General features: G+C 60.8%; 59 protein-coding genes, 1 pseudogene and 1 riboswitch (2 of these 61 cut by a window edge). Of the genes and pseudogenes, 29 read left to right on the top strand and 31 right to left on the bottom strand.

What is annotated here, in order from left to right; genetic code table 11:
• The 6 genes from BJI47_RS11680 to BJI47_RS11655 all read left to right on the top strand — a co-directional run.
• Positions 1–487 carry the final stretch of a hemolysin family protein gene (locus tag BJI47_RS11680; protein ID WP_088943872.1) on the top strand. It extends 896 nt beyond the left edge of the window, so only the last 487 of its 1,383 coding nucleotides appear in the window; the start codon falls outside the window, past its left edge; its stop codon occupies positions 485–487.
• A complete protein-coding gene (locus BJI47_RS11675; protein WP_088943871.1) occupies positions 480–1,601 on the top strand; it encodes a hemolysin family protein in 1,122 nt (373 codons plus the stop codon). Before BJI47_RS11680 ends, BJI47_RS11675 begins: the two co-directional genes overlap by 8 nt.
• Positions 1,602–1,621: 20 nt before the next feature.
• Positions 1,622–2,551 carry a 3-methyladenine DNA glycosylase gene (locus BJI47_RS11670; protein ID WP_088943870.1) on the top strand — a complete coding sequence of 310 codons (930 nt, stop codon included), beginning with the start codon at positions 1,622–1,624 and terminating at the stop codon, positions 2,549–2,551.
• Positions 2,552–2,614: 63 nt separating this feature from the next.
• Positions 2,615–4,789: a malate synthase G gene (locus BJI47_RS11665; protein ID WP_088943869.1), complete on the top strand. Its 2,175-nt coding sequence runs from the start codon at positions 2,615–2,617 to the stop codon at positions 4,787–4,789.
• 21 nt (positions 4,790–4,810) lie between these two features.
• The gene (locus tag BJI47_RS11660) at positions 4,811–6,541 is read left to right on the top strand and encodes a substrate-binding domain-containing protein (protein ID WP_254900543.1); all 1,731 of its coding nucleotides are present in this window, start codon (positions 4,811–4,813) and stop codon (positions 6,539–6,541) included.
• Between the two features lie 3 nt (positions 6,542–6,544).
• On the top strand, positions 6,545–7,684 hold the full coding sequence (locus BJI47_RS11655) for a metallophosphoesterase (protein ID WP_088943868.1): 1,140 nt from the start codon (positions 6,545–6,547) through the stop codon (positions 7,682–7,684).
• Between the two features lie 2 nt (positions 7,685–7,686).
• Here the strand turns inward: BJI47_RS11655 and gcvP are convergent, their stop codons facing one another.
• From gcvP to BJI47_RS11595, 13 genes are all read right to left on the bottom strand, one after another.
• Positions 7,687–10,566 carry an aminomethyl-transferring glycine dehydrogenase gene (gene gcvP / locus BJI47_RS11650; protein ID WP_254900542.1) on the bottom strand — a complete coding sequence of 960 codons (2,880 nt, stop codon included), beginning with the start codon at positions 10,564–10,566 and terminating at the stop codon, positions 7,687–7,689.
• Between the two features lie 164 nt (positions 10,567–10,730).
• A riboswitch (glycine riboswitch) is annotated at positions 10,731–10,828 on the bottom strand.
• A gap of 11 nt (positions 10,829–10,839) precedes the next feature.
• Complete coding sequence (locus BJI47_RS11645; protein WP_088943912.1) at positions 10,840–11,472, bottom strand: MerR family transcriptional regulator; 633 nt, start codon at positions 11,470–11,472, stop codon at positions 10,840–10,842.
• Positions 11,473–11,788: 316 nt separating this feature from the next.
• Entirely contained in the window at positions 11,789–12,262 is a 474-nt protein-coding gene (locus BJI47_RS11640) for a bifunctional nuclease family protein (RefSeq protein WP_084345350.1), read from the bottom strand.
• Positions 12,263–12,390: 128 nt separating this feature from the next.
• Positions 12,391–13,128 carry a MerR family transcriptional regulator gene (locus tag BJI47_RS11635; protein ID WP_088943867.1) on the bottom strand — a complete coding sequence of 246 codons (738 nt, stop codon included), beginning with the start codon at positions 13,126–13,128 and terminating at the stop codon, positions 12,391–12,393.
• Positions 13,125–13,622: an FHA domain-containing protein gene (locus BJI47_RS11630; RefSeq protein ID WP_088943866.1), complete on the bottom strand. Its 498-nt coding sequence runs from the start codon at positions 13,620–13,622 to the stop codon at positions 13,125–13,127. The genes BJI47_RS11635 and BJI47_RS11630 overlap by 4 nt, the downstream gene beginning before the upstream one ends.
• Before the next feature lie 176 nt (positions 13,623–13,798).
• Entirely contained in the window at positions 13,799–14,203 is a 405-nt protein-coding gene (gene gcvH, locus BJI47_RS11625; protein WP_088943865.1) for a glycine cleavage system protein GcvH, read from the bottom strand.
• 71 nt (positions 14,204–14,274) lie between these two features.
• Complete coding sequence (locus BJI47_RS11620; protein ID WP_254900541.1) at positions 14,275–14,982, bottom strand: DUF881 domain-containing protein; 708 nt, start codon at positions 14,980–14,982, stop codon at positions 14,275–14,277.
• Positions 14,983–14,987: 5 nt separating this feature from the next.
• Positions 14,988–15,347, bottom strand: a complete 360-nt coding sequence (locus BJI47_RS11615; RefSeq protein ID WP_084345395.1) for a small basic family protein — start codon at positions 15,345–15,347, stop codon at positions 14,988–14,990.
• A gap of 59 nt (positions 15,348–15,406) precedes the next feature.
• Entirely contained in the window at positions 15,407–16,261 is an 855-nt protein-coding gene (locus tag BJI47_RS11610; RefSeq protein ID WP_254900540.1) for a DUF881 domain-containing protein, read from the bottom strand.
• The gene (locus tag BJI47_RS11605) at positions 16,261–16,875 is read right to left on the bottom strand and encodes a CDP-alcohol phosphatidyltransferase family protein (RefSeq protein ID WP_088943910.1); all 615 of its coding nucleotides are present in this window, start codon (positions 16,873–16,875) and stop codon (positions 16,261–16,263) included. The genes BJI47_RS11610 and BJI47_RS11605 overlap by 1 nt, the downstream gene beginning before the upstream one ends.
• Positions 16,876–16,945: 70 nt before the next feature.
• Positions 16,946–17,572 (bottom strand): CoA pyrophosphatase, encoded by a 627-nt coding sequence (locus BJI47_RS11600; RefSeq protein ID WP_088943863.1) that lies wholly within the window; start codon positions 17,570–17,572, stop codon positions 16,946–16,948.
• Entirely contained in the window at positions 17,557–17,688 is a 132-nt protein-coding gene (locus BJI47_RS24625) for a hypothetical protein (RefSeq protein ID WP_254900539.1), read from the bottom strand. The genes BJI47_RS11600 and BJI47_RS24625 overlap by 16 nt, the downstream gene beginning before the upstream one ends.
• A gap of 301 nt (positions 17,689–17,989) precedes the next feature.
• Positions 17,990–18,919: a CPBP family intramembrane glutamic endopeptidase gene (locus BJI47_RS11595; protein WP_088943862.1), complete on the bottom strand. Its 930-nt coding sequence runs from the start codon at positions 18,917–18,919 to the stop codon at positions 17,990–17,992.
• Positions 18,920–19,074: 155 nt separating this feature from the next.
• Here BJI47_RS11595 and BJI47_RS11590 point away from each other — a divergent pair, with 155 nt between their 5' ends.
• From BJI47_RS11590 to BJI47_RS11570, 5 genes are all read left to right on the top strand, one after another.
• Positions 19,075–19,491: a Fur family transcriptional regulator gene (locus BJI47_RS11590; protein WP_088943861.1), complete on the top strand. Its 417-nt coding sequence runs from the start codon at positions 19,075–19,077 to the stop codon at positions 19,489–19,491.
• 66 nt (positions 19,492–19,557) lie between these two features.
• The gene (gene katG, locus BJI47_RS11585) at positions 19,558–21,759 is read left to right on the top strand and encodes a catalase/peroxidase HPI (protein ID WP_088943909.1); all 2,202 of its coding nucleotides are present in this window, start codon (positions 19,558–19,560) and stop codon (positions 21,757–21,759) included.
• A gap of 124 nt (positions 21,760–21,883) precedes the next feature.
• Positions 21,884–22,867: an iron-containing redox enzyme family protein gene (locus BJI47_RS11580; RefSeq protein ID WP_088943860.1), complete on the top strand. Its 984-nt coding sequence runs from the start codon at positions 21,884–21,886 to the stop codon at positions 22,865–22,867.
• Positions 22,868–22,985: 118 nt separating this feature from the next.
• Positions 22,986–25,058 carry an AMP-binding protein gene (locus BJI47_RS11575; RefSeq protein ID WP_088943859.1) on the top strand — a complete coding sequence of 691 codons (2,073 nt, stop codon included), beginning with the start codon at positions 22,986–22,988 and terminating at the stop codon, positions 25,056–25,058.
• 132 nt (positions 25,059–25,190) lie between these two features.
• The gene (locus tag BJI47_RS11570) at positions 25,191–26,342 is read left to right on the top strand and encodes a GGDEF domain-containing protein (protein WP_088943858.1); all 1,152 of its coding nucleotides are present in this window, start codon (positions 25,191–25,193) and stop codon (positions 26,340–26,342) included.
• 28 nt (positions 26,343–26,370) lie between these two features.
• Here the strand turns inward: BJI47_RS11570 and BJI47_RS11565 are convergent, their stop codons facing one another.
• Positions 26,371–27,159, bottom strand: a complete 789-nt coding sequence (locus tag BJI47_RS11565; RefSeq protein ID WP_254900538.1) for a hypothetical protein — start codon at positions 27,157–27,159, stop codon at positions 26,371–26,373.
• A gap of 274 nt (positions 27,160–27,433) precedes the next feature.
• Here BJI47_RS11565 and BJI47_RS11560 point away from each other — a divergent pair, with 274 nt between their 5' ends.
• The gene (locus tag BJI47_RS11560; protein ID WP_254900537.1) at positions 27,434–28,498 is read left to right on the top strand and encodes an Rv1355c family protein; all 1,065 of its coding nucleotides are present in this window, start codon (positions 27,434–27,436) and stop codon (positions 28,496–28,498) included.
• 67 nt (positions 28,499–28,565) lie between these two features.
• Here BJI47_RS11560 and BJI47_RS11555 read toward each other — a convergent pair whose 3' ends face one another.
• Positions 28,566–28,796, bottom strand: coding sequence for a CDGSH iron-sulfur domain-containing protein (locus BJI47_RS11555; RefSeq protein ID WP_088943856.1), 231 nt, complete (start codon positions 28,794–28,796; stop codon positions 28,566–28,568).
• Positions 28,797–29,046: 250 nt separating this feature from the next.
• Between BJI47_RS11555 and BJI47_RS11550 the strand changes: the two genes are divergently transcribed.
• Complete coding sequence (locus BJI47_RS11550) at positions 29,047–29,787, top strand: VIT family protein (protein WP_088943855.1); 741 nt, start codon at positions 29,047–29,049, stop codon at positions 29,785–29,787.
• A gap of 3 nt (positions 29,788–29,790) precedes the next feature.
• On the opposite strand, the gene BJI47_RS11545 is transcribed toward BJI47_RS11550, so the two are convergent.
• From BJI47_RS11545 to BJI47_RS24620, 4 genes are all read right to left on the bottom strand, one after another.
• Complete coding sequence (locus tag BJI47_RS11545) at positions 29,791–30,186, bottom strand: MerR family transcriptional regulator (protein WP_254900536.1); 396 nt, start codon at positions 30,184–30,186, stop codon at positions 29,791–29,793.
• Between the two features lie 35 nt (positions 30,187–30,221).
• Complete coding sequence (locus BJI47_RS11540) at positions 30,222–31,730, bottom strand: SulP family inorganic anion transporter (RefSeq protein WP_088943854.1); 1,509 nt, start codon at positions 31,728–31,730, stop codon at positions 30,222–30,224.
• Positions 31,731–31,960: 230 nt separating this feature from the next.
• The gene (locus BJI47_RS11535) at positions 31,961–32,290 is read right to left on the bottom strand and encodes a putative quinol monooxygenase (protein ID WP_088943906.1); all 330 of its coding nucleotides are present in this window, start codon (positions 32,288–32,290) and stop codon (positions 31,961–31,963) included.
• Positions 32,291–32,400: 110 nt separating this feature from the next.
• The gene (locus BJI47_RS24620) at positions 32,401–32,526 is read right to left on the bottom strand and encodes a hypothetical protein (RefSeq protein ID WP_254900535.1); all 126 of its coding nucleotides are present in this window, start codon (positions 32,524–32,526) and stop codon (positions 32,401–32,403) included.
• A 199-nt stretch (positions 32,527–32,725) separates the two neighbouring features.
• Between BJI47_RS24620 and BJI47_RS11530 the strand changes: the two genes are divergently transcribed.
• Together BJI47_RS11530 and BJI47_RS11525 are read left to right on the top strand one after the other, a co-directional pair.
• Positions 32,726–34,237, top strand: a complete 1,512-nt coding sequence (locus BJI47_RS11530) for an MFS transporter (RefSeq protein WP_088943853.1) — start codon at positions 32,726–32,728, stop codon at positions 34,235–34,237.
• Positions 34,234–34,842: a TetR/AcrR family transcriptional regulator gene (locus tag BJI47_RS11525; RefSeq protein ID WP_088943852.1), complete on the top strand. Its 609-nt coding sequence runs from the start codon at positions 34,234–34,236 to the stop codon at positions 34,840–34,842. The genes BJI47_RS11530 and BJI47_RS11525 overlap by 4 nt, the downstream gene beginning before the upstream one ends.
• 30 nt (positions 34,843–34,872) lie before the next feature.
• Here BJI47_RS11525 and BJI47_RS11520 read toward each other — a convergent pair.
• The 3 genes and pseudogenes from BJI47_RS11520 to BJI47_RS11515 all read right to left on the bottom strand — a co-directional run bounded on the left by BJI47_RS11520 (position 34,873) and on the right by BJI47_RS11515 (position 37,244).
• Positions 34,873–36,053, bottom strand: a pseudogene (locus BJI47_RS11520) (zinc-dependent alcohol dehydrogenase).
• 314 nt (positions 36,054–36,367) lie between these two features.
• A complete protein-coding gene (locus BJI47_RS24100; RefSeq protein WP_176224816.1) occupies positions 36,368–36,511 on the bottom strand; it encodes a hypothetical protein in 144 nt (47 codons plus the stop codon).
• 46 nt (positions 36,512–36,557) lie between these two features.
• A complete protein-coding gene (locus BJI47_RS11515) occupies positions 36,558–37,244 on the bottom strand; it encodes a HemK2/MTQ2 family protein methyltransferase (protein ID WP_254900534.1) in 687 nt (228 codons plus the stop codon).
• Positions 37,245–37,372: 128 nt separating this feature from the next.
• Here BJI47_RS11515 and BJI47_RS11510 point away from each other — a divergent pair, with 128 nt between their 5' ends.
• Positions 37,373–37,810 (top strand): SRPBCC family protein, encoded by a 438-nt coding sequence (locus tag BJI47_RS11510; protein WP_088943905.1) that lies wholly within the window; start codon positions 37,373–37,375, stop codon positions 37,808–37,810.
• 42 nt (positions 37,811–37,852) lie between these two features.
• Here the strand turns inward: BJI47_RS11510 and BJI47_RS11505 are convergent, their stop codons facing one another.
• Together BJI47_RS11505 and BJI47_RS11500 are read right to left on the bottom strand one after the other, a co-directional pair.
• Positions 37,853–38,731, bottom strand: a complete 879-nt coding sequence (locus BJI47_RS11505; RefSeq protein WP_088943850.1) for a cytochrome c biogenesis CcdA family protein — start codon at positions 38,729–38,731, stop codon at positions 37,853–37,855.
• Between the two features lie 6 nt (positions 38,732–38,737).
• Entirely contained in the window at positions 38,738–39,454 is a 717-nt protein-coding gene (locus BJI47_RS11500; protein WP_088943849.1) for a thioredoxin domain-containing protein, read from the bottom strand.
• A 104-nt stretch (positions 39,455–39,558) separates the two neighbouring features.
• On the opposite strand from BJI47_RS11500, the gene BJI47_RS11495 reads away from it, so the two are divergent.
• Complete coding sequence (locus BJI47_RS11495; protein ID WP_368655887.1) at positions 39,559–40,077, top strand: hypothetical protein; 519 nt, start codon at positions 39,559–39,561, stop codon at positions 40,075–40,077.
• A gap of 116 nt (positions 40,078–40,193) precedes the next feature.
• On the opposite strand, the gene BJI47_RS11490 is transcribed toward BJI47_RS11495, so the two are convergent.
• Complete coding sequence (locus BJI47_RS11490) at positions 40,194–40,868, bottom strand: helix-turn-helix domain-containing protein (protein WP_088943848.1); 675 nt, start codon at positions 40,866–40,868, stop codon at positions 40,194–40,196.
• 111 nt (positions 40,869–40,979) lie between these two features.
• Between BJI47_RS11490 and BJI47_RS11485 the strand changes: the two genes are divergently transcribed.
• Positions 40,980–41,810 carry a class I SAM-dependent methyltransferase gene (locus BJI47_RS11485; RefSeq protein ID WP_088943847.1) on the top strand — a complete coding sequence of 277 codons (831 nt, stop codon included), beginning with the start codon at positions 40,980–40,982 and terminating at the stop codon, positions 41,808–41,810.
• Positions 41,811–41,824: 14 nt separating this feature from the next.
• Here the strand turns inward: BJI47_RS11485 and BJI47_RS11480 are convergent, their stop codons facing one another.
• Positions 41,825–43,285, bottom strand: a complete 1,461-nt coding sequence (locus tag BJI47_RS11480) for an FAD-dependent oxidoreductase (RefSeq protein WP_254900549.1) — start codon at positions 43,283–43,285, stop codon at positions 41,825–41,827.
• A gap of 288 nt (positions 43,286–43,573) precedes the next feature.
• On the opposite strand from BJI47_RS11480, the gene BJI47_RS11475 reads away from it, so the two are divergent.
• A complete protein-coding gene (locus tag BJI47_RS11475; RefSeq protein ID WP_088943845.1) occupies positions 43,574–44,647 on the top strand; it encodes an alkene reductase in 1,074 nt (357 codons plus the stop codon).
• Between the two features lie 90 nt (positions 44,648–44,737).
• Here the strand turns inward: BJI47_RS11475 and BJI47_RS11470 are convergent, their stop codons facing one another.
• The 3 genes from BJI47_RS11470 to BJI47_RS11460 form a co-directional block, all read right to left on the bottom strand.
• Positions 44,738–45,505: an SDR family NAD(P)-dependent oxidoreductase gene (locus BJI47_RS11470; protein ID WP_088943903.1), complete on the bottom strand. Its 768-nt coding sequence runs from the start codon at positions 45,503–45,505 to the stop codon at positions 44,738–44,740.
• Positions 45,502–45,972, bottom strand: coding sequence for a nuclear transport factor 2 family protein (locus BJI47_RS11465; protein ID WP_088943844.1), 471 nt, complete (start codon positions 45,970–45,972; stop codon positions 45,502–45,504). The genes BJI47_RS11470 and BJI47_RS11465 overlap by 4 nt, the downstream gene beginning before the upstream one ends.
• 167 nt (positions 45,973–46,139) lie before the next feature.
• Positions 46,140–46,559 carry a DoxX family membrane protein gene (locus BJI47_RS11460; protein ID WP_088943902.1) on the bottom strand — a complete coding sequence of 140 codons (420 nt, stop codon included), beginning with the start codon at positions 46,557–46,559 and terminating at the stop codon, positions 46,140–46,142.
• 256 nt (positions 46,560–46,815) lie between these two features.
• Between BJI47_RS11460 and BJI47_RS11455 the strand changes: the two genes are divergently transcribed.
• From BJI47_RS11455 to BJI47_RS11430, 6 genes are all read left to right on the top strand, one after another.
• A complete protein-coding gene (locus BJI47_RS11455; RefSeq protein ID WP_176224815.1) occupies positions 46,816–47,325 on the top strand; it encodes an enoyl-CoA hydratase/isomerase family protein in 510 nt (169 codons plus the stop codon).
• 48 nt (positions 47,326–47,373) lie between these two features.
• Positions 47,374–47,577: a hypothetical protein gene (locus BJI47_RS11450; RefSeq protein WP_139804863.1), complete on the top strand. Its 204-nt coding sequence runs from the start codon at positions 47,374–47,376 to the stop codon at positions 47,575–47,577.
• 206 nt (positions 47,578–47,783) lie between these two features.
• On the top strand, positions 47,784–48,911 hold the full coding sequence (dctP, locus tag BJI47_RS11445) for a TRAP transporter substrate-binding protein DctP (protein ID WP_217808535.1): 1,128 nt from the start codon (positions 47,784–47,786) through the stop codon (positions 48,909–48,911).
• On the top strand, positions 48,908–49,555 hold the full coding sequence (locus tag BJI47_RS11440; RefSeq protein WP_254900533.1) for a TRAP transporter small permease: 648 nt from the start codon (positions 48,908–48,910) through the stop codon (positions 49,553–49,555). The genes dctP and BJI47_RS11440 overlap by 4 nt, the downstream gene beginning before the upstream one ends.
• A gap of 1 nt (position 49,556) precedes the next feature.
• A complete protein-coding gene (locus tag BJI47_RS11435) occupies positions 49,557–50,843 on the top strand; it encodes a TRAP transporter large permease (protein WP_088943840.1) in 1,287 nt (428 codons plus the stop codon).
• Positions 50,844–50,890: 47 nt separating this feature from the next.
• Positions 50,891–51,697, top strand: a complete 807-nt coding sequence (locus tag BJI47_RS11430; RefSeq protein WP_088943839.1) for a crotonase/enoyl-CoA hydratase family protein — start codon at positions 50,891–50,893, stop codon at positions 51,695–51,697.
• A 57-nt stretch (positions 51,698–51,754) separates the two neighbouring features.
• On the opposite strand, the gene BJI47_RS11425 is transcribed toward BJI47_RS11430, so the two are convergent.
• Complete coding sequence (locus tag BJI47_RS11425; RefSeq protein ID WP_088943900.1) at positions 51,755–52,453, bottom strand: helix-turn-helix domain-containing protein; 699 nt, start codon at positions 52,451–52,453, stop codon at positions 51,755–51,757.
• Between the two features lie 271 nt (positions 52,454–52,724).
• On the opposite strand from BJI47_RS11425, the gene BJI47_RS11420 reads away from it, so the two are divergent.
• From BJI47_RS11420 to BJI47_RS11405, 4 genes are all read left to right on the top strand, one after another.
• On the top strand, positions 52,725–53,876 hold the full coding sequence (locus BJI47_RS11420) for an acyl-CoA dehydrogenase family protein (protein ID WP_088943838.1): 1,152 nt from the start codon (positions 52,725–52,727) through the stop codon (positions 53,874–53,876).
• The gene (locus tag BJI47_RS11415; protein ID WP_088943837.1) at positions 53,876–54,985 is read left to right on the top strand and encodes an acyl-CoA dehydrogenase family protein; all 1,110 of its coding nucleotides are present in this window, start codon (positions 53,876–53,878) and stop codon (positions 54,983–54,985) included. Before BJI47_RS11420 ends, BJI47_RS11415 begins: the two co-directional genes overlap by 1 nt.
• Positions 54,986–55,055: 70 nt before the next feature.
• On the top strand, positions 55,056–56,285 hold the full coding sequence (locus tag BJI47_RS11410) for an MFS transporter (RefSeq protein ID WP_176224813.1): 1,230 nt from the start codon (positions 55,056–55,058) through the stop codon (positions 56,283–56,285).
• Complete coding sequence (locus BJI47_RS11405) at positions 56,282–57,571, top strand: CoA transferase (protein ID WP_254900532.1); 1,290 nt, start codon at positions 56,282–56,284, stop codon at positions 57,569–57,571. Before BJI47_RS11410 ends, BJI47_RS11405 begins: the two co-directional genes overlap by 4 nt.
• A 10-nt stretch (positions 57,572–57,581) precedes the next feature.
• Here the strand turns inward: BJI47_RS11405 and BJI47_RS11400 are convergent, their stop codons facing one another.
• Positions 57,582–57,671 carry the 3' end of a GlsB/YeaQ/YmgE family stress response membrane protein gene (locus BJI47_RS11400; protein ID WP_088943835.1) on the bottom strand. The gene runs 177 nt beyond the window's last position, so only the last 90 of its 267 coding nucleotides appear in the window; its start codon lies beyond the right edge, outside the window; it ends in the stop codon at positions 57,582–57,584.

The raw sequence follows: 57,671 nt of genomic DNA, 5'->3' as shown, positions 1-57,671 counted from the left end.
GAGTCTCGACGGTGATTCGGTGATGGAGCGCGTTCGCTCCGATGGCATGCAAGTTGCCCTCGTAGTCGATGAATACGGTGGTACAGCAGGCTTGGTGACCATGGAAGACCTGATCGAGGAGATCATCGGCGACGTCAGGGACGAACACGACGAGCCCGAGATCGACGTCCAGCGGTTCGGGGACAGTTGGCTGTGCTCGGGTCTACTCCGAATCGACGAAGTGGCAGCCGCGACCGGATACCGGGCGCCGGAAGGCGAGTACGACACCATCGGCGGACTCGTGTTGACCGAACTGGGACGTATTCCTGTCGAAGGTGACCGCGTGATCCTGCCTGATCCACCTGAGGAAGACCCTGCCGATACGCATGGTGGATGGGCAGGTCGAGTCACCAGAATGGATGGCAGGCGGATCGATCGAGTGATGTTGCAACCGGTCGGACCCGACGTGATAGAGCAGATCCGATCGGAGGACAGAGCTCGTGGGTGATTACCTCTCCGTACTTCTCGCCGTCCTCCTTCTCGGAGGCAATGCGTTTTTCGTGGGAGCCGAGTTCTCACTGATTTCGGCGCGCCGTGACCGACTCGAATCCTTGCTGGCGCAAGGAAAAAAGAATGCAAAATCGGTAATCGAGGCCAGTCAGAATTTGTCCCTCATGCTCGCTGCGGCACAGCTGGGAATCACGATCTGTTCCATCCTCCTCGGCCGCGTCGGCGAGCCGGCGGTGGCACATCTGGTCGAGAAGCCACTCGATCTGGTCGGAATTCCGGAAAGCCTGCTGCACCCGATTGCCTTCACCATTGCACTGGCGCTGGTCGTGGTGTTGCACATCCTCATCGGCGAGATGGTCCCGAAGAACATCGCCATCGCAGGCCCAGAGAAGACGGCAATGTTGCTCGTTCCGATCCACCTGATGTTCATCAAACTCGCCAAACCGCTGATCGCGTTTTACAACATGTGTGCCAACCTCACCTTGCGTGCACTGCGCATCGAGCCCAAAGACGAATTGGATTCGTCGGTGTCCGCCGTCGAGCTTTCGCAGATGATCGGCGAGTCACGATCGGAAGGTCTCATCGACGAAGAGGAGCACCGACGCCTCACCCAGGCGCTGGACATCTCCGGGCGCACGGTGGCGGAGGTGCTCATTCCATCCGCCAAGGTCCGCAGCGTTCGACTCTCCGGCCTCGAACCCGGCTCCGGTCCTACGCTCGGGTCCGTCGAGGAGGCAGTGATCGCCACCGGCTTCTCGCGATACCCGGTGCAAGCCGAGGACGGATCGATGGTCGGATATCTCCATCTGAAGGATGTTCTGAGCTATATGCTCGACGACGCTGCTGGTCCGGAAACGGTCATTCCGCGTTCCGAGGTTCGAAGACTTCCGGTGGTCACTTCCGAGACGATGCTGGACGACGCGTTGACTCGACTTCGGCGAGCCAGCAGCCACCTGGGCTCGGTGAGCGACTCTTCGGGCACGACGATCGGGATCGTGGCACTGGAAGATTTGGTCGAGGAGTTCGTCGGAACCGTCCGTGACGGCACCCACCGCATTGCAGGGCCTTCACCGGGCCAGTCCTCACCGGCACGTTCCGGTGGCGAGAACTGAAAAATGACGAGCGCCGACCGATGATGCGGACCTCAGCGACCGAGATAGCGACGACGTTGACCGAGCCGGACTGGACCGCCAGACGTGCGGACCACTCGGCTCGGGTCGACCGTTTGATCGGCACATATCTGCACGATCGGGCACAGGGCAATACACATCCGGTACTCGACTTCTTGTTCACCTACTACAGCTACAAACCCGGCCACCTGAAGCGTTGGAACCCTGGGTTCGACGTCGAACTGACCGGCGAAGCCGCTCAGGACTACGCGGCGTTCGCGTCCTACGAACCCGTCGACGGACCGGACTCCGGCTATCGGGTACGCCGCTCTCTGATCGAGCAGCGGCGTTCGGCCATCGTGTTCACCCGGGACCTTCTCGAGGCGACAATGGCGCGCCAACCCAATCTGGGGTGTTTCGGGCTCCACGAGTGGGCGATGGTCTATCGGGGCGGACAGCCTGCCTTGCGACACGGGTCGGTGCCCCTTCGGCTCGGCCACGATGGCACCGATGCGGTGGTCGAGTCCATGAATATTCGCTGCACGCATTACGACGCGTTCAGGTTCTTCACCCCCGACGCAGCCCCCAAGAATTTTCTCGACCTGTCCCCGACAAGCAGGACCGAACGAGAGCAACCTGGTTGTGTGCACGCGAGCATGGATCTGTACAAGTGGAGCTACAAACTTTCACCGTTGATCGACTCGAAGCTTGTACTCGACTGTTTCGAACTTGCGCTCGATGCTCGAACGATCGATATGCGTGCGAGTCCGTACGACCTCTCCGCCTACAACCTCTCGCCTATCGCGATCGAAACACCGTCCGGTCGGGCAGAGTATGTGCGCGCGCAAACCGACCTGTCGGCCAGGGCTGCCCCTCTCCGTTCGGAGCTTGCGATGCGATGCCAGAATCTACTGGTGAGCGGCGGGTACGGTGTCCGACTTACTGCCGAGTAACATTGATGCCGATGTCGTTTTACCGCCCTTCTGGGCGCCCAGACCGGAAAGAGTGAGGAATTCATGACTGAGCGAGTTCGTGTCGGTGGTCTTCAAGTCGCCAAGGTGCTGTACGACTTCGTACAGAACGAGGCACTTCCAGGTACAGGTGTGCAATCGGAGGCTTTCTGGTCCGGTGCCGAGGCGGTAATAACCGATCTCTCCCCCAAGAACAAGGCGCTCTTGGCCGTTCGTGAAGAGATTCAGGGCAAGGTCGACGCCTGGCACGGTGAGCATGCCGGAAACGACTACGACCGTGCGGCCTACAAGTCATTCTTGAAGGAAATCGGTTACCTCGTCGACGAACCCGCCGACTTCGACGTCGCCACCACGGGCGTCGACACGGAAATCACGTCGACGGCCGGACCGCAGCTCGTCGTTCCCGTTCTCAACGCGCGTTTCGCGATCAACGCATCGAATGCCCGTTGGGGCTCTTTGTACGACGCATTGTACGGCACAGACGCCATCCCCGAAACGGACGGCGCCGAAAAGGGCACCTCCTACAACAAGGTGCGCGGTGACAAGGTTATCGCCTTTGCTCGCGATTTCCTCGACGAGGCAGCTCCCTTGGCGTCCGGGTCACACGTCGGATCGACCGGATACGTCATCGACGCGGTTTCGCTGACGGTCACCCTTGCAGACGGAACCACCACCGGCCTCAAAGATGCGGCGCAGCTGCTCGGATACCAGGGGACGCCGGATGCACCCACAGCAATTCTGTTCGTGCACAACGGCTTGCACTTCGAAATTCAGATCGATTCGAACAGCCCGATCGGTGCCACCGACGCGGCGGGTGTGAAGGATGTGCTGCTCGAATCGGCAGTAACGACCATCATGGACTTCGAGGACTCGGTCGCGGCCGTGGACGCCGACGACAAGGTTCTCGGCTACCGCAACTGGCTCGGATTGATGAGAGGCGATCTCGCCGAGAATGTTTCCAAGGGCGGGAAGACGTTCACTCGCGTTCTGAACCCTGATCGCACGTACACCGGAGTCGACGGCTCACCGGTCACCCTGCACGGGCGCTCACTGTTGTTCGTCCGCAACGTCGGACACTTGATGACCTCGGATGCCATTCTCGACGCCGATGGCAACGAAGTACCCGAGGGCATCCTCGACGCGCTGTTCACCTCGCTCACCGGAATGCACTCGTTGACCGCAGACAACCTTCTCTCCAACAGCCGAACCGGTTCGCTGTACATCGTCAAGCCGAAGATGCACGGACCCGATGAGGTTGCGTTCACAGCAGAACTCTTCGGGCGCGTCGAGCAGGTGCTCGGGTTGCCGGAGAACACGCTCAAGGTGGGCATCATGGACGAGGAGCGTCGTACCACGGTCAACTTGAAGGCTTCGATCCTGGCAGCCAAGGAGCGGGTGGTCTTTATCAACACAGGCTTCCTCGACCGCACCGGCGACGAGATCCATACCTCGATGGAGGCCGGCGCAATGGTCCCCAAGGGCGAGATGAAGGCTCAGAAGTGGATCTCGGCGTACGAGGACTTCAACGTCGATACCGGCCTCGCGGCAGGAATGAAGGGTAAGGCGCAGATCGGGAAGGGCATGTGGGCGATGCCCGATCTCATGCACGACATGCTCGAGCAGAAGATCAACCACCCGAAGGCCGGCGCCAACACCGCATGGGTTCCTTCTCCCACCGCAGCCACTTTGCACGCTTTGCACTACCACAAGGTCGACGTCTTCGCCCGCCAGCTGGAGTTGGCACAGGCCAAGCGCGCGACCGTCGACGAGATCCTCGAGATTCCGCTTGCCCCCGCTACAGACTGGAGCGAAGAGCAGAAGCAGAAGGAAATCGACAACAGTGCACAGTCGATTCTCGGCTACGTCGTACGGTGGATCGATCACGGTGTCGGTTGCTCCAAGGTGCCCGACATCAACGACATTGCTTTGATGGAAGATCGGGCGACGCTGAGGATTTCGAGCCAGTTCATCGCGAACTGGCTGCGCCACGGCATCGTTACCGAGGATCAGGTCCGTGCGAGCCTCGAACGCATGGCCCCCATCGTCGATCGCCAGAATGCGTCCGACCCTACGTACAAGAACTTGGCTCCGGACTTCGATACCAACATCGCGTTCCAGGCCGCCAGCGAGCTGATCTTCGAAGGGGCCAAGCAGCCGAGCGGATACACCGAGCCGATTCTGCATCGACGCAGACGCGAGTACAAGGCCGCGGGCAACTGACGGTCTCGTAACCCTTCGCACGTGGGTGAACATCGCAACTCCGGTGGAATACGGAGTATCAGCAAAGGCCCATTGATCACGGTGGGCGCCATCATCGTGGTGGTGCTCGCCGTGTTCGGGTGGTTCGAATTGCGTGATCGGATAGCCGATCAAGGTGCTGCTGCGGCGGAGACCTGCGTCGAGGGTGCCGAAACGTTGTCGGTCACGGTCGATCCCGATATCGCCTCGCAGGTTACCGACCTCGCGACACGATTCGCCGCCACCGGGCCCGTCGTTCGCGATCACTGCATTTCTGTCGCGGTGGAGGTGGCAGATTCGACTGCTGTCGCCGGTGCTCTGGCAGCGGGCGAGCAAAGCTGGGACGCCTCGGCCCTCGGACCGATCCCTGCGCTGTGGATACCACGTTCGTCCAACTCGGTCACCGCGCTTCCGGCTGGAACCGTCGACGGGACGCCGAAAACGATTGCGAGCACCCCTGTTGTGCTCGCGAGTCCTCCTCAGTTGACTGCGGCACTGGACGCGAAGGGTGTCGGTTGGGCCGATCTCCCTGCACTGCAGAGCAATCCGGAGTCGTTGCTCGGCCTTTCGCTGCCAGGATGGGGTGGGCTCCGAATACAACTCCCCGTCGGACCGGACTCCGATGCGACGACCGCCGTTCTCGCCGCCGTCGGATCGTCGGCAAACCCCTCGTCCGATGTGCAGACGACACCTCTGCAGCTACCGCTGCAGTCGCCGACAAGGTCGACTTTGGCCGCCCTTGCGACGACAGATCGCGGGGTTGCGGCGGTGGTACCCGACTCGACAGATATGGCGTTGTCCAGGTTGGCAGGGGGGCTCTCGCCAAACGCCGACGTTCACTCGGTTCCGGTGACCGAACAACAACTCGGTATGTCCGGTCAGAGTGAACTGACGGGATATGCGCCACCCGGCTCTACGGTGTCGATCGACTATCCGTCGGTCATCATGTCCGGGTCTTGGGTGAACGAGACCCTCAGGCGTGCCGGCGCCCAATTCGTCGAGTTCATTCTCCAAGCAGAGAACTCGAGGATGTTCACCGACGCGGGATACGACTCTCCTGGATCGTCGCCGCTCGGCGCACCAACCGGACCCGACGTCCACACAGCATTGCTCGACGCCGTGACGAATCCTGCAGCAGAGCGTCGATCGACAGTTGTCATAGATGTATCGACATCGATGGACACCGAAGAAGGTGGTCGATCGCGTCTGCAGAACGTTGCATCTGCACTCACTGCGCAGTTCGACGCAGTTATCGATTCGACCGAACTGGGTTTGTGGTCCGACAGCAAGGATCTCGTCAAGGATCGCTCGTATCGGATATTGGTTCCCACCGGCACGGTGGCTGAACAGCTTCCTGCCGGTAGCAGACGGCAAGCGCTCATCGCTGCGGCACAGAGCCTGAAACCTGAGAACGTAGCCTCGACCTACCCGTCGATGACCGCGGCATACCGTGCTGCACTCGAAGGTTTCGTCCCGGGAAGACCGAACAGCATCCTCATCATCACAGACGGCCCGAACGACGATCCGGCGGACTCGTCCGAGAGTGTGTTGACCGATATCACCAGGCTTGTCGATCCGGCCAGACCTGTAGCGGTCGATGTCGTATCGATCGGAACCAATACCGACACTGCTCCCTTGGAGGCGGTGTCCACGGTCACCGGTGGCACGTTCACCACCGTTCCGTCTTCGGACGGATCCGACCTAGCTGCACTTCTCGGAAAGTTCTTGTACTGAAACATGACTCGACTTCTTGCGTTCGGTATCTTCCTCGCATTGGTATGCCTGGTGATTCATCTCCGTTTCGTACGCGGGACTCGACTCCCCCGGCCCTATTCTTTGGTCGCAGGTGCCGTATTCGCAATCATGTGGGCACTGGCACTCGTGGGTATCGGTTCGGGCGGGTTGTTCGATCCGAGTTGGGCTCGCTTGCCGGGATTCCTCGGACTCACTTGGCTTGCTGTGATTCTGTATCTGGTTTTGGGAACCCTGCTCGTCGGGATTGTCACCCTCGGGGTCCGTATCGTGTCGTCGCTGCGCGGGCGCGAATCCGGTGCTATCCGGTTTCGGGTGAACAGACTTGGTTCTGCTCTGATTGCCGTCGCGTCCGTCGCCGCAGTCACGTATGGAGTATTCGAAGCAAGCGAACCGCGGATCACTATTACGACGGTTGCCCTCGAGCGACTTCCGGCGGAATTCGACGGGCTGCGAGTCGCGTTGGTGTCCGACCTTCATGTCGGACCGGCCCGCGGGGAATCCTTCGTTCAGAAGGTCGTCGACGATATCAATGCGCAGGCCCCGGATCTGATCTTGCTGGACGGTGATCTCATCGATGGGACCGTCGATCTCGTCGGCTCCGATCTGGGACCGCTACGCGAGTATTCGGCACCACTGGGCGTCTTCGGAGTCAGTGGTAACCATGAGTTCTACGCCAACGACGGTGGCAAGTGGCTCGACTTGTGGTCGACTCTGGGGATCACCGTTTTGCGAAACGATCGCCAGGAAGTGACGCGAAACGGCGTAAGCATCGACATCGCCGGTATCAACGACGCGACAGCACCCGCGCCTTACGAACCAGATCTGACCGTTGCCCTCGAAGGGCGTCAGTCCGATCGATTCGTCCTTCTCCTGGCCCACCAACCCAAGCAGGCGCACGAGGCTTCCGAAATGGGAGTGGACATGCAAGTGTCCGGACACACCCATGCGGGTCAGATTTGGCCGCTGCGCTATCTGGTGCCGCTACAGCAGCCAAGCGTCGAGGGACTGGACCGAATCGGCGGCACGACCCTGTTCACCACGCGCGGCGCCGGAGCGTGGGGCCCTCCTGTACGAGTTGCAGCACCACCGGAAATCTCGATGCTGCAACTCGTCGGAGCATAGATTCAGGCGAAGGCCTCGATCGGCGGGCATGAGCACACGAGGTTTCGATCTCCGTGTGCCCCATCGATTCTTCGCACTGACGGCCAGACCTTCGCCCTTCCGTTCACTGCGTCGGGGAACACTGCCTCAGCCCTCGAATATGGGTGATTCCATTCACCCACGAGGCTTTTTGCAGTGTGCGGCGCACCGCGAAGTGGGTTGTCTTCCACTGGCCACTCCCCTGCGCCGACTCGATCGACCTCAGCGCGGATCGCGATCATGGCATCGCAGAAGGCGTCGATCTCGTCCAAATTTTCACTCTCGGTCGGCTCGACCATCAAGGTGCCTGCGACGGGGAAGCTCATCGTCGGCGCATGGAACCCATAGTCGGCAAGACGCTTGGCGACATCGTCGACCGTGACGCCCGTCGCTTTGGTCAACCCTCGAAGATCGAGGATGCACTCGTGCGCGACCATCCCGTTGTCGCCGGTGTAGAGAACCGGAAAGTGCTCGTCCAGACGCCGGGCTATGTAGTTTGCCGACGCGATGGCGGTGAGCGTCGCGCGACGCAGTCCCACCGCGCCCATCATGCGGATGTATGCCCACGTGATGGTGAGGATCGACGCGCTGCCGAACGGCGCGCCCGAAACCGCGGGACCGCCCCCGAGGTCGGCTCGTAGGGGGTGCCCGGGAAGGTATGGCTGCAGGTGACTGCGTACTCCGATCGGACCGACACCGGGGCCGCCGCCACCGTGCGGAATGCAGAACGTCTTGTGCAGATTCAGATGGCTTACGTCACCACCGAAACGGCCCGGGCGGGCAAGGCCGACAAGAGCATTCAAGTTTGCCCCGTCCACGTACACCTGACCGCCTGCATCGTGCACGAGTGCGCAGATGTCGTCGATCTCGTGCTCGTAGACACCGTGGGTCGACGGATAGGTGATCATGATCGCCGCCAACGAACCGGAATGCTGATCGATTTTGGCCCGTAGGTCGTCGACATCGACATCGCCATTGCTACGGCATGCCACCACGACGACCTTCATACCCACCATGACGGCAGAGGCAGCATTCGTGCCGTGTGCGCTCGACGGAATCAGGCAGACGTCACGGTGACTGTCCCCCCGCCCGAGGTGATAGTTACGGATAGCGAGCAATCCTGCATATTCCCCCTGGCTTCCCGCGTTGGGCTGCAGACTCACGGCGTCGTAACCGGTGATGTCGACCAACCACTTCTCGACATCGGCTATGACAGAACGTATTCCTACCGTGTCGTCATCGGGAGCGAAGGGGTGCAGCCGTGCGAATTGTGGCCAGGTGATCGACTCCATTTCCGCGGTTGCATTGAGTTTCATCGTGCACGAGCCGAGAGGGATCATGCTTCTGTCGAGCGCAATGTCTTTGTCCGAGAGCATCCGCAGGTAGCGGAGCATCGAGGTCTCGGAGCGGTGGCGAGTGAAAGCCGGGTGGGTCAAGAACTCCGAAGTTCGCACCAGGCTCGCCGGAATGGACTCGATCGACTCGGAAACGGAGTCACCCGCTTCGAAGGCTCGCAGAACGGCGTCGACCTGGGCTGAAGTGGTGGCCTCGTCGCAGGACACTCCGACTCTGTCGGCATCGATGAATCGGAGATTGATACCGGCACCCTTGGCCGCATCAACGATGCCTTGCGCGCGTCCCGGAACGATCGCCGTGACCGTGTCGAAAAAATGGCTCGAAACCAATTCCACGCCAGAACCCGAAAGGCTGCCGGCAAGCCGTCGTGCGTGCGAATTCACTTGGCGCGCAATCGCTCGCAGTCCCTCGCTTCCGTGATAGCTGGCGTACATAGCCGCCACGATCGCCAGCAGAACCTGAGCGGTGCAGATGTTCGAGGTCGCCTTCTCGCGACGGATGTGCTGTTCCCTGGTCTGCAGGGCAAGCCGGTAGGCGAGGTCTCCGTCCGCGTCGACTGACACCCCGACCAGACGGCCTGGAAGCTGCCTCGAATGTTGCGAACGCACTGCCAGATACCCGGCGTGTGGTCCGCCGTAACCCATAGGTACACCGAAGCGCTGAGTGGTGCCGAAACATACGTCCGCGCCCGCTTCACCGGGCGGGGTGAGCAAAGCCAGCGCCAACAGGTCTGCCCCGATCGCAACGAGCGCACCTGCCTCGTGTGCTCGCGTGATCGTGTCCGTGTGGTCGACCAACGCACCCGAGGCACCGGGCGTCTGCGCAAGTACACCGAAGAAGTCACCTTCGGGAAGACCCTTGGCCAGATCGGTGAACACCAATTCGATGCCCAGCGGCTCAGCCCTGGTTCGGAGGATCGCATGAGTCTGCGGGAACACATCGATGTCCACGAGGAAACGCGATGACGTCGACTTACGATTCGCCCGGCGAAGAAGCGTCATGGCCTCGGCGGCCGCAGTGGACTCGTCGAGCATCGACGCGTTGGCCACTTCCATGCCGGTCAGATCGGACACCATCGTCTGAAAGTTGAGCAGCGCCTCCAAGCGACCTTGACTTATCTCCGGCTGGTAAGGCGTGTACGCGGTATACCACGCTGGGTTTTCGAGTATTCCGCGAGTCAACACCGGGGGCGTCAGCGTGTCGTAGTAGCCGAGACCGATCATCGACGTCGCCACTGTGTTCTGTGAGGCGAGGGCCGCCAACTCGGCAAGGGCCTGATGTTCGCCCACCGGCTCCGGCAGAGTTTCGAGACCGTCACTGATACCTGAAGACGACGCGAGATCGAGAATCGACTTCGGCACCGCACGGGCCGCAAGTTCATCCAACGACGCGACGCCGACAACCTGAAGTATTTGTTCGAGTTCGCTACTGTCCGGACCAATGTGTCGGTCGGCGAACACTGCCTTCACCGATTGCGGATCAGCTGTGCTGGAAGAACTTTCGGTCACGGGGCGCTCCAAGGTGTGCGTACGACAGGGTCGGATCCTCCCCCTCTGTCGCGTGCTCACCGAAACGAGCGCCTGAGAGATTCAGCCGATCCGGACTCGAGGAGCTGTCCGGCCGTCTTTTCACCTTGGGCGGATGGGTACTCCCATCACTTTCCAGAGACGTCGAAGCTCACACGGTCCGTGTGCCTGAGAGATTGACGGGGAGGTATTGCTCCTTCGGCGTCCGAGACTGGCTGTCCCGGAACTCTCCCGCGCAAGCGCGACGCTCGAAGTCTATCCTGTCTTGCGGCTGGCCCGAGTCTTGCGGCGGGACGCGAGTTCATCTTCGGGACTCGTCTCGGACTCTCCGCCGTCTGCACGCTCGGCTGGGAAGTCGGCGATCAGACCAGTCAGTTCGCGCATCGCTCCGTTGACGGCGATACCGAACACCCCTTGGCCGCCCTGCAGCAAATCGACTACTTCCTCCGCGGACGTGCACTCGTACACACTGGTGCCGTCGGAGAACAGGGTGATGTTTGCCAAGTCTCCAACGCCGCGCTTGCGAAGGTGATCTACCGCTACTCGTATGTTCTGCAGAGAAATGCCGGTGTCGAGTAAACGCTTGACGATCTTGAGAACCAGCATGTCCTTGAACGAGTACAGCCGTTGACTACCCGAACCCGCTGCACTGCGAATGGACGGAACCACCAGCCCGGTACGCGCCCAATAGTCGAGCTGACGATAGGTGATGCCGGCAATCTGGCATGCGCTCGGGACTCGGTATCCCACGAGTTCGTCCGGAACGGAATCGTCCGGGAACAACCCCGGCTGAAAGTCGGGCACTAGGGGCGTCGTCGTGGCGTCCGATGGGGGCTGCGCCGGCAGATCTGCATTCGAGGTATCCACCGATTCAGCACCGTCCGGCATCGCGCCCGCTGAACTATGGTGGCGTCCCTGCGGCTGATCTTCCACTTACTTGCTCCCTCTTCGGATGTCTCGACGCTGCTGTCCGGACCATGACGATAGCGGTCCGACCGGGTGGCTATCCCGGTGTACTTCTGCGTGAAATCCACTCCGCTATCCGGCAAGACTACGCCCCGGTGCGAACCGACGACACACGATCGTCGACTTCGTACTTCACAACGGGAACGCTATTGGGCCGAGGAGAGACAATCAACGCAACGCGCCGTAAACCTGAACCTAAAGTTGAGGTTGAGACTCTTTCGTTACCGAATCGAGGAAATCAGCCGTCCGTGGCTTTGAAATCGTCCGGCGAAACCGACTCCAGGAACTCCTTGAACTTCTCGACTTCGTCTTCGCGCTCGTTGGGCATCAGGAGTCCCGCTTCGGAGAGGACAGGCTCCTCGGCAAAGATCGGGACGCCCGCCCGCAACGCGATCGCGATGGAGTCCGAAGGACGGGCCGAAACTCGGATGTCCTTGTCGAAGACCAGATCAGCATAGAACGTGCCCTCCTGAAGGTCCACGATGCGAACTTCCTTCAACGTGTGTCCCAAAGCGCCGATCAAGTCCTTGATCAAGTCGTGCGTCAATGGCCTGCCCGGCTGCACGCCCTGCTGTTCGAGCACGATGGCGGCAGCTTCGGTCTGCCCGATCCAAATGGGTAGGTACCGCTCTCCATCGGCTTCGCGCAGCAACAGGACAGGCTGATTTTGAGGCTGCTCGACACGGATACCGACAACACGCATCTCACTCATTGCCTCTGCCTCCCATATGCGTTGAAAATCGGGCCGCAGGCCTGGGTCCGCCCACTGCATCCAAGTCTATTGGAATCGACCGCCAGGCGGAGGCTGGCCTAGGGATGAACACGAAACGCGGCGAACGCTCAGCGGTCGAGCGCACCGCGCACCGCAGCTTTGACCAGACAAGTGTGCAGCGTCAAAGACAGCGCAGCCAGCTCTCTGATCATTTCTTCGGCTCGGTCCCGTGCTCCGGCATCTCGGCCCTTCGCAACTGGTCCGGCGATTTGCGCTACCAAACCGGCTTCTCGATCGGCAGCCAATTTGAAGGCACGCAGATGCCGGACCTCGAGACCGAATTGCAACATCGCTTTCGCAGTCCGCGCGAGAGTTATCGAGCCCTCATCGTAGAAACCGGCCTGGCCCGGCGTCAGTAGGCCGCCTCGAATGAGTTCTGTCACGAATGCCTCGTCGACACCCGCCCGTTCCATGAGGTCGGCCTTACTGACTCTGACCTCACGATCGGCGAGAAACTCTTCAGGTGACACCTCACCAGGAGCGATACTCAGGCCACGCGGTCGACGAGGCGCATCCTCTGCACGCTCGACTCGCGCGACGCCGCTATCGATGGCTTCGAGCTGCTCTTTGATCACCTTCAGCGGAAGGTATTGATCTCGCTGCGCCGTCAACACATATCTCAATCGCTCGCAATCGGCGATCGAGAAACGGCGGTAGCCGGACGCTGTGCGCTCGGGCGAAATCAACCCCTCCGCTTCGAGGAATCGAATCTTCGAAATCGTGACATCAGGAAAGTCGGGCCGAAGTCGATCGAGGACGGAGCCAATCGACATCCCCCCAGGAGACTGCTGCCCGACGGCGGTCACTGGCTGCCCGCACCCGCAGACGATTCGCCGACCTGGGATCCGGCGCCGCCGCGTGGACCGGTCAGGAATACCAGGCGAAACTTGCCGATCTGGACCTCGTCACCGTTGGTGAGCACAGCCGAGTCGACAGGCTCGCGGTTGACATAGGTTCCGTTCAAGCTTCCGACGTCGACCACCTGAAACTCGTCCTCGTCCTGACGGAACTCGGCATGACGCCGGCTCACAGTGACATCGTCCAAAAAGATGTCACTGTCCGGATGACGGCCGGCAGAAGTCGTCGGCTGGTCCAGCAGGAATCGAGACCCTGCATTGGGCCCTCTCTTCACGACGAGAAGAGCAGATCCGACGGGCAGGCCTTCCACGCCCGACACCGGGGCCTCCGAGGTCTGGCTCGTCGCCGAGTTATCCAGCTCCTGCAAGAAATCCGCACGAAAAACCGAAGTTGTTTCCGCTGGCGACTCTCCGTAGATGCCGTCGTTGTCGTTCTCGCTCACCGTTTCTCCTTCTCAGTCCTCTGCACCCTGGCGACTCACACCACGGTCATCGCAAAAATAGTTTGCTTGTTCTGTGTTCCTACGGACCTGCGCCCCGACACGACAACTGCACAACAACGACCGTACCTTGCGGACGGGCATGGGTGTAGACGGTTGCTTCAGCTCGCGTCCGCTGGTTACTCGGTCGTAGTGGCAGCATATCCGCCCGCATCGAGCATCTCTGACACTGCCGCGTCCAAATCCTCTACCGAGGAGACCTCCAGCTCGACCAACCACCCATCGGTGTAAGGTCCCGAATTCACCTTTTCCGGATCTGCCTCCAAATCTTCATTGACGGCAATAACTTTGGCGGTCAGAGGCGCGAACACGTCGGACACACTTTTGGTCGATTCGACCTCGCCCATGGAGGACCCGGCGACGACGTCGTCACCGACAGAAGGCAGCTGTACGAACACGACATCACCCAATTGCGCCTGTGCATAGTCGGTGATACCAACCCGAACGCTGGATGGGCCCACTCGCTGCACCCACTCGTGTTCGGGTGTGTAGAACAAATCGGTAGGCAGCTCGATCTCGCTCAATTCGGCAGTCCTTTCATCTCAGCTCACCGGGCGGTGATGCTGGGTTTTGCTCGATGAGCGTATTGACGTGATCATGAGTCTCGCAAGGCGGACACGGTGACCTGCTTCGATTGGGTAATCCGGCATTGACCTCCATTCCTGGCGACCGTATCGACCACCCCGCCAGGAATATCCAACGCTGCGGCCAGCGTCGCCGGATCGCCGACTGCGGTGTAGACGAACGGTGCGCTTACCTTCTGTCCGTCCACAACGACCGCCCCTGCACTCCCCGCGATCCACGAGTCCAATCCGATACGAACCCCATCGTTGTCACTGCCTGCGATCTGCACCGTTTCCGCGCCCGCCGCTCGCAGCTCTTGCAACGCGTCCACGAGAACCTCCGAACCGACGCCGGTCCGCGGGTCTTCTATCGTCATCACGATGCCGGGACCCGTTGCAGGCACGGTCCCTACGAGTACCGACAAGGCGTCGAGACGCTCGCGCGCTTCTGTGAGCGCGGCACCAGAGCCGCCATCCTCCTGCTGCAGTGTCACCAGGGTGTCCTGTAGCGACGTGATGTCTTCACGGAGCGCTGCTTCTCGACGACCCAAATTGTCCAGAAGGACGAGAAGATCTCCAGGACGCGCGCTGTCGAGTGAGTTCTCGCTGTCGTTCACGCGAACCTGCGCCGCCAAACCGATCCCGAGGGCGATCATCAACACGATCGTCAACGAACCGAACACGATCGCCCTGCGTCGGCGCCGATCGGCGTGGAACTCGTGCTTTCCCTCTCTTGCCACTGCGGTCAGGCCCCGAACAGTCGACGACGCAAGGCTGCGGCATTACCGAAGATCCGGATGCCTAGAACCACGACGATGGCCGTCGACAGCTGTGTACCCACTCCGAGCTGATCTCCCAGCCACACGATGAGTGCTGCGACGAGCACGTTGAAGACGAACGAGACGACGAAGACCTTCGAATCGAAGATTTCGTCCAGATAAGCTCTGAGTCCGCCGAACACCGCATCGAGCGCAGCGACTACGGCGATCGGTAGATAGGGAGCGACTGCTCCGGGAATCTGCGGGCCGGACACGGTTCCGATCAGCACCCCGATCCCGAGAGCCAGGAATGCCAGCAGAACCAGCCCGCCGCCTCGCCTGTTCATAGCATGTGTGGCACGGTCGTCGGACATAGAATTCGCTGCCCCTTCGTTACGTTCCTGTGTCACCTTCCGCCTTCCTGCTGTGCACGCGGTGCAGTCCTGATTGCGGCTGCGGGCAGTTCGAGTGAATCCTCGGACCGCACTTCGAACCCGACATCGTAGAGCTGAGTGAGCGCTGACATTCTCAGGTGGGCATCACTTACCGCGAATCGAACCTGAAGCTGCTCAGGCGACCCGATTGCGTCGACCTCGTACGGGGAGAAGACCGGATGGTTGTCTACCAGCATGGCGCCACCCGCCTGTCTGATCGTTACGTTCGGGCCGATTCGAATACCGTTGACGGCAATCGCCTCGGCACCACTCGCCCACAGTGAATTCACGACCACTTGAAGATCTCGATCCAGCACAGTGGCCGCAGACCTTCCACGTTTCTTCTGTGAAACGTCGGACAGGTTTTCCGATGCGGGCGGCTCGGTGACCACAACGGCAATGCCTGCCCCGGACGAGGTTTCAGCACCTGCCGCAGACTCGATTCGCCTCAGCGAACTCAGAATCGATGCGCCGTCGTTGTCGCTCTGTAGGACGCTCGACCGGGCCGACTCGACCTCGCCGGCGAGAGTCGCCCGAGTTCGTTCCATAGTGTCGGACCGGCTTTCTGCCTCGCGTACGGTCTCCACCAAGTCGTGCACCTGACCGGACGCGTCCGACCTGAGGACGTCGACCCGGGACAGCGCCACACCGAAGACACTGCCTATGAGTACTACGCCGACGACGGCAAGAACCACGTCTGTAGGGGTCCGGCGTGGGGTTCTCGACGCCTTGGTCGCCGAAGCCGCTGCATACCCTGGGTCGAGGTGCTCGCTCATCAATGACTTCAGCAGTGAAGGCGTCGGGTTGCGTATCGGTGGTTTACGCATCACGAAACACGCTGATTCTGGCTCCTCGGGATCGTCTTCGCCACGATCGATGCTTTGTAGGTGTAAAGCACTCCGGTCCAGGCATAAAGTGCCGTCCCCCAAATGATCAGCGAGAATCCGATCGGCGTGAGCACGTCCGCCACCACCGATTCTCCGGTGGCGCCGAGAAGTACTGGTAGTGCGACCATGATCACGAAGGTTGCTGCTTTCCCCAGATAGATCACCTCTGGGGGCGGTAGTCCGCGCCTGCGGTAGATCAGCAAAGTACCTGCGAGGACGAGGTCGCGTCCGATCAGAATCGCCGCCACCCACCACGGGATGATCCCACGGGCAACGAATGCAGCGAGCGCGCTCACGACCGACAGTCGATCCACCAACGGGTCGAGAAGCGCACCCAATCGCGATGACTGATCGAGCGCCCGTGCAAGCTTTCCGTCGAGCCAATCGGTTGCTCCGCTGAGCAACAAAACTGTCAGCGCCCATCCGTCTGCCTCAGGAACGAGGAGCAGATAGAGGAACAGTGGAATCGCCAGCAACCGAAGCGTGCTGAGCACGTTGGGCACGGTGAGAATTCTGCTGCTGAGATCGGCATCGGAACCCGGATCGCTCACCACCCACACCTCGATCCTTTGTCGTCGACGCCCTGATTGAGGCCGGACTGGTACCCACACGCGGGGTGAAAAGTCACCGCCACGCGAACACCGGTTGCTCGAAGTCTGCCACGCGAGTGTGACGCCGATGGAAAACGACTTCGCGGAACTGGTGAACGACTGCACCGGTCGGGGCGTGTACCAGCGAATCTCGGAACGGCCACTGGATCACGGGCCGGTCCGATTCTGGGATCGCCACGAACCTCGGGTCTGTATCGATCTCCGAAGCGTCGACCTCGTACACCATCTCTACCTCGACCACGTTCGGCACGACCTGCTTCAACGTATCGCCCACCCACACGACGAAAGGCGTGATCACATACCCCGATCGAGTGCTGTAATCGTCGAGCCGGCCAAGGATGTCCTGCGGAGAAACATGCAGGTTCAGCTCCTCGCCTAGTTCACGCAGGCAAGCGTCCTCCGCCGACTCCCCCGGGTCGATGCCACCTCCTGGCAAGGCGAACTGCCCCGGATGAGCTCGCAGACGCGAGGGACGCATGGTGAGAAGCATCCGTCGTCGGTTCGGTTCACCACCGATAGCTATCGCCACAGCGGCTGTTCGCATGTCGCCGACCGCCATCCGCTGAGAATCGAATTCCGACAATGCGGACACGATCGACGAACGTTCCAGCCGTTCGGCCGCGATCACGACAGAATCCATGTCGGGACGGATTTCACTACGCGAACGTTGCACAGAACTTCGCCGCTGGATCGACCACCGGAAACGCCACAATGGATGCCGAACGCCGCGACGACCTGCTGGTCGAACTCGGGCATCGACAACTCCTCGGTCGGTGTGCGGAACGGTTGCTACATCCTACTCATCGCGCGACGCCGAGCTCTCGCACGAATACCGGGTCCACATAACGACGCGATCGACCCCCCAACCAGTCCCAGACCTGCGCCCACAACGATTCCGACCGCTATACCGGGCGCGCCGCCGACGGCGACGCCGATAGTGATACCTACCCCGGCGCCCATACATATACCGATGCCAGGCAACGACTCACCGAGGCGTCGGGCTGATCGCCTTGTGCTCATTGCCATATCCCACAATCTCTTTCGATCGCTCGACCGGTCACACTCTGTCTGCATCTTCGGTGGGAAGCTGCACTGTCGGCGGAACGTCGTGCACGGCGACCGCGTCCGAGCCGGTGTGTCCGTCGACGGACGGGGTCTCCGATTCGCCCGGCAGCACCGCGTCGAGCGCACGAGGTACGAGCCAATACAGCAACGCACCGAAAAGGACCAGTATGTTGCACCATTGCAAAATGGTCGCTGCGTTGTCGTCGGAGATGACACGGTCGAGCGCTTGCATGTTCATCACCAGACCGTGGAGAAGTATGAGGACCCACAGTCTTCGGAACCGGAAGTAGACCCACACCGCGGCTGCGCCCCATAGGAACGCCCACACGAACCCCCCGAAGCCGGGGTAAACGTAGAGCAGGCCCCGCATGGTGGCGGCGAGAACCATAATCCATCCGATCGGCAAACGACCCGCAAGAAGGAGAACGGGCAGCGCCGCTAGGAGTGGCTCTTCACGCAACCCGGTGGCCAACGCCGAAGCAACCGCCAACCATGGGGACGCCACCACCGCCGGCACCGAGAAGTCGAACCGCACGAGACCTAGCTGGCCGAGAACCAACACGACCGCTGATGCACCTGCGATGGCCGCGCACCATGCGATGGACGCATCGAGAGCGGTTCCGCGGCGCTCGGGCAACACTGCGGCGAGAGTACGTCGTCGTAGGAGGAGTGTCAGCCCGATGGCTATGAACCCCAACGACATTTGGACCGCCAGCACAACAAGGTCGGCACGTTGATCCGACACGCTCAGCACTGGGGCCGGCGCGTTGGGCTCCCGCATTCTCCACAGCGCACCGAGAATGCTGACCGAGTACAGCAAAAGCCAACTGGTCACCATGCCGAGAACGAACAGGACGCTGACGATCGACGACGGGCGCATCGATTGGTTCGGGCGCGACCACACGCTACTGTTGCCCACCATCTCCGACCACCCGACCTCGAACGCTCAACCGAACGCGATCTGTCTACCACGAGTTCGAGATCGACGGAGGCTTCGAACCATCGGGCGAATACTTGACTTGTTCAAGAAATGAGAGTCGTATCACAGGGGTGACCTCGAGGGCCCACTACCGGGAGATGTTGCGCGATGCAGCACTTCGTGTCACGCGCCCTCGCATCGAAGTACTCGACGCGGTGCACACGTACCCGCACTCGGACACCGAGTCCATCCATGCCGTAGTTCGCGCTGTACTGCCGGTCGTCTCGAGACAGGCCGTCTACGACGTGCTCAGCGCATTGACGGCCGCACAGCTCGTTCGACGCATCCAACCCGCCGGTTCCGTCGCGCGGTACGAGTCCAGAGTCGGCGACAACCACCACCACCTCGTGTGCACCTCGTGCGGGGCCATTTCCGACGTCGATTGCACGGTCGGATCGGCTCCGTGTCTCACCGCGTCCGACACTCGGGGATTCGCGGTATCCGAAGCCGAGGTCGTGTTCTGGGGCATCTGCCCCGATTGCAAGTCCCCACAGAGTTCACGATCACATTCATGATCGGTTCGATCCGTCAGCCCCGGAAGGAATCTCGTGTCCGAAGACCACACCACTCGCGAAAAAGAAATGAATCAGGACCAGCCCCAAGAGGGAGGCGCCTGCCCAGCTCTACACGATCGGCAGCTACACCCGAGTGAGGGTGGGAGCAACCGTGATTGGTGGCCACAGAGCCTCAATCTGCGGATTCTCAAGAAGAACCCAGCTGTGGGTAACCCGATGGGCGGGAACTTCGACTACGCCGCAGAGTTCGCCAAGCTCGATCTTGCCGAGGTCAAGGCTGACCTTGCGGCATTGATGACCGACTCACAGCCGTGGTGGCCTGCGGACTTCGGTCACTACGGACCATTTTTCGTACGTATGGCCTGGCATGCGGCGGGCACCTACCGGATCCAGGATGGACGCGGCGGTGCAGGCGCGGGAATGCAGAGATTCGCTCCGCTGAACAGCTGGCCGGACAACGCAAGTCTCGACAAGGCTCGCAGACTGATCTGGCCTGTCAAGAAAAAGTACGGCAACAAGCTCTCATGGGCCGATCTCATCGTCCTCACCGGCAACGTAGCGATCGAGTCGATGGGGTTGCCGACCTACGGCTTCGCCGGCGGCCGCGTCGACGTTTGGGAGCCCGACGAGGATGTCTACTGGGGTCCGGAACAGACATGGCTCGGCGACGAGCGCTACACGGGCGAGCGGGAACTGGAGAATCCTCTGGCCGCTGTCCAAATGGGTCTGATCTATGTCAACCCCGAGGGCCCGAACGGCGAACCCGATCCCGCGGGTTCCGCCGTCGACATCCGCGACACGTTCGGCAAGATGGCGATGAACGATATCGAAACCGCCGCGTTGGCAGTCGGCGGCCATACTTTCGGCAAGGTTCATGGTGCAGCCGATCCCGAGCCACACGTAGGCCCAGAGCCAGAGGCCGCACCGCTCGAGCAGATGGGTCTCGGCTGGAAGAACAGCTACGGCACGGGCGTCGGCGCAGATGCCATCACCAGTGGCATCGAAGGTACCTGGACGCCGACTCCGACGACCTGGGACAACACTTTCCTCGAGACGCTGTACGGCTACGAGTGGGAGGTCCACAAGGGTCCGGGTGGTGCATGGCAGTGGCGTCCGAAGGACGGCGCTGCTTTCGATCTCGTTCCCGACCCTGCCGACCCGGCCAAGCGGCACGCTCCGATGATGCTGACCAGCGACATCGCGATGCGTGTGGACCCGATCTACGAGCAGATCACTCGACGTTGGCTCGATCACCCGGAGGAACTGGCAGAGGAGTTCTCGAAGGTCTGGTTCAAGCTGACCCACCGTGACCTAGGGCCCGTCTCCCGCTACCTCGGACCAGAAGTCCCTAGCGAGACCCTCCTGTGGCAGGACCCGATCCCGGCGCGTGATCATGAACCGGTCGGCGAAGCCGACATCGCAAAGCTGAAGACCGTCATCCTCGGTTCGGAACTGACCGGACCACAGTTGATTTCCACAGCATGGGCTGCAGCGTCGTCGTTTCGGGGCAGTGACAAGCGTGGAGGAGCCAACGGGGGTCGTCTTCGCCTGCAGCCACAGGCCGGATGGGAGGTCAACGAACCGGATGAACTGGCAATCGCCATTCGTGTTCTGGAAGGCATCAAGGAAGACTTCGATGCCGCGGGAACAGCGAGAATCTCCTTCGCCGACCTCGTCGTCCTCGGCGGGTGTGCCGCCGTCGAACGTGCCGCGCAGAGCGCCGGCCACGATGTCACGGTGCCGTTCACTCCGGGGCGTACAGATGCTGCCCAGGACCAGACGGACGTCGAGTCGTTCGCCGCTCTCGAACCCAGGTCGGACGGATTCCGCAACTACATGGGTAAAGGCCAGCGTCTTCCGGCCGAGTATTCCTTGGTCGACAGGGCGAACCTGTTAACTCTCAGTGCGCCCGAGATGACCGTGCTGGTCGGCGGTCTTCGAGCGCTGGGAGCAAACCACAAGCAGTCCGAACACGGAGTCATGACTACGCGTCCGGGCACTTTGACCAACGACTTCTTCGTCAATCTCCTCGACATGGGCACAGAGTGGGTTCCGACGTCGGAGGACGGCATCTACGAAGGCAAGGACGCTGCGACGGGAGAAGTGAAGTGGTCCGGTACCCGTAACGACCTCGTCTTCGGCTCGAACTCCGAATTGCGCGCCCTGGCCGAGGTCTACGCGTCGGACGATGCCCGAGAGAAGTTCGTGCACGACTTCGTCGCTGCGTGGGACAAAGTAATGCAGCTGGATCGCTTCGATCTGGTCTGAGCAGAATGATCGTCCGTCCGACGCAGCAGGTCAACCGTTGTGGCGGGCGGCCTGTGCCCTCGCCAATCTCCTCTCTGACGCCCGAGAGGAGATTGGCTTCGGCCGGAAGGGGTAGACAGGACCGATGACAAGTACTGCACTCGTGTCGTCGCCTCCCCTACCTGCACCCTGTGGCCCCTTGTCGGCCGGTGTCATGGACTTCATCACCGGTAAGTCGACAACTGCGCCCCCTACTGCCGGTGGAGTGGATCCGATGTCTCGGGACCTCCATGTGGCGTTGGCCATCTGCTACGAGTTGCACTACCGAGGCTTCGCCGGAGTCGACGACCGCTGGGAATGGGATCCGGATGTGCTGCGATTCCGCGCAGGCTTGGAAGGGTCGTTCATGTCGTATCTTCGCGACAGCGTCGAGCCAGGCGACGACGCGACTGCCGAAATGGAGCACTTGTCCGTAGCGCATTCTTCGGGTACCGGGCCTTCCTGGTATCTGCGCGACGAAGGTTCGTGGGAACACATGCGCGAGTACTTCGTTCACCGGTCGATCTACCATCTCAAGGAAGCCGACCCGCACGCATGGGCGATCCCTCGGCTGCACGGACAGGCAAAAGCGTCGTACGTTGCGGTCGAGTTCGACGAGTACGGCGGCGGGCGCGGTGAGCGAGTACATCAGAAGTTGTGGGCAGACCTCATGGATGCCGCGGACCTTGATTCGACTTACCTCGGATATACCGATCGAGTGCCTGCCGAGACGCTCGCCTGGGTCAATTTGATGTCACTCTTCGGTCTGCACCGGGGACTGCGCGGCGCGACGGTCGGGCACTTCGCTGCCACTGAGATCACGTCCTCGCCCGGGTCACAGCGGTTGGTCACCGGCCTCGAGCGGCTGGCTGCACCGCAGGCCTGCATCGCGTTCTACGCCGAGCACGTCGAAGCAGACGCCGTGCACGAGCAACTATTGCGTCACGACGTCGTCGGCGGCCTCATTCGTACCGAACCCCATCTCGAGTCCGACATCGTCTTCGGGATGCGCGCACTCGATTTCGTCGACGCTGCGCTGGGTGACCGAGTACTGACGGCGTGGCACTCGGGCGCGTCCAGCCTGATCTGAAAAACCTTTCCCGAACGCTGCTCAGGCGTGCACGTTGCCGTCTACCATCCGATATTGGGTTTGGATCAAGCAATCCCCGCACTGGTGGGGCGCACGTCTGACTGGGGGCGGAACAGCTATGTTGTCCGACGTGATCGATGTGACCATCGACTTCGAACATTCGAAAGATCAAGTCTGGGAAATCGTGACTGCGCCGGAATGGTATTGCCGGTTCTTCATGGGGCTCGAGTCCTGCCTGCCGGTCTCGGAGTCGATTCCGGGAGCGTTCACGGCCAGGGCCGACGGTATCGATCACGCTCTGAGGCTCGATCTCGATTATGTGAGAACGACGATGTCGATCACTCATCTCGATTCCGGTGGATTCGTCAACGTCCACCTCACCGAGGTTTCCCCCGGGCGATGCACAGTCGACGTGACCGTGTTCAAAGCATCTCTGAACGGTGCGTACTCCCCTGTTCCCGACCGCAACGGCGTTGTATGCGACTGGTTGCGAACAGGGTTCGCGCACCTTGCCGACTACCTGGCGGGGAAGCCGACCTCTATTCTTTCCGGTTCGGGCAACCCCAGGACCATGCAACTCGATATCGCCAAGACAATGTACAAAACCGGTGTCATCCGCACTGCACGCCCAGATCTCGCATTTCGACAACTGAGTTCGTTGTCCAGATGGGGTTTCACACTGGGCGGCGGGTTCGGTGCCTCCGCGGCGACATCACCGGACGCCATCGCACTTATCGACGACCGAGGGACTCGGACGTTCGCAGAAGTACATCAGCGCTCACACCGCATAGCTGCGGGTCTGTACACGATGGGTCTGCGCTCCGGAGATACCGTCGGGGTGCTGGCGCGCAATCACATCGCGATGACCGAATGCACCGTCGCCTGCGGATTGCTCGGGGTAGACGTGGTGCTGTTGAACACCGGCCTGGCAGCACGCCAGATCGAAAGTATCGCCGACCACCATCAGCTGAAAGCATTGTTCGCCGACGACGAGTTCGACTCGATCGTCTCGCATGTGGCCCAGGAAGTGCCAAGAATCAGCCTCTCCTCGCGCTCGACCGTGCCTGGCAGGCGTCTGCTCGAGCAGCTGGTGGCACCCCCGTCCGCGACATTCGTTCGGCCCGAACACCCAGGAACGCTGGTGGTTCTCACCTCCGGAACGAGTGGAACACCCAAAGGCGCATTCCGCCCCACAGCCAAGGGGTTCGGAACGATCGCGGCGATGTTGTCGAAGATGCCGCTGCGGGTGAACGAGAGAATGATGATCGCCGCCCCGCTGTTCCACAGCTGGGGTCTCGCGGCACTTCAGCTCAGTACACCGCTGCGATCGACGGTTGTGTTGCAGGACAGATTCGAACCTGAATCCTGCTTGCGAGCGATTGCAGAGAATCGTTGCACCTCGGTCATAGCGGTGCCGATCATGCTCCAACGCATCCTCGAGTTGCCCGCAGACGTCCGTGCGCGGTACGACACCTCGAGTCTGCGGGTAGTCGCATGCAGCGGATCGGTTCTGGCAGGATCCATGGTCACTCGTTTCATGGACACCTTCGGTGACGTTCTGTACAACTTTTACGGTTCTACAGAGGTGTCGTGGGCGACGGTCGCTGGGCCTGCCGATCTCAGAGCTGCGCCTACGACGGCCGGAAAACCCCCGCTCGGAACTCTTCTGGCCATTCTCGACGGCGGAGGGGATCCGGTTCCACGCGGCTCCGTCGGCAGAATTTTCGTGGGTAACGACATGCTGTTCAACGGATACACCAACGGCGCTACGCCTGCTGTCACAGCGGGCCTGGGGGCGGACATGATGGACACCGGCGATCTGGGCTACCTGGATTGCAATGACCGATTGTTCGTTTGCGGGCGGGACGACGAGATGATCATCTCAGGTGGAGAGAACGTCTTTCCTGGTCCTGTCGAGGATGCGATTGCTCATCTTCCTCAGGTCGGCGAGGTCGCAGTGGTAGGTGTATCGGACAAGGAATACGGTCAGAGACTGGCCGCATTCGTCGTGATGCGCGGCACCGCAGGACTGGACGACGACATGGTTCGTCTCTACATCAGAAATCGGCTGAGCCGATTTTCGGTGCCTCGCGACGTCACGTTTCTCGACGAGCTTCCGCGGACAGCTACCGGCAAGGTGATCAAGCGTCTACTGATTCAGTCCTCGCCGCAAACCCCGCTCGCGACATAGCCTGCCATCACGGCGATAGAAAAAGTCCACCGCGCCGGGGCATCAAGATCGTCGGGCTGACTGTCCCGCGATATGCTGTCGGCTACATCCGGCGGCGAACCGAGGCTATTGATACATGAGCGCGACTGATACATGAGCGCCATCTTGCGCCGAACCAAGTCCGAATCGAAGTCGTTCTGGACGCGATTCGACACGCGGACAACGATGGTGATCACGAGCGCCTCTGGGGCGCTGCCGCTACTGGCAATTGCGCTGATCTCACCATCGTTCCTTCGCGAGGGTGCGCTACCCCTTCTGACTGCGATCGTCGTTTTCACCGCGATTACCGTGCTGTACGCCGCGCAGATCGGCAAACTGACAGATGGGCAGTTCGCTGCCCTCGGTGCAGGAGGCATGATCGGCGTCGCAATTTCGGCTTACCTCATCGCCGATCCCGCCGGTACGCGGGCAGTGACGTCGCTGCTTGCCGTTGTACCTGCAATTGCAGCCTCCGGTTCATCGCCCCGCATGACTACTGCGCTCACCGCAGGTTCGGTGGCAATGGCGACGTGGTTGTCTTTCGTCAGTCTGTCGCCCTCAGGCTTTGCGGTCACTATCGTCGCTATCGGTGCGGGAGCAACATCTGTGCTGGTGCCGGTGATTCTGATCGCGACGCTTCGCCGGTCTCTACTCACCGTCAACAAGCGCCTCAATGTCTTGGCGAACACCGATCCGCTCACGGGTCTGCTCAATCGCCGCGGCATGATGACACAGGTCGAAGCGTTGCTCGACCGGACGTGCGACAGCCGCAGCCAGTTGTCCGCCCATGTCATCGACATCGACCATTTCAAGGCCGTGAACGACAGTCATGGCCACGCTGCAGGCGATCTCATACTCGTGACTATTGCTGATGCCCTCGTTCATGCAACCGAGGAGACAGGATCGAAAGGAACGATCGTCTCTCGCATCGGTGGCGAAGAATTTCTGGTATTGACCCCCCTTACCGAAAATCGTTGTTTCGAATCGAACATTTTGGAACGGGTCCGCTCCGAATGCGAGGTCACCGTCAGTATCGGATCGGTGACGGCCGACGTCCGCGCTGTCCTCGATCCCAGGCTCAGTATCAACGGGGATTTCGAGAGTCCCCACGTCGAGCAAGTCATCGATACGCTCATGCACGCAGCGGACAACGCCCTCTACGTAGCCAAATCCAGTGGCCGTGACCGTGCGTCCCACGCCGGCACGATTATGGTCACATGGAACTCGACGCGGCAGATCGATGAATCGTTGTCCCCTCGGAGATAGTTCCCCGCGGCCGGAGCGTCGATGTCCACTATGCGACTGCAAAAGAGTGATAACCGTTTCCGGTCAATGCGCGCGCATCGCTTTCCATAAGGCCCCAGACCTCTGCATGAGCTTCTCGTGCAATGGTCTCCCGATCCCACCACATCAAACGAGTGCGGTACTGATCGCTGGGATACGCAGCAGCGGGCACAGTTGTGTCGATTCGCCCTCCGGATGTTTCCCATTGACGAAGTACATGGTCGGCAGCACTTGCAAACAAATACCTGCTCCCCGTCAGTTCGATGGTCGGCAGAGCCGTTCGCGCCAACAGTCCCGAAATCACCCGTGCCGGCGCCCCTTCTCGTACCCATGCGCTCTTCATCTCGATGATTCCGTGCGGAAGTCGAGTCCTGAGTTGACTTCTGACCACGTCGAGCCCCGGTGAGTCCGCCCATTCGGTCAGAACATGCGACTGCTCGACATAGGTATAAGGACCCTGCGCCCGAACACCACCGAGCATATCCCCGTCCGGTCCGAGAACGACATAGAACAACGCTGTCGTCGCGCCCGATTCCACTTCGTCGATGTCGAGAGCACACGTCACACCGTGGCGCGAGTACGACGACCAAGCACCGTCGACATACCTCGTCCAGAGGTCCGGCGCTGCAGAAGGCATTGCCGCAACGAGAGTCATAGATCCCTCGCAGTGGCTGAACTTCGGGCCGAATGATGCGTCGACGGGCCGACGCATCCCTGAAAGCTTCAACCGGGCGGCACGCGAACCCCAGTTCGCGGTAGTGGTTGTATTTCGGTAGTCGACTGTCGTAGGTGCAGACACGGTTTCTCCTAGAAAGACATGCCGGGTTCCAAATATCCCCGGCTAGGGGGTAAAAGCCGACGCTATCGGGCGCCGACAGTTCATGTACCAAGTGGCACCAGGCAATTCTTCCTGGTCGTGAAACATTTGACTGTTCGAACTTCGTAAATCTTGGTCGCAGCACTGCGGATAATGAAATTTCCGGTGCCGGCGATGCACTCTGTCGATGCTTTCGCCACTTGTTTGCAGTGCTATCGGACCTCCGCGAACATCGAGCGCACCCGGATCGGATATCTTGACGACAGCGGAGCACCTGCTCGAGCCTCCGAAAGAGAAGAGTGAGAGCCACGTGTCAGAACATCGGATTTTGAATTCGGCCCTCGAGAGCGATGCAACGACCTTCGAGGAACTAGCGGCCCTACCCGGAATGCGGATTCTCGACGCGTCGCAAAACCAACTCGAATCGTTGATAGGCCTTTTGCCCAGCCCACCGGCAGAGGTCCTCGACGAGCCACAACGGTGGATTCACTATCCGTGGAGACACTCCCTCGTGAAGCTTCTCGGGCCGAAAGCCTTTCGGACTCTGCGACTGGACCGGAACAGAAATAAGATCACCCTCTCCGAGCAGGAGCGGATGACCGAACTGCGCGTGGGTGTTGTCGGACTCAGCGTGGGGCACGCCGTGGCGCACACTATCGCGATAGAGGGACTGTGCGGTGAGCTCAGACTCGCCGATTTCGACATACTGGACCTGTCCAATCTCAACAGAGTCCCAGCATCGGTGTTCGACCTGGACATCAACAAAACCACGGTCGCAGCACGCCGAATCGCTGAATTGGACCCATACCTGACAGTAATTACGCACCCGGAAGGTCTGATCGCCTCCAGTATGGACACGTTCATGGACGGACTCGATATCGTAATCGACGAATGCGATTCGCTCGACGCGAAGTTGACTCTCCGTGAGGCCGCCAGAAGTCGAGGCATACCAGTTGTGATGGAGACCAGCGACGGCGGAATACTCGATGTCGAGCGATTCGATCTCGAACCGGCCAGACCATTGCTACACGGCCTCCTCGGAGACCTCGATGCCCGTTCCCTGGCTGACATCACGCCCGAGCAGAAGGCACCGCTGGCTGCGCGGATTCTCGACCCCACGAAATTGACTCCCAGGATGCTCGCTTCGCTACCGGAAATCGGAGTGTCGCTGTCCACTTGGCCCCAACTCGGCAGCGATGTCGCACTCGGCGGCGCTTCGGTTGCGGCAGTGGTACGGGCGTTCGGATTGGGCACGCCGCCGCCGTCGGGAAGGGTGCGAATCAATTTGGAGTCACACATCTCGGCAATCGTCGACTTTTGACCGATGGTCGTTCACAGAATCGGTCGGTGCCTCGACGGCCTGTCACGGTGTTCAACGGCGAGCCGGTCTACTCGACGGCGTCGTCGACGGCTCGACCGATTGTCGCTGCAGGTGTCCGCTCTCGGCGAGCACGATGACTGGTGTCGCAGAACGGATAAATCTTGCTCCGCTTGCACATGCAGAGCGCGACAACGCTGCGGTCCGAGACGACCTGCGATCCGTCGGGCATGGTGATCTCCACCGGACCGTCCACAAGCATGGGCCCGCGCCCCACAACGCGAATACGTGTACGTGCCATACGTCCGTTCCCGATCTACTCGACACCACAGTGTGGACAACACATCTGACATTGCGCTTCACCTCGCCTGCGAAGCTGACGATGAAACGGATAGGTGTTTACCCCGCAGCCTGCGCTTCGAATCATGAGTCCTCCTACACCGAATGACAACACCGATGAGGCGAGGGGGGCACGGCGACAGCCGCCAGACGGACTACGGGAAGCCTTACATTGCTGGCGCGCAGCCGAGATCGAAACTAGCGTTTGCACTATGAGCGAGTCGAACGGCCGGGGAGACAAGAAATACGCAGCCCACCCTGGGGAACAGCACGACGACGGTCTGACGTCACGGCTCAATTGGCTGCGCGCGGGTGTGCTCGGCGCCAACGACGGAATAGTCTCCACGGCAGGACTCGTCGTCGGTGTTGCGGCACTTTCGTCCGAGCGGGGACCGATACTCGCCGCAGGCGTCGCCGGTCTTGTCGCAGGTGCCGTGTCGATGGCACTTGGCGAGTACGTGTCGGTGAGCACCCAACGGGACAGCGAAAGGTCCCTACTGGCCAAGGAGGAAATGGAGCTGCGTGATGATCCCGACGCGGAACTCGAAGAGCTGACCTCGATCTACGAAAGCAAGGGGCTCAGCCGGGCAACTGCCCTCACTGTCGCTCACGAACTCACCGAGCACGACGCTTTCGCAGCGCACGTCGACGCCGAACTCCATATCGACCCGGATAACCTGACCAGCCCGATTCAGGCGGCACTGTCGTCTGCTCTGTCCTTCACATTGGGCGCAGCGTTGCCCCTCATTGCGATACTCGCGCCACCGGCATCAGCTCGAATTCTGGTGACCTTCGTGGCGGTTCTGTTGGCGCTGGCGTTGACCGGCCAGGTCAGCGCGCGCCTGGGCGGTTCGAGGCCGGGCCCTGCAATGTGGCGCATCGTCATCGGCGGCGCGCTGGCCATGATAGTGACCTACCTGATCGGACAACTGTTGGGTGTTGCCGGAGTGTGACGATCAGGGCTGCGCAAGGAGTGCAGTGAATTCTTCGGCGTAAGCGAGCTGTGTTCGCAATTCGGCGCACGTGGTTTCGGCGCGACGATGGCATTCGTCGACGTATCGCTCAGCAGTTGCTCGTATCTCGTGGTCGGCGGATCCATCTGCTCGAGCGTCGAGAGCGGCAAGAAGTTCGCGCATCTCCCCCAGCGTGAATCCCAGTGGTTTCATGCGCCGTATGACGAGCAACCGCTGCACATCCGATTCGGTGTACAAGCGGAACCCGCCTCTACTTCGCGCCGATGGAGTCACCAAACCCGCATCGTCGTAGTGCCGAATTGTCTTGATGGACAGCTCGGTTCGCGCTGCGACGTTGCCGATCTGCATCTGTGCCGGTTCGCCTTCGCGTTCAGGCATAGCCGCATAGCTCCTTCTTGTCACGCGCGTACCTGTCAGTGCCCTGCGCCGAGATTACCGCTCAGCAACCCGTGTCGCTGCGCGCTGGCCTCGTTCAACCCGACGATGGTCGCGATCTTCCCCTTGGCTGCGTATTTGGTGGTGATCGCATCGAGAGTCGCGACGGTCGACGCATCCCAGATGTGTGATGACGACATGTCGATCACGATATTGGCAGGGTCACCGACGTAATCGAACTGGTAGATCAAGTCGTTGCTGGAGGCGAAGAACAACTCGCCATGCACCGCGTAGACGCGGGTGTCCGGGTCCGGGTGTGCCACATTTACGACCTCGGTCAGATGCGCGACGCGTCGCGCGAACAAGACCATCGCGGTCACGACGCCGACCGCCACCCCGTAGGCGAGATTGTCGGTCGCAACGGTGACCGCGACCGTGGCAACCATGACAAGGGTTTCGCTCATGGGCATCCGCCGCAAAGTTGCTGGGGAGATGCTGTGCCAATCGAAGGTGCCGACCGAAACCATGATCATCACCGCTACCAATGCAGCCATCGGGATCAGTGAGACTATGTCGCCCAGACCGACAACGAGAATCAGCAGAAACACACCTGCAAGGAAAGTTGAGATCCGAGTTCGCGCACCGGAGGTCTTGACGTTGATCATCGTCTGTCCGATCATCGCGCAACCGCCCATACCGCCGAAGAATCCGGTGACGATATTGGCGACACCCTGACCCCAGGACTCTCTGGTCTTGTTCGAGTGACTGTCGGTGATGTCGTCGACGAACTTCGCAGTCATCAGCGACTCGAGCAGACCGACGATGGCCATCGTGAACGCATACGGGGCAATGATCTTCAGTGTCTCGAATGTGAGTGGAACGTCAGGAATGAGTAGTGACGGCAAACTCGACGGGAGTTCCCCTTCGTCACCGACATTGGGAACACTCAGCGCGAACACGATCGTCGCCGCCGTCAGCAACACGATCGCGACCAGCGGCGCAGGGACGATGGTGCTCATCTTGGGCAAGAACACCATTACTGCGATCCCGATGGCAACCATGGGATACACCAGCCATGGGACGCCGAGAAGGTGCGGAACCTGGGCGACAAAGATTAGTATCGCCAGCGCATTGACGAATCCCACCATGACGCTGCGTGGGATGAAGCGCATCAATTTGGCGACCCCCACCACGCTGAGCAGTATCTGCAGCACGCCGGCGAGAATGACGGTCGCGATCAGATACTCGACGCCGTAGTCCCGCACCAGAGGCGCGATTACCAACGCGACTGCACCGGTGGCGGCCGAAATCATTGCGGGTCTACCACCTACGATCGAGATCGTCACCGCCATGGTGAACGACGCAAACAGTCCGACACGCGGGTCGACGCCGGCAATGATCGAGAATGAGATCGCCTCTGGAATCAGTGCCAGAGCCACCACCAGCCCGGCGAGAACCTCGATTCGCAACCGTCTCGGCGATCGCAGGGCAGACCATACCGTCCATTGTGGTTCGATCGTCTGCGCTGCGGTGGCCGCGGAAGCCATGTAGATGCTCCATTCTCTGTCGAGGAATGTGGGGTGATCCGAAGATGCGAGGTGTTGAACGCTTGCCGGAGTCGAGGGCAAAATGCCAAGATAGGCACAGACTGCTCGCACCTGAACGCAAAGTTATGTTCACGAACCTACTCTCCCGTGAGGGTAGAGTCGCGCTTCAGAATGCCATTCGGTGACACATCTCACGCCGAGAGACGATCGAAGAAATTCGGTTGAATCGACTACTGCGCGTCGACCGACATTTCACCCATCTCGCCCCACCCGGTTACATCCACACTCTGACTGACGATCTTGGGCGTCGACGCAAGAGCTCGCGGGAGTTCTCTCATTGCCTTCTTGAAGTGATCACTGTTGACGTGGGCACCACCGGCTTCGTCATCGAGGAAGGCCTCGAGCAACACATAGACGGATGGGTCTTCGAGGCTTCGGGACCATTCGAACCACAAGTTGCCTGCCTCGGCGCGTGTATCAGCGGTGAACTCGGCTACGTGTTCAGGCCAGCGCGCGGTCCACTCGGGCTTCGTCTCGAACTGAACGACAATGAAGATCACTATCTTCTCCTTTTGATTTCGGAACCATAAGGCAGCTGATTGCAGCGGAGCCCAGATCTCGCTCGACACTGCCGATCAGGAACAGCTACGTGCCCACGACTGCCGTCGTCTCACCGAAGGAAGACACTGCCAACGATGAGCCAGGGGTCAACCAGGACGTCGTCGACGATACCGACGACCTCCCATCGTTGACGAATCACCAGTTCCTCGTGCCCGATCAGTGTCAGTTCGCTCATCCGAGGCTCCCCCAGTTCGAGTGTGATGCCATAAGTGGCTACCCACAATCCGCGCCTCGAACACCCACGTGAAGGCATCGAGACATCAGGTGCGCGGTAAACCGTCCATGACCGTCGTGCCCGCATTCCTATCCATCCCCGTCTGCATACGCACAAATTCGATCCGACCCGAACACGGAACCGGGTATAACATCAAGCGATGACATCGATTGATGACAAACCGGAGGAACAGCTCGCGAACCCCCGGGGGTTCGTGCCGGTCTTGGCTGCGATTTGTACCGTCGTCGCCATCGTCAGCAGCGTCGGCGCACCGTTGATCCCGACAGTGGCGGACGCATACTCGGTCTCGTTCACGAGCGCGCAGTGGACACTGACGATAACGATGCTGGTGGGTGCCGTTACCGTTCCGATACTCGGCCGTCTCGGAGACGGTCCACACCGACGACCCGTAATCATCGGAGCGTTGTCCGTGGTCTTCATCGGTTGTGTCCTGGCTGCAATCCCGAGCAACCTCGCGCTCCTGCTCATCGGGCGTGGCCTCCAAGGCGTCGGGCTGGGGCTCGCGCCGCTCGCAATGGCCGTAGCTCGCGATCATCTGACACCGATCGAGGCCAGACGCACCGTCGCGGCATTGTCGGTGACCGCGGTAGCCGGCATCGGTCTCGGCTACCCACTGACCGGGGTGATTGCCCACCTCTGGGGTTACCACGCATGCTTCGTTGTCGCCTCTGTGGCATCGCTCGCGGTGTTGGTCGGCGGCATCACTTCGGTTCCATCCAGCCGGCACGTACCGCACAAGCCGCTCGATATCGTCGGTGCAGTGCTCATCGGAATCGGCCTGACCCTGTTGTTGATTGCGCTCACCTCCGGCAGCTACTGGGGTTGGGCCTCGTTCCAGACAATCGGATGTGCGGCGGTGGGCCTCTCAGTCCTCGTGGGCTGGACTTTCCACGAGCTGCGGACTCGATTCCCGCTCGTCGAATTGCGGCTGTTGTCCAAACCTGCGGTCCTGACTGCCGACGTCACAGGACTTTTCGCCGGTATCGGGATGTTCGTTCTGTCATCGGCGGTCATCCGCTTCGTACAGACACCGTCCGACACCGGTTATGGACTCGGTCGGTCTGCGATGGTGGCAGGCCTCGTACTCGTGCCGTTCTCGTTGACGAGCGTGTTTGCGAACAGGCTCCTTCCCCTGGCCGAGCGGTGGATCAGCAGATCGATGATCATGCCGATCGGTGCGATGGCCTTCTCCGGTGCGCTCACGCTATTTCTGTTCGGTCGAGACGAACTGTGGGTCGTGTTCTTACTCATGGGTGTAGCCGGTCTCGGTATCGGGTTCACCTTCGCCGCTATGCCTGCATTCATCGTCAGCGCGGTCCCACCGCACGAAACCGGGAGCGCACTAGGAGTCAACCAAGTAGCACGCACGGTCGGTGGTGCAGTAGGCAGCGCTTTGAGCGCCACCGTGCTTGCGGTATATACAGCCCCCGGGCAGACGTTCCCGGACAGTGCTGGCTACACGGCAACTGCCATCGTCGGTATCGGCCTTTGGACGGGCACGGCAATCCTGGCTTTTGCTTTATCCTGCCGAGGCAGCCGCGCCGAAAAACTGCCTGCCAGATTGGTCGACGAGAGCATCGAATCAGCCGCCGCCGGCGGCTTTGCCTACGACATCGCCAGCCGCCGAGGACAGAGTGAGGATTCACGATGACCCAGACACGCCAGGTAGCCCGCGCTCGCGACTCCGACCGCACCAAGCAGGATCTTCTCGAAGCTGCAACCGAACTGTTCGGTGCGCGTGGATACGAGCGAACGACCATCCGCGAGATCGGCGAGAAAGCCGGCGCTGATCCTGCCTTGATCGCCCGCTATTTCGGGAGCAAGGCTGCCTTGTATATCCAAACCCTGCCGACGGAAAACGAGAATCCGCATCTTTCGGACATGCTCGACCCAGCTCGGATCGAGGCAACGATCCGGCGTGTTACCCAGGTCGGACCGAGCCCCGTACTGCAGGCGGTTGTTCGTGCACACGACGATCCAGCGATTCAGACCGCAGCGACAGCTCGAATCGACGCCAAACTCACTGCGGGAATACAAGATCGGATGGAGGAGGCAGGTCTCGACTCCCCACGATTGAGAGCCCAGATAGCAGTGGCAGTGTTGGCTGGCATCGCGTTGGGACGCGCAGCTGGAACGCTCGACGAGCTAGCGGGCGCAGAAGAAAACCAAGTTGTGCACTTGACAGTCCGGTTGTTGGAGTCACTTTTGGACGAGAACAGGCTGTCACCCGACAACCCTTCGCCGCCTGGACTCTGATCGGCGAAGGCCCTTCGCCCCCATAGCCACTCAGGGCTTCAGAATGACCTTGACCGCGCCGTCCTGCTTCTTCTGGAATATCTCGTACGCGTGCGGGGCCTGCTCGAGGGGCAGAGTGTGGGTTGCGAACGAGTCGACACCCAATGGATCCTCCTCACCGAGCAAAGGCATGATGTCCTTTACCCACCGCTTCACGTTGGCCTGGCCCATACGCAGCTGAATCTGCTTGTCGAACATGGTGAGCAAAGGAAGTGGATCGGCAACCCCGCCGTAGACGCCGATCAGCGATATGGTGCCGCCACGACGAACGATGTCGATCGCGGAGTACACCGCATCGAGTCTGTCGACTCCGGCCTTCTGCATCATCGGCTTGGCAAGAAAGTCCGGTAGCAGACCGGTGAGCTGCTGCGCAGCCTTTGCAACAGGTGAACCATGTGCTTCCATCCCGACGGCGTCGATCACCGAGTCGGTACCGCGCCCATCGGTGAGATCTCGGATCACCTTGCCGAGCTCCCCCGCGTGTTGGGCGAGATCGACCGTCCGGATTCCGCGGGCTTGTGCACGGGCGAGTCGCTCGGGAACTCGGTCGACAGCAATGACGTCGAAGCCGAGATGGGTTGCAATGCGGGCGGCCATATCTCCGATGGGACCGAGACCGAGAACCGTCACCGAACCCCCAGGCGGGATGTCGGCGTACACAACGGACTGCCACGCCGTCGGAAGCACGTCCGATAAGTACACGTACCGCGAATCCGGTGCTCCTGATGGAACTTTGATGTGGGTGAACTGTGCCTGAGGAACGCGCAGATACTCGGCCTGTCCTCCTGGGACACTGCCGTACAGCTCGGAAAACCGAACAGTGCCGCACCCATTCCCTGCTCGCGCACCTGGGTGGTCTCGCATTGTGTGTACAACGAGCGATCACACATGAAACAGCTACCGCACGAGATCTGGAAAGGAATCACCACTCTGTCACCGACAGCCAAGTTGGTAACCTCCTTACCGACTTCACGAACAATGCCCATCGGCTCGTGACCCAAGATGTCCCCTGGGTTCATGAAAGCGCCCAGCACTTCGTACAAGTGCAGGTCAGAGCCGCAGATGTTCGTCGAGGTGACCTCGATAACGGCGTCCGTGGGCTTTTCGATGATGGGGTCGGGAACCGAGTCGACGCGAACATCACGCTTACCGTGCCAGGTAAATGCCTTCATGGGACTACACCTTCGCATTTCATGCAAGAGTCGGCCTTCGAGCGGCCAAACCGACTATCAGTTTCCGCCGGCCGGAGCGACGGGGCTCTGACTCATCACTCGATCCCACCAACTGTCGAATGGGCTCGGATCGAGCCAGATCACGGACTCGGTAGTTTCGTCGATTGACATTCGGACTCCAGACTTTGGCTGCTCTTACACATCGAGGCACCAATCTGCTTCAGTGCCACTGTCTCTGATACCCAAGGCCGTGAGTGCGAAACACACGCCGAGGTGTTTCCGCACCATCTGTCAGCGTCGCGGCGCTCCTGCGGTCAGGTGTCCTCGTCCTCGTTCTCGGCGACTTCGGGAGCTACTTCCCGAGTAGCCATTCCGCCAGTCTTGCCTTCGTCGGTCGGCCCGGGGCGACCGCCTTTCGGCTCGGTGGACTCGGATTCGATGTCGTCGTCTCGTCTCATGTAGCACCGACTACCCCGAGTAGTGGTGAATCAACCGTTTGTCGGATCAGGAGTCTGCTGGACGACGACCTTCGATGACAATCAGTTCTTCGCTTCGACATCCCGCCTCGATCAAGCCGACCGCTTCCATCCATGGTGCACGCTCACGAAGAACTGGCCCGAAATCGATCGTTCGACGGCGTATCACCTCGGCATCGAGGCCGGTATCCCTCAGCCGATCGAGGGAATCCTCGACCCCACAGAGTTCGGACTGCACCATGATCACTGCTCCCCCCGGCACCAGGAGATCGAACGCATGCTTGCACAGAAGATCCAACACCACTCGGCCGCGGTCTCCTGCGTCCCACGCACGGTGCAGACCCATCCCGACGGGAGCACGAGGCGAGGGTACATACGGCGGATTGGAGACTATGACACCGAACGGCGCGTCTTGCTGCGCGTCGAAAAGCGTCCCTACCCGTGCGTCGATGCTGACGCCGTTAACATCGGCATTCGACAGTGCGCAGGCAACTGCGCGGCTGGAGATGTCATACGCGACAACTTCCCGGGCGCCCCGACGGGCAGCTTCGATCGCAGCGATCCCGCTCCCGGTACACAAGTCGAGCACCCGGGCCCCCGCCACTGCGGTATGCGTAGCAATCTCGGCGCACAGCAAGAACGAATCGTCCTGCGGCGCATAAACTCCGTCGTCGACACTGATGGATGGAAACGAACGCTCTCGTGCAGCGGTCACCGGCACCTCCCTATTGGTACTGGGGAGTGCCCCGCCTTGCACACGGGCAAACCCCATCGTGCAACGCGGCGTCGGTTCCGGTCGTCCCCTCTCGCCAGACCGGGGCCATTCGGGTAAGCATGTTGGGTATGACTTCAGGGACAGAACGAACCACCGACGCCGACGCCGACGCGGTGTGGGCGGTGCTGGCCGATGGATGGCAATACGCCATGTGGGTCGTGGGTGCATCCCGCATTCGCGCAGTCGACAGCACGTGGCCGTCGCCGGGTTCGTCGATTCATCACTCTGTTGGCCTGTGGCCTGCGGTACTGGACGACACCACGACCGTCCTCGAGTCTTTCCCCGGACGGGAGCTGCAGCTCCGGGCACATGCCCTGCCGTTCGGGACCGCTCACATTACTGTTCGATTGCACCCGCGGTCGCGGGGTTGTCGAATCCAGATGATCGAACACGCTGCGAGCAAACCTTTCAGCATGCTCCCGGACTCGCTACAGCACGCCGCAGTGCATCCTCGAAACTCGGAGGCTTTGCGCAGGTTGGCGTTGTTGGCCGAGCGCGCGTCCTGATGTGAAGTTATTGGAGGGGCGATTTACTACCGATTGTTCTTGTCACTGTATGCGGTCATCGGTGTTCGATCCAGACGCTCGTTCCGCGGGATCGTCGATGAAGTGGTTACGGCTGCGGATCAATCGAACTACCAAGACGACGATCACCGCGATCATCACCAAGAGCAATACCGCCACGTTCGACACCGAATCGGCGATATCTCCGATCCACACCTGTAGCGAATACTGACTCTCGACACCTATTACACCGCCGATGTTGGCCGTTCCTTCGGTGACAAGGAACATCACTCCGATGGCAACGAAGAACAGCCCCGAGAACAACGATGTGGTGTGGGTGCGGAGCGGTCCGATACTGAGTTCTCTGCCACGTAGCCACGTTCGCGATCCGAGCGAAAATCGGTCCCAGACCAGAGCGAGCGCGAAAAGAGGCACAACCATCCCTGCTGCATACAGCGCCATCAACACGCCGCCGTAGATGGCCTGCCCTCCGGCCACGGCTACTGTCAGAACCGCGCCGAGCAACGGTCCGGAGCAGAAGCCCGCGAGTCCGTACACAGCTCCGAGTGCGAGCACCGACCCGTTGGACGATATATCGATGCGCGCGGCCGCCCGTTGCGCCGATCCCAGTGAAAAACCGCGACCGACGATGACCATTATCCCCAAGGCAATGATTACCAATCCCCCAACCAGCGTGGTGATCTCCCGATACCGGGTTAGTGCCGAACCGATGGCACCGACACCGGCTCCGAGTGGTACCAGTACTGCAGCCAGCCCTAAGTAGAAGACCCCAGTCCTTGCAGCGAGCTTGCCGGCCCCGTCGAAGGCGTATGCGAAGAACGATGGCAGCAGCAACGCCGAACAGGGGCTCACCAATGCCAGCAGGCCACCGAGAAACGCTCCGAGAAGTCCGATCTGTGACATCTGTGTCTATGCTCCCGCGGCGGTGTCGATCAAGTCCACGAACTCCGAGAGGGGTTGTGCTCCGAGAACCGGATCGCCGTTCACCGAGAATGCTGGCGTGGCTGGGATTCCCAACGATCGAGCCTTGTCGGAGTCAGCATTGATGGCGGCGTCGAACTCCGTCCCAGTCGCGTCTGCGGTGAAGCGTGCCAGGTCTGGAATTCCCGCCTGCTGCGCAAAGGATTCGAGTGCGGCGATAGTCAGGTCCGCATGCCCGGTCGCGGGTGCATCGGCATAGACCGCATGAGTGAACTCCCAAAACTTCTCTTGTGCAGCGGCAGTGCGACCAGCCCGGGCCGCATCGAAAGACTGCTTCCCGAAAATCGGAAGATCGCGCCACTCGATACGTAGTTTGCCGTCCTCGACATACCGATCGACCAGTTGCGGTTCGGTTTCGAGACTGAATTGCGCGCAGAACGGGCATCGAAAATCTGAGAACGCGACCATCACCACTGGAGCATCGATCGCACCCAATGCCATCGGATCACTGGGAGTGCGTCGAGCGAGATCCCCGAGTGGTCCGGTCTCCGGCGCCGCGTTCGCTCCCACCCTTTGCGCTGACTCCAGCTGATCGTTGCCACGTGTGCCCGCTACGAGAACTCCGACGAGGACAGCGGCGACCAGCACTGCAATGCCGAGCAACCACGCATCTCTACGGCGAGTGGATCGGGATGTCGATGTCATGCATTGCCTTTCGTCAAACAGCGGTCCGGCCGAGATACCTATCCGGGTATACCCTCAGAGAGGCACCATACCCATCAACTACAACCGGTAGGAGACGCCTCTACATGTCCGAGCCGATTACCCATGGCCGTCCCTCCAGCGGTATGGCAACTGCTTTTCCGAAGGACCCCGCCGGTCCGACGGGTGCCCGGAAATGGAGTATTCGGCTTGTGCGCGGCGCACTCGCTGGAATGATCACCCTGGTTGTGGTTGGTATCCCCACCGACATCATCGACACTCCGGTGTTCAGTCGCGAAGTGCCGGCGCGAATATGGGAGCTTCCGGTGCTGCTCGCCACCGCAATGTTGACAGCCGCCTGGTTCGGTATCGACAAACCTGCATCCCAAGCCGACCGCACCAGCACTCCGGCCGCGCTCGCGGTCGTATCGACTTTCTTCGCAGTCGGCTGCCCGTTGTGCAACAAACTCGTACTACTCGCGCTCGGAACCTCGGGCGCGCTGGGATTGTGGGCACCGATACAGCCGATCCTTGCGGGCGTGTCGCTGACGATGCTCGCTGGTGCCGTCATCTACCGATGGCGTAGGCGTGACTGCACCGCCGCGTACTGCGGTGCTCGGCGGTGAATTCGGCGGAGTGTTCGACACTGCGACCACGCCGAGTTCGGTGACCGTACCGATGCTCGGTGACGCTGAGACACCGCGTTCGAAGTGATGCCTCGTTTTCGACGTCCTCACACAGATCAGGGTCTGGGCACCGCCGCGGACTTCGGAAGGGTGAACCAATTCGGCATCCCGCGGCGCAGCGTTGCCGGCCCGTCGATGGTCAGGTCGCCGGACTCGAGCGTGTGCGACCAGGTCACGTCGCCGCGCCAGATCTCGGTCAGCACACGCAGCCTCGTGCTCACCCAGACCGAGACGTCCAGACCGGGATCGACATCGCACACGTCGACCTCATAGGGGTCGATCACGAGCCACCACGCCCGGGAATAGTCTGCTACGTCGGTGAATTGGAATTCGATTACCGCATGCTCGCGCGGGATGGACGTCGAACGAACGTTGCGGTGCATGTCCCACATGAGCAATGCAGGATCGAGGTCCTCATCGCCGAGGGTTCCGACCCAGCGCGTGCCCCACATACCGAGCGCTTCGACAACGGGTCGCAGTTCCAATCCAGCTCGTGTGAGGACGTAGCGCGTCTCACTTCCGGAACTCTGCTTCTCGACAACCCCGGCTACAGCGAGTTGTTGGAGGCGTTTCGACAGCAGGGTGGGTGACATTCGGGGCAGTCCGCGTCGCACATCGTTGAAACGGCGACTGCCGAGCACCAATTCGCGAACCACCAGCAGAGTCCATCGCTCGTCGAACAGCTCCATCGCCTTGGCGACGGGGCAGAACTGGTGGTACGACGACCCCATTTACTGACGATAGCGCTCATAGTGTCCCCGGTACAGATCCTGTACTGGATAAGCGCAGCTCACATTCTTACTCTTCGACTCATAGCCAATCAACGTCGAAGGAGCGGGACAATGACCGACCCCACAGAATTTGTCGATGCCGACCGTGCGCTGAAGGCGGCGCACAGAACCATGTGGGGGCTGGGAAACTATCCTGCCGTCGCTGCCGAAGTAGTTCGAGAACTCGGGCCGACACTCGTGCGTGCGTGCGGGGTCGAGGCCGGTCAGCGAGTGCTCGACGTCGCAGCGGGATCAGGGAACGCGGCGCTACCGGCTGCTGTGGCCGGCGCAACCGTGATCGCAAGTGACCTGACACCCGAACTGTTCGCTCGCGGCCGCGAGTTGGCCGCCGCCCAGCAGGTCGACCTCGAGTGGATCCAGGGTGACGCCGAGGCTCTTCCGTTCGCGGACAACGAGTTCGACATCGTAATGTCGTGTGTCGGCGTCATGTTCGCCCCGCATCATCAGCAGTCTGCGGACGAGCTCGTACGCGTCTGCCGGGACGGTGGGACGATCGGGCTCATCAATTGGACGCCAGACGGCTTCATCGGAAAGATGTTTTCGGCGATGAAGCCGTATGCCGCTCCCCCACCTCCCGGCGCACAGCCGCCACCCTTGTGGGGCGACGAGGCGCACGTCCGCGGTCAGTTCGGAGTTCGGGTCCGCGAATTGACCGCTGAGGTGAAAACACTGACCGTCGACACGTTCGCCCGGCCGGAGGACTTCGTGCACTACTTCAAAAAGAACTACGGTCCGACGATCGCGGTGTACCGGCGGATCGCGGACGATCATGCCGCAGTCGCAGCTCTGGACAGCTCACTGATCGAGCTGGCCGGCCAATTCTACGAAGGGAAAGCAATGAAATGGGAGTACCTGATCGTGACCGCGAAAGTCCGCCGCTGAGGCAATAGAATTCCTCAGCCTCCATTGGCCGCGCTTTGGCCGGCACGACGGCCGAAGAAGCTGCCGTCCCCGAGCGACGCCCCGCTGGCGTAACCGCCCGCGCAGACACCTGCGGTGCAGCGACCTGCAGCGAAGAGGCCCGGAATCGGTTCACCGGAGACGTGGAGTACCTCGGAGGCCGTACTCGTCCGTAGTCCGCCCAAGGTGAATCCGCCCGTCATGCCGCGGAGGTCGATTGCCGCAATGGGAGTGCCTATCGGTTGGACCCATTCTGTCTTCTTGCCCAACAAGGGATCTTCACCGTTCACGGCATGACGGTTGTACAGCTCGACTGTCGACTGCAGAGCGCCTGCAGGCAATCTCATGTCGGACTCCAGCTCTTCCACCGTCTCGGCGACCCAGGTGGGTTGGCGCCGAAGCTGCGGAGTCGAAGTCTGCGTAGTCAACGCGACCTCGTATGCGGCCTCGTCGATGACGAGGAACGCCTCGTTGTGATTTTCGAACAGAACAGCCTGTCCTACCCGGCCGGGGTAGGTGTCCTCGTTGATGAAACGCTGGCCGCGTCCGTTGACCAATATTCCACGGATGAACATTTGTGGGTCACTGAAGAACGCGACCTCAGCGGCATCCATGTGCGCGAGGTCGGCACCGATCGCCTGCGCCATTCGGATCGCGCGTCCATCGTGCTCTTCGATCGACGCGGCCGGGCGATTGATCAACCTGGGTGCATAAGACTCGACCATCGTCTTGTTGTAGGCGAAACTCCCGGTGGCCAACACCACTCCGGTACGTGCGCGGATCGAAACGTTCTTGCCGTACTGCTTGGCTTGTACGCCGACAACCCGTCCGTCGGTGTCGACGATCAGTGACTGAACCCGCATGTCGTACTCGGACCTGACTCCGAGTGCTGCAGCTCTGTCGGTCAGTGGCTTCATCAGCATGTATCCGCCGCCCTTTTCGGAGCTGACGTGCTTGTCTTTCATCTGGGGGACGTGCCCTCGCGGCGCCGGCGGAATGACGGAATTGAAAGGTGCCGCGTTTTCCCCTCCGGTGTACTGCAAACCGTCGTCTTCTGGGGGCTCCCAGCCCGGTTCTCCCCAGAAACTCTCCTTGAACGGAACTCCGCAGTCATCGGCCAGCCAGTGATAGTGGTCGACGCTTCCCTCGCAATAGACGTCGATCTTGGCCTCGTCGACGCCGGGCCCCAAGGCTGACTTCATGAAGGCCTTCATGTTGTCCACGGTGTCGTCGAATCCACAGGCCTTCTGCAAGGGTGTTCCCCCACCCATGTAGATGAAACCGCCTGCCATCGCCGCCGCGCCACCCCACCCACCCGTGCGTTCGAGCACCAGGACGTCAGCGCCTGCCTGTGCCGCTCCGACGGCGGCCGCGGCTCCGGCAACGCCGAATCCAGCGACAACAACGTCGGCTTCGTAATTCCACTCCGCCACCTGGGCTTCGGGGATGGGCTGGATCGGACTCTGGGTGTTCGATTCGGTGCTCGTCACGAGATTCAGTACAGTCGAAAGACCACTGGAAAGTGTGGACCCTCCCGGTGACTGGGACTATGTTCCAGGTGGGAGGACGTCCGTGTACTGGCTCCGGCCAGGTTGGAGAGCTGATACATCGGCAAATCGATTTCTCGAAGCTGTTGAACGCGTGATGATCGTCTCGGCTCGGAATATCTCACCATCTCCGAAGGTTAGCGACTGTAAGTAATTCGAACGAAGAACGCAGCGTTGCCAACGAAATGAGCCGATCCAGTGAAGTTGTTTTCCCCCTTGACCTTAGGTGAACTGAAACTTGCAAACAGGTTGGTGATGGCTCCGCTGACGCGCGTGCGATCAGGACGAGACGGGATCCCCGGACCCCTGGTGGTCGAGCACTACAAGCAGCGTTCCTCGCTCGGTCTCATCGTGACCGAGGGGACATACCCGAGCCACGCAGGGCAAGGGTTCCCAGGTCAGCCCGGGCTCGTCACGCCCGAGCAGATCGCTGGATGGGGCAACGTGGCAGACGCAGTACATTCCGCAGGTGGGCTGATAGTTTCCCAGGTCATGCACGCTGGGCGAGTGACACACGAAGGGACAACCGGCGGGCGCGAGGTAGTGGCGCCGAGTGCGATCGCCATCGAAGGCGAAACCCGAACATACGATGGCAAGAAGTCCTACCCAGTACCGCGCGCATTGCGAAACGATGAACTGCCCTCGGTGATCGAGGAATTTGTGCAAGCGTCGAAGAATGCAATCGCTGCTGGGATGGATGGCGTCGAAATTCACGGTGCCAATGGTTATTTGCTCCACGAGTTCCTGTCCCCGGCGTCGAATCGACGTGACGATTCCTATGGCGGATCACCGGAGAACAGGGCCCGCTTCGTCGCTGAAGTCGTCGAGGCAGTTGCCGAGGCAATCGGCGCCGGCCGAGTTGGAATTCGTATTTCCCCCGAACACAACATCCAGGATGCCTACGAGAAGGACGCCGACGACGTGCGGGCGACCTACCTGGCGCTCATCGATCGCATTGCACCCCTCGGTCTCTCGTATCTCAGTATCCTGCACAAGAATCCGGCCGGGGAACTCGTCCAGAGTCTGAGGCAGGCATTCGGTGGTCCGACGCTCGTGAACAGTGGATTCGGCGAGATCACCAGCCGTGATGAAGCGCTGTCCATTTTGGCCGATGGTGTCGGCGACGCCGTGGTTGTCGGACGGCCCGCCATCGCCAATCCTGATCTCGCATACCGTTGGCGGGAAAATCTGCCCTTGAATACCCCCAACCCGAGCACCTTCTATTCCGGTGGCGCGGAGGGTTACACGGACTATCCGGCATTGCAGCACTGACGCCACGCCGCTTATGGCCCGCACCCGAAGAATGGGTGCGGGCCTTTGCGTTTCAAGGCGGCGAGCGTCAACGTAGGTTGAACACTGGGGTCACCAGCGGGACTGACCGCCGTCCAACGGGATGACAGCGCCGCTCAGATAGCGTGAGGAATCCGAGGCCAAAAAGGCAACTGCTTGACCGATGTCGCGTTCAGGATCGCCGATACGCCCCATTGGGATCGTCCGAACGAACTCTTCGGCTTCCTCCGGATTGTTTTCTATCCACCACTCGAGGGCTGGTGTCAATGCGTGCGGGGCAACGCAATGTGCGCGGATGCCTTCATGTCCCCATTCACTGGAGGCGGTCCGAGTCAGCACCCGCATGGCTTCCTTGGTGGCGGCGTAGACCCCGAATCCTGATGTGTCCCAACGAACTGCAGACGAAGTGATCATCGTGATGATGACTCCCCCACCCCGCTCGACCATCGATGGGTGGACGGCTCGCATCAGACGCAGTACCGCACGTGGTCCCGTTCTCAGGGCGTAGTCGAAAAAGTCGTCGCCGGATTCGTCGAGGGGTACCGGGAAGGCGGAGTTCGCGTTGTTGACCAGAATGTCGACGCCCCCGAAGGTCTCCAATGCTGCGCTCACAGCAGCCTCGCAGGCACCGTCCGAGGCGATGTCCACCTCGTAGACTGCGACGTCTGCTGCCGAGGTCACTTGAGCAATCTCTTCGGCTACAGCCTCGAGTTTCGAGCGGGTACGGCCGACGAGGAAGCACTTGGCCCCCGCGCGCGCGAACTCCAGCGCAACGCCCCGTCCGATGCCCTGGCCGCCGCCGGTGATCAAAGCGACCTTGCCAGTGAGGTTTTCGGTCACAACTGCGTCCTTCCGTCCTGCCACGGATCTGCCGTCATCCGAAATCCGGGCAGACTGGTGAGCTCGTGTGTGAATTCGTAGGTTCGGGTGTATCCGGTGTGCGCTATGCGCCAACGACCGTCGTCGCCCCGCCGATAGCGGTCGTTGTAGAAGGCTGCACCTCTGAGTATGGCGCCATACTTGGGATGCATGACCATGTCGGACAGGTACCAGACCCCACTGGCACTGTTCCCCTCGACGAGGATCTCAGGGTGGTCCACGCGATGCTCGGTAATGAGTCCCGGCACCATCGCCGAGCGCATGAAAGCAAGGACATCATCGCGTGAGGTAAACCGCAGGTGTTCACCGTATTCGGCAACTACATCCTCGGTGAGGGTCTCTGCGAATTCGTCCCACCTGCGGCAGTCGAGGGTCCGAAGGTACCGATATTTCAGTTGTTCGATTTCCGCGACGTCGTCACGCGTCACTAGATGCTCCTGTCGAGTGCTGGAGACCCAATGAGAACACGTTCTAGTGTGCGTCGAAGGTATTTCGGAACATTCCTGTCCGAAGTTCGGACGGCGACCCGAAGCCAAATTTCTTGGTTGAACAAGGGTTGGACAGAACAACGTCACCGACGACAGGGCGGTAGGGACTACCTGCGCTTGGGGACGGCGGTGGACCACAGTGCCCAGGCCGCAAGAACCGGCTGAAACAGCAGTCTGATGAACCGTCGCCGATCGGTGTCCAAGCCGAATGCGTCCCGCTTGTTGCGGTACTGAGCGAGGTTTCCGGGGAACACCGCAACGAAGAAGGTCGCAAGGAGCCTGCCTATCCGAACCCGATCGCGCGGCAGCACGGCAAGCCCGACGCCGAGCACTATCTCGACACCACCGGAAGCCATGACGACGCCGTCGGGATCGAGGGGAATAGATCCTGGGACCTGAGCTTGGAAATCCTCGCGCGCCCAGAAGAGGTGGCTCAATCCGGCGAATACCAGCGCACCGGACAGCGCAAATCGGGCCGCAGTACGAAGCGGAGTGGTGGGCGGCGCGGAAGTGTCGATCGATGGCATCCCTCGTTTATACCCTTCGAATACGACGCAATCGGTGCTCGAGCCGTCGAGGATTGCCTGCTCATCTCTGACGAACCGGGTCGACATGCCGTATCGACTTCTTCATTACCAGTCGCTAGTGGTGCTTCGACGTCCCCTGACGACGCGACCTCGGGGTTACCCTCTGGTTGAGGGGGCACACGTGACTGTGATCACGCACACTGCACGGGCCATACGGTCTTCGCAACGCTTCGGGGTCGATCGAAGGGTGGATACCTTGTCCGAACTTGTCCAATCTCGACGCGAAGGACGCATACAGGTCCTCACGCTCAACAACCCTGGTCATCGAAACGCGCTCAGCCTCGCTATGCGAGAGATTCTTCGGACCCTCCTCGAGGAGGTAGCCGAGGACGTTGCGGGAATCTTGATAACTGGCGCGGACGGTTACTTCTGCAGTGGCGGCGACCTACGGGACCCCGCAGGTTTTACTGCCGATCAGACACGCTTCGATCACCTTGCGGCAGTTGTGTCGGCCATCGCTTCCAACGCACGTCCGGTTTTCGCTGCGGTCGAGGGTGGCGCGTTCGGCGCTGGCCTAGGGATTGCTGCGGCATGCGACCACGTCATCTGCGCCAAGAGCGGAAAACTGGGTGCACCCTTCACGAAGATTGGGCTCTCTGCAGATGCAGGACTCACTTGGTCGCTTCCTCGACGAATAGGTCCGGCTCGTGCGAATCAGATGCTTATCGGAGCAGAGGCGCTCGACGCGCACACAGCATTGTCGTGAGGGCTGGTTGATGAGTTGGCAGATGATGGAGCAGTCGACGAGGCGGCCATGACTCGCCTGCGATCATGGCTGGAAAATGCACCTCTGGGCATGGCCGCGTCGAAAGCGTCGATTGCAGATCCGGCGACTTCGCTGGCAAGCGCACTCGAAACCGAGAAGCACCGACAGATCAGACTTCTGGGAACCGCTGATTCGCAGGAAGCAGTCTCCGCGTTCGGCCAGCGGCGCGTACCGCAATTCCGTGGCCGCTGAGACTGCTGGGCCACTCCCCGAAACCTCGTCCGAATGTTGAAGCGCGTGTAGCCATTCCATCCCAGCTTCACGACGCACCTCTGGCGGAGTGGGTCCTCGAATACTCACCCCGGACATTGACAGTGACCCCAATCACTCGGTAGCCTTTCTTGCGTCGGGTACGTATATACATATCTGATTCCTTCAATACGGAAGTAGTGGTCGCTTTGAACGCTTTTGTCAGCGCCGCGTCACCGCATACAGTCCGTCGCTACCGAAGTATTCGTCCAGGCAGACGCCGCAAGCAGACCGCGGGTGTCCTAGTCTCACTCCTGACGTTGGCGGCCTGCGCAGCCCCACACGACGACAACGGCGACGTGATCCTCAAGATTGCAGACAGTTTCTCTGCCACCCACCCAATCGGTCGAAGTGGAACGAAGATCTTCCTCGACATCCTGCGGGCGGACGGTCCAGATGTGGGGCTGCAGGTCGAGTACTTCGCATCGGGTCAGCTCGGCAAGCAGAGCGATACGCCTGCATTGCTCCGCACCGGTGTCACGCAGATCGCAGCGGTCTCTCCCGCCTACGTCGGCACCCAGCTGCCTTTGTCGAACGTCGGCGATCTTCCTGGACTCACCGAAAACTCATGCGTTGGTGCCAACGCGATGCGGGCGATGATGCAACCCGGAACGACACTCTTCGAGCACGAACTCCGGCAGCAAGATGTGCATCCCCTGTGGGTCGCGTACGTGTCCGGATACGAGGCCATGAGCGGTAACTTCCCGATCAACTCGGCTGCGGATCTGGATGGCAAGATCATGCGATCGACCGGCGGAGTCGCAGATCGAGTGGTCGATGTGGCAGGCGCAGCCGGTGTCTCGATGCCGATCGGGGACCTGTACGAGGCGATTTCTCGTGGAACAGTCGAGGGGACGTTGGCGAGCCCCGTCAGCGTCACTCCATACAAACTGGAAGAAGTTCTGCACTACTCCACCGTCGGCGCGGAATTGGGCGGGTTCACAGCGACCTACTCGGTTTCCGAGAGCGTGTGGCAAGACCTCTCGGATCAGCAGCGTGCCGTGCTCACCGAGGCATCCGATGTCGCCCAGGAAGCGGCGTGCATAGAGGTTCAGAAGTCCGTGGACGAATCCAAGCAGGCGATGCTCGACGCAGGCGTACAAATGGATCTGGTCACCGATGAAAACCGCCGTGCGTGGGATTCGATCGCGGAGGACGTGCGCCGAAATTGGGTCGACGACCTGACTGCCATCGGCCTACCTGCGCAGCGAATTCTCGATGAAGCGACTGCCGCATTCGACGACGCAGGGGCGCAGGAAGCCGGTGAGACGAAGTGATCGGCAGCACGAGCCCCTCCGTCCAGCCCGAGACCATCTTCTACCAGCATGGGGAGTCTCCTGCACAGCGTACGACTTTCGGGTACCTGGCCACCGACCATCCGCGACTGGACGCGGTCCAGAACGGGATCTCGGCAGTATGCGCAGTGATTTCATCAACTGCCATCGCGGTGATCGCTGTTCTCACCACGGTAGAGGTCGTCTCCCGAATGGCCTTCGACTCACCCCTGGGCTGGAACGTCGGGCTGGTAGAGCAATATTTGATGATGTCGATTGCATTCTTCGGCACCGTGACTGCGTATCGCTCGGGTGCACATGTGGCAGTGGCGACGATATTCGAACGAGTTCCAGTTCTCGCACGTAAGATCCTCCTGATCCTGACCTACCTACTTATTCTCGGTTCACTTGTCCTGCTGGTCTATTCGAGCACGCAGGCGGCTCACTTCGCTTTCGTCACCGGGCAGGCGCCGCCCCCTGGCATGGCAGACCTCCCCTGGCCGACCTGGTCGTGGAAGTCGATCATTCCCGTCGCCGCAATCCTTGGCGCCATAGTCGTCGCAATCGACCTGTACCGCGAACTGACCTCGTCGGTGGACCGGGTTTCCACCGACTACGAGACCAACGGCACGACGGAAGGAAGCTGACATGACTGCCCTACTGATCGTTTTGCTGTTACTCGTACTGATCCTCGTCCGTGTTCCGGTCTCGTTCGCCATCTTGGGTGCAGGCATAGTCGGTATTGCGTTAGTCAGTGGGCCTAGTGTGCTCGACGGCGTGATGCAGACCGCGCCGGCGACCTCGGTGATGAGCTTCTCTTTGTCCGCAGTTCCCCTGTTCATACTTATGGCGCACCTGATAATGCTGTCCGGGCTGTTGGACTCGTTGTTCGACGCCACTCGTGCTGTGGTCGGCCGCATCCGGGGCGGCACTGCGGTGGCCTCCATCGCGGCGGGCACCGCGTTCGCGTCGGTGTCCGGTTCCTCCACCGCTGCGGCCGCGACACTCGCCCAGACCTCTACGGTCAAAATGATCGATGAGGGGTACAGCCCCAAAATGGCGGGCGGTAGCGTCGCTGTGGTCGGCACTCTTGCCGCGATGATCCCACCTTCGATCATTCTGGTCTTCTATGCAATCACCGCCGAGGTCAGTGTCGGCGACCAGCTCGTAGCCGGCTTCGTTCCAGGCCTGATCATCGCGCTGTCACTCATCGCCACCATGTATATCTCAATGATTCGCAATCCACAGAATGTCCCGCACGGGGAGAAGGCATCCTGGGCCGAAAAGGGCCGGGCTATCGTCTCGGCGTTGCCACTGGTGTTCGTCTTCCTGGCCGTGGTCGGCTCGATCTATTTGGGCGTCGCCACAGCCACCGAAGCCGCAGCACTCGGTTGCGTGGCCGCATTGATTCTGGTCACCTCGAAGGGCAAGTTCTCCCTGTCCGCGATCGGCAAGACGCTCGTCGAATCCACCAAGACCACGGCGATGATCTTCGCAATCATTGTCGGGGCCCATGTCTTCGGCCATTTTCTCACCGAGACTCGTGTGACACCGGCGATTGTTGCGTGGGTCGGCGGACTGGCGCTACCGGCGGTAGTCATCATGTTGTTCATCGCGATGCTCTATCTGATTCTGGGCTTCTTCATGGACCAGATCGCGATCATCGCACTGACTGTCCCCGTGGTCCTGCCACTGGCGGTCGAACTTGGGTACGACCCTGTGTGGTTCGGCATATTCGTGGTGCTTCTCGCCGAGATCGGTCTGGTCACCCCACCGATGGGTCTGAACGTCTTCGTGGTGGCCAAGTCTTCCGGTCAGCGCGTCGAAGACGTATTCCGCGGTGCCGCACCATATGTGGGTGCCATGCTGCTGATAGCGCTGGTGTTCCTCATCTTCCCGGCGCTGGTCCTGTGGCTTCCCAACTCCATGCACTAATTCCTGCCGTGATCGCCTGCACAACCCCTCAACAGAATGGACACCGTATGTCCGGCTCGTCTCCACTTCTCATCAGCCGCTCCGACCACGTCGAAACGTGGACGTTGAATATGCCCGAGACTCGCAACGCCATCTCCGACGCATCGATGATCGATGCGCTGTGTGAGCGCGTCGCCGCGGTCAACGCGGACCCCGATGTCAGAGCCGTCGTGCTCACTGGTGCGGGAACCGCCTTTTCTGCTGGAGGCAACGTCAAGGACATGGTCAATCGCACCAGTATTTTCGGGGGCAGCCCGCACACCATCTACAACGGCTATCGGTCCGGAATCCAGCGCATACCAATTGCGCTCTACCACTGCGAGGTTCCCGTGATCGCGGCTGTCAACGGGCCCGCCGTCGGTGCAGGGTGCGATCTGGCATTGATGTGCGACCTGCGGGTCGCCTCGACCAAAGCTTTCTTTGCAGAGAGCTTCGTCCAACTCGGCATCATCCCAGGCGACGGTGGCGCATGGTTGCTGACCAAGACGATCGGCCGTGCACGGACAGCGGAAATGGCGCTCACCGGCGACCGGGTCCCTGCGGCGACGGCGCTCGAATGGGGGTTGGTCAACTACGTGGTCGAGCCAGACGAGCTGGTAGAGAAGGCGATGGAGTTGGCCGCGCGCGTGGCCAAGAACCCACCGCACTCGGTGCGAATGACGAAACAGCTGTTGCGGGAGTCGGAACATCAGTCGCTGGAGTCACTATTGCAGCTATCTGCGGCCATGCAGGCCATGGCTCATCACACGGAGGACCACCAGGAGGCCATCACCGCTTTCGTCGACAAGAGGCCAGGCCAGTATCGCGGAGCCTGAAAGTTCACGACGATGCCGCCCGCGTGGTTGCCCTGCCGCCGGTTCAACCACGCGCGGTCAGCGCAGACCCCAGCTGGCCGCGTGGCGCAGACATATTTCGAGGAGCTCCTCACGCCGATCCGCAATATCCGACACCGAACCGACGGCGCCGAGGACAGCGATAGTGCGACCGCTTTCGCGAAGGGCGATAGAAACACCGTCGGAATCGTCCTCTCCGATCGTGGGGGCCATGCACACACGGGTCTCGCGGAGTTCGGTCAAGGTTCGGAGGAAGGCGTCCACTCGCTCGGCGTCCTCGGCAGGCCGCGAATTGAGGTACGCCCAAATATCACGTTGCTCCCTGTCTGCGAGAAGCAACCAGCCGGCCGAGGTGCGCAGCAACGATCTGCGCAGGTGCCCCTCGGCAAGATAGGCGTAGCGAGGGTCGGACGAGACATGGTCACTGTAGAAGAGTTCGTCACCCACCGCGGTGGAAAGGACGGTTGTCAACCCAGTTTCCGCATGGACCTGTTCGAGTTGCTCATGCCGAATCGCCGCAACCGGAGGACGTCCTGCAACGACATTGAGAAGGTAAAGCGCGGCTCCAAGTGTGTAAACGCGGTCGCGTTCTTCCAGATACCCAACGGACACAAGGCCGTTCATAAGTCCTTGAGTGGAGCTCACCGGCGCCATGAGCTCTTTCGACACTTCGGTCAGGGTCATACCCTTACCGGATCGCGCAACCATCTCCATGATTGTTGCGACGCGGTCGATCATGCGATGCCGCGGACGCTCGGGCACTTTGCCTAGCTCGAGCCGCCCGTCCTCGCCGATCCCTTTCGCCGATTCGCTGGTAGCGGAAGCCAGGTCACTGCTTGTGGCATTCAGTCCACTCGATGCGCTCGAAGTCACGTCAGTCATGAGATCACAGTAACAACACCTCAACCGCGTTTACCTGTTTACGTAATCTGCTCCTCTATTGCGTAAGGGTCTAAATCTGTACTACCGTCGCCTCAAGGTCTCGGCCACCAACCAGCAAGGAGTTCAAATGACCACATCCTTCGCGCCACCCTTCACCGGGCCGACGGAGAAGATGACGTCGCTACGCGCTGAGGTCCGCTCATTCCTCGCCGAGGAAATCGCTGCAGGCCGTCTCGCGCCCTCCGTGGATACGTGGCTGACGCGCTGGGACGAAGGCTTCACCCGACGTCTTGCCGCACGCGGTTGGGTTGGAATGACCATTCCTTGCGAGTACGGCGGTCACAGCCGCAGCCATATGGAGCGTTTCGTGGTGACCGAAGAACTACTCGCTGTCGGCGCACCCGTGGCAGCGCAGTGGGTAGCGGATCGGCAGATCGCTCCTTCACTGCTCCGCTACGGGACCGAGGAGCAAAAACGCGAGTATCTACCGCGCATTGCTGCTGGAGAATGCTGCTTTGCCATCGGTATGAGCGAGCCTGACTCCGGATCCGACTTGGCCAGCGTGCGCACGAAGGGTGTCCGAGTCGATGGTGGCTGGCAGGTAACCGGTACCAAGGTATGGACATCCGGCGCCCACCGCGCAGAGGCCTTCATCGTTCTTGCTCGAACAGAACCGCTGAACACTTCCGACCGACATACAGGTCTCAGCCAATTCATTGTGGACTTGAGCAGTAAAGGTGTTTTGACCAAGCCGGTCATCTCACTCAGCGGTGACCATCACTTCAACGAGGTAGTTCTGGACGAGGTCTTTGTCCCGGATTCGAAGGTATTCGGCACCCCGGGGAAGGGCTGGGAGCAAGTCAACTCGGAGCTAGCCTTCGAGCGCAGTGGCCCCGAGCGGTTCCTGTCGTCGTTCTATCTGCTTGCAGCCGAGGTCGGGGCGATGCATACGGGCGTACTTCCGGAGCGTAGCGACCTGGGCGCATCTCTTGCCCGCATGGCAGGCCTCCACGCACTGAGCCAGAACGTCGCCAGCTCATTGCACCGTGGTGAACCATCTGACATTCCGGCTGCCCTGGTCAAGTTACTGGGCACCACCACTGAAGGCGACATCGTGGACACCGTTTCCTCCCGGTTGGGGGACGAAACCGTGGCAGCGGGGAACGACATTGTCGGCCTCCTCCGCGCCGGATTGCACCAGCGCCCGGGATTCTCACTCCGCGGTGGAACCAACGAAATTCTGCGCGGCGTGATCGCGCGGGGATTAGGAATGCGCTGATGGATGCCACCACGAATCAGGCTGATACCGGTCAAGACTTGGCAGTGGACGACGCGTTGCAAGAGTTGATGACGGACTTGTTCGTACGATTCCATACCCCGGGTTCTGCGCTCCCGCCCGATGCCGTGTGGGCCACTCTCACCGAGGTCGGGTTGGCGCGGCTGACCACACCCGAGAGCACCGGTGGGTCCGGCGCCGGTTGGATCGAGGCGGCAGCCTTGCTACGCACCGCCGCCACTGCGGGTGTTGCGGTGCCGTACGCGGAGACCGACCTGCTCGCCGGCCCGCTACATCAAGCCGCTGGAATCGATACCCAATCAGCCGGAGCAACCTCCACAGTGGCCGTCCTCGACATGAACGGGCTTGCCCGTAACGTGCCGTGGGCAGGCGCCACCACTACAGTCACCCTTGTCCGCTCGGCATCGGCACCCGGTACGTACGAGCTGGCCGTAGTTTCGACGGAGCGACTGTCCATCGCATCCACCCCTGGGATCTCCGCTACCCCGTTGGGCACGGTCTCTATTCCCGATTCGTTCGAGGTCACTTGGTCGGGTGTCGAAGCGTCCGCTGTCGAGGCATACGTCCTGTGCGGGGCGCTGGCCCGCGCTGTGCAGTGCGTCGGCGCTATGGAGGGGATGCTCATTTCCTCCATAGCGCACACCACCTCACGCGATCAGTTCGGGCGTGCGCTGGCGAAGTTTCAATCGGTGCAGAACTTGGTAGTGGATATCGCTGCAGAGACGGCCCTGGCGCGTGCTGCCGTGGACACCGCACTGGCTGAGGTTGTCGCCCATGGCTTTTCCGGCGCCTACACGCAGTTTCGAGTCGCGGTTGCACGCAGCGTCGTCTCACGGGCCTTGGGGGTTGCCATTCGCAACACACATCAGGTGCACGGGGCGATCGGCACCACACACGAGCATTCTTTGCATTGGCTCACACTCCCTGCGCTGCAGTGGCGCGGCGAGTTCGGGTCGGCTGCATTCTGGGAGTCGCGATTGGCTCGTATTGCCTTGGACGGGGGTAGCGAGACGGTCTGGCCGATAGTGGTGGACGGTGCCCACCTCGAGGGTGTGCCCGAAGCCTGGCTCAGAGCGATCATCGGAGCCTGATACGCGACTTGCTCACGGCTGACCGAGTTCGCCACGCCAGAGTCTTCTGATCGCTAACCCAAGGACCGATGTGACTACCCCGATTGCACGACTCTTCCTCGCAGCGCTGCTGGTCAACGCCGCGTTCGATGCCGTGCGTGTGGCGATGTCCTATCGTGTGCTTGCCCTGGGTGGAGATGCGGTCTCCGTAGGCATTGTTGCTGCAACCTTTGCGCTACTTCCAATGGTGCTGGCATTGCAGATCGGACGGTACGGAGACCGCCGTGGAAGTTGGGGAATTCTCACCGCCGGCACCGTCCTATCGACAGCGGCAGTAGGCCTGGCGGCAATGTCGTCGACGATTGTTGCGCTGGCCGTCGCAAACACCGCCCTTGGTCTGGGGCAGGTTATGACGATGATCGGTGCTCAAGGCTTCATCATGACTCTGACCGAACGCAAGAAGCACGTCAACGGTTTCGCTATGTTCACTCTGGCTGTCTCGGTAGGGCAGTCCATCGGCACTCCCATCGTCGGTGTGCTGCTGACCAATGGGCTTGACGGTGATGTAGTCGACACCGACATGGCGCTGATAGTGATGACGGTCGTCGCCGCGGCTTCTATCCCATTCGTTCTCTCACTGCCGCGCACAAAACCCGTCGCTAGAAACGGTGACAGTTCGCGGCCGGTGCCATTGCACACGTTGGTACGTCGCACCGGAATGGTGCCCGCTATTTTCGCCGGCCTGATCGTGGTTACCGGAGTGGATCTCATTACCGCGTATATGCCGGTTGTCGGCGAATCGATCGGATTGAGTCCGATGGTGGTGAGTGCGCTGGTCTCAACCCGCTCGATCTTCTCGATGATCTCGCGTGCCGCCATGCCATGGTTGCTACAGCATCGGTCGCAGACCGCAATCCTGATCGTCTCTCCCATCATTACGGCACCGGCAGTGTTTGCCTTGGGGATCTCGAGCAACGTCGTCGTCTTGGGCTTGTCCCTCATGGTAATTGGGTTCTTGTGGGGTATGAACCAGCCAGTCACGATGAACTGGGTGACCGTCGCCGCACCGAGTGGTGACCGTGTCGCTGCACTTGCGTTGCGGCTCACCGGAAACCGTGCCGCGCAACTGGCCATTCCATTAGGAGCCGGTGCGATAGCAGGGGTGGCCGGGCCTGGCAGCGTGTTCCTCATCGCCGGCGCCCTGACTGTCGCAGCCGCCGCTTCTACTGCCACGTCGTTGCGCTGGCACCCGGTCCCCGAATTCGTCAGGGCGTCCGTCGCAGCCAAGGTCACCGTCGTACCCGAAAAGCAGCCGAAGTGAATCTATCCGCGGCATTCGGCCCGGTGACCGCTGCAATGACGCGGAAGCTGCACATACATGTCCGGCCCGAGCACAACGAACTTGTCACTACCGAACAAACACAGAAGGAGTACGCCATGTCCTCGGCATTCGCAGGTATCCGGGTTCTGGAGCTAGGGCAGATCTACAACGGCCCCTATTGCGGGCTCTTGTTGGCGCAGTTGGGTGCCGACGTTGTCAAGATCGAACCGCCGAACGGTGAGATGCTGCGGTTCCGTTCACATCAAGTGACCGAGTCGCACGAGTTCCTCATGCTCAACTCCAACAAGCGGAGCGTGGTGCTCGATCTGAAGTCGTCTGAAGGGCACGAGAACATGCTCGAGTTGATCCGCACTGCAGACGTGCTCATCGAGAACTACGCACCTGGCACGATGGACCGTCTGGAGCTGAATTTCGAGAAGCTCCGAGAGCTGAATCCTCGACTGATAGTTGCGTCCGGCAAGGGTTACGGGTCCACCGGGCCGTACGCGCACATGTCTGCGATGGATATCACTGTCCAAGCCATGTCCGGCAGCATCTCCAGCACCGGCACACCCGACGGCCCTCCCACGAAGTCAGGGCTGGCGTTCGTCGACTTCTCCGGTGGAGTTCACCTGTTCGCCGCGATCGCCGCGGCACTCTACCAACGGGAACACACTGGGAAGGGCCAGATTGTGGAGGTGTCGATGCACGACACCATCTACCCCATGCTCGCCTCGGGCTTAGGAGGACTCCATAATTCCCCGGATCGTAAGATCCCTGAGCGCACCGGAAACAGGCACTCTGGGCTCGCGATAGCCCCATACAATGTCTACCCGTCGAGCGATGGTTGGATCGCACTGATCTGTATGGCCGAAAGGCACTGGCATGGCGTCATCGCCAGCATGGGGCAACCGGAGCTGGGTGTCGATCCGAGGTTCGTCACCGAAGCGGACCGTGTGGAAAATATGGACGAGGTCGATGAAATGGTTGCGGCCTGGACCGCCACCTTGCCCCGTGACGTCCTGATTGCTGAGCTTCAGGCTGCCGGCGTTCCCTGCGCGCCAGTGAAGTCGCTCGAGGAAGTAGACACCGACGAGCATCTGATTGCCCGCGGGATGATCCGATACGTCGAGCATCCGATGAAGGGACGCACACCGGTTCCAGGGTGCGCCCTGCAGCTGAGCGATTCACCGTTGAACAAACTCGACGTGGCGCCGCCGCTCGGCAATGCCACGGACGAAATCTTGGACGAACTACGTAAGTCACGTGCTGCATACCTGGCGTGACTCGCTCCCGCTACTGGGAGTTCGATCTGGCCGGGCTGAACCGCTGCCACAGTGCCGTGACGAGCAATGCTCCCAGCAGAGATCCGATGATTCCGCTCGG

The sequence above is a fragment of the Rhodococcus sp. 1168 genome (assembly GCF_002091955.1).
Classification (GTDB): domain Bacteria; phylum Actinomycetota; class Actinomycetes; order Mycobacteriales; family Mycobacteriaceae; genus Rhodococcoides.
Note: the sequence above shows the minus strand (reverse complement) of the source record. Positions and strands in the feature narration are given on the sequence as shown.

Coding starts and splice junctions, on each gene's coding strand:
- BJI47_RS11450 (WP_139804863.1), top strand. CDS start 47,374: ATGACTCGCCTGCGATCATGGCTGGAAAATGCACCTCTGGGCATGGCC.
- BJI47_RS11425 (WP_088943900.1), bottom strand. CDS start 52,453: ATGATCGACCGCGTCGCAACAATCATGGAGATGGTTGCGCGATCCGGT.
- BJI47_RS11415 (WP_088943837.1), top strand. CDS start 53,876: ATGGATGCCACCACGAATCAGGCTGATACCGGTCAAGACTTGGCAGTG.
- BJI47_RS24620 (WP_254900535.1), bottom strand. CDS start 32,526: ATGAGCGAACTGACACTGATCGGGCACGAGGAACTGGTGATTCGTCAA.
- BJI47_RS11435 (WP_088943840.1), top strand. CDS start 49,557: ATGACTGCCCTACTGATCGTTTTGCTGTTACTCGTACTGATCCTCGTC.
- BJI47_RS11525 (WP_088943852.1), top strand. CDS start 34,234: ATGACCCAGACACGCCAGGTAGCCCGCGCTCGCGACTCCGACCGCACC.
- BJI47_RS11575 (WP_088943859.1), top strand. CDS start 22,986: ATGTTGTCCGACGTGATCGATGTGACCATCGACTTCGAACATTCGAAA.
- BJI47_RS11570 (WP_088943858.1), top strand. CDS start 25,191: ATGAGCGCCATCTTGCGCCGAACCAAGTCCGAATCGAAGTCGTTCTGG.
- BJI47_RS11665 (WP_088943869.1), top strand. CDS start 2,615: ATGACTGAGCGAGTTCGTGTCGGTGGTCTTCAAGTCGCCAAGGTGCTG.
- BJI47_RS11460 (WP_088943902.1), bottom strand. CDS start 46,559: ATGCCATCGATCGACACTTCCGCGCCGCCCACCACTCCGCTTCGTACT.
- BJI47_RS11545 (WP_254900536.1), bottom strand. CDS start 30,186: ATGCCTGAACGCGAAGGCGAACCGGCACAGATGCAGATCGGCAACGTC.
- BJI47_RS11590 (WP_088943861.1), top strand. CDS start 19,075: ATGTTGCGCGATGCAGCACTTCGTGTCACGCGCCCTCGCATCGAAGTA.
- BJI47_RS11495 (WP_368655887.1), top strand. CDS start 39,559: ATGTCCGAGCCGATTACCCATGGCCGTCCCTCCAGCGGTATGGCAACT.
- BJI47_RS11580 (WP_088943860.1), top strand. CDS start 21,884: ATGACAAGTACTGCACTCGTGTCGTCGCCTCCCCTACCTGCACCCTGT.
- BJI47_RS11430 (WP_088943839.1), top strand. CDS start 50,891: ATGTCCGGCTCGTCTCCACTTCTCATCAGCCGCTCCGACCACGTCGAA.
- BJI47_RS11485 (WP_088943847.1), top strand. CDS start 40,980: ATGACCGACCCCACAGAATTTGTCGATGCCGACCGTGCGCTGAAGGCG.
- BJI47_RS11655 (WP_088943868.1), top strand. CDS start 6,545: ATGACTCGACTTCTTGCGTTCGGTATCTTCCTCGCATTGGTATGCCTG.
- BJI47_RS11615 (WP_084345395.1), bottom strand. CDS start 15,347: ATGAACAGGCGAGGCGGCGGGCTGGTTCTGCTGGCATTCCTGGCTCTC.
- BJI47_RS24100 (WP_176224816.1), bottom strand. CDS start 36,511: ATGAGACGAGACGACGACATCGAATCCGAGTCCACCGAGCCGAAAGGC.
- BJI47_RS11510 (WP_088943905.1), top strand. CDS start 37,373: ATGACTTCAGGGACAGAACGAACCACCGACGCCGACGCCGACGCGGTG.
- BJI47_RS11555 (WP_088943856.1), bottom strand. CDS start 28,796: ATGGCACGTACACGTATTCGCGTTGTGGGGCGCGGGCCCATGCTTGTG.
- BJI47_RS24625 (WP_254900539.1), bottom strand. CDS start 17,688: ATGCCCGAGTTCGACCAGCAGGTCGTCGCGGCGTTCGGCATCCATTGT.
- BJI47_RS11610 (WP_254900540.1), bottom strand. CDS start 16,261: ATGCGTAAACCACCGATACGCAACCCGACGCCTTCACTGCTGAAGTCA.
- BJI47_RS11595 (WP_088943862.1), bottom strand. CDS start 18,919: ATGGTGGGCAACAGTAGCGTGTGGTCGCGCCCGAACCAATCGATGCGC.
- BJI47_RS11550 (WP_088943855.1), top strand. CDS start 29,047: ATGAGCGAGTCGAACGGCCGGGGAGACAAGAAATACGCAGCCCACCCT.
- BJI47_RS11500 (WP_088943849.1), bottom strand. CDS start 39,454: ATGACATCGACATCCCGATCCACTCGCCGTAGAGATGCGTGGTTGCTC.
- BJI47_RS11670 (WP_088943870.1), top strand. CDS start 1,622: ATGATGCGGACCTCAGCGACCGAGATAGCGACGACGTTGACCGAGCCG.
- BJI47_RS11490 (WP_088943848.1), bottom strand. CDS start 40,868: ATGGGGTCGTCGTACCACCAGTTCTGCCCCGTCGCCAAGGCGATGGAG.
- BJI47_RS11540 (WP_088943854.1), bottom strand. CDS start 31,730: ATGGCTTCCGCGGCCACCGCAGCGCAGACGATCGAACCACAATGGACG.
- BJI47_RS11640 (WP_084345350.1), bottom strand. CDS start 12,262: ATGAGTGAGATGCGTGTTGTCGGTATCCGTGTCGAGCAGCCTCAAAAT.
- BJI47_RS11420 (WP_088943838.1), top strand. CDS start 52,725: ATGACCACATCCTTCGCGCCACCCTTCACCGGGCCGACGGAGAAGATG.
- BJI47_RS11645 (WP_088943912.1), bottom strand. CDS start 11,472: ATGCCGGACGGTGCTGAATCGGTGGATACCTCGAATGCAGATCTGCCG.
- BJI47_RS11600 (WP_088943863.1), bottom strand. CDS start 17,572: ATGGATTCTGTCGTGATCGCGGCCGAACGGCTGGAACGTTCGTCGATC.
- BJI47_RS11505 (WP_088943850.1), bottom strand. CDS start 38,731: ATGTCACAGATCGGACTTCTCGGAGCGTTTCTCGGTGGCCTGCTGGCA.
- BJI47_RS11530 (WP_088943853.1), top strand. CDS start 32,726: ATGACATCGATTGATGACAAACCGGAGGAACAGCTCGCGAACCCCCGG.
- katG (WP_088943909.1), top strand. CDS start 19,558: ATGAATCAGGACCAGCCCCAAGAGGGAGGCGCCTGCCCAGCTCTACAC.